The organism is Pseudomonas sp. NPDC090752 (genome assembly GCF_055584805.1).
The window spans coordinates 284045-341715 of the sequence record NZ_JBVJLI010000003.1; the positions used below are offsets into that span (position 1 = coordinate 284045).

Genomic DNA, 57671 nt, shown 5'->3' on the forward strand with positions numbered 1-57671 from the left:
GCGAATGTTGTAGCCGTTCAGGCCGCTGCGCTGGCCAGTGCCGCCAACCGATACACCCGGCTCGTAACGCACCAGTTCCTGGATGTTGCTGACGTTCTGTCGGTCCAGTTCTTCGCGGGTATGCACGCTGACGGTGCTCGGCACCTGGCTGACATCCTGGGCGCTGCGGGTGGCGCTGACGGTCATCTGCTGCAGGGCAATGGCATTGCCTGCCGACTGGCGTTCGAGCACCACATTGCCATTGCCGATCTTGCGATAGCCCAGGCCAGTGCCTTGCAGCAGCTGCTTCAAGGCCGCTTCAGGGGGCAGCGAGCCGCGCACTCCGGGCGAAGCCACGCCATCGGCCAGTTCGGCGCTGAAGCCGACCTGCCAACCCGTCACCTGGCTGAAGGCATTGATCGCCTCAACCAGAGGTTGCTGAGCGATGCTGAAGCGGTAATCGCCCATGCGCGGGCTGCTCGCCTGGGCCGGCTCCACGGCCAGCGCCGGCAGGCTGCAGGCACCGCTGGCGAGAAGCGCCAGGGTCAGCAGAGACAGTTGGCCGGTACGGCGGGGAAGGGTGGACGGGCGAGTAAGACCTGTGGACATCGAAAGCGCTCCCTGACGCGCGAACTGTTATAGGTGATGACCGTTCTTGTTTTCAAACAAGAATCAGTTGCATTGGCTATAACGAGACGGGCGGGGCAGCGCGATCGCGTAAAAATAATTGTCAGGTCAGTTGATGATGACCACGGATGGGTATTCGTGCAGTTGCGCCGAGGTGATGTGGGCCAGGGCGCGCAAGGTCTCCAGCGGCTGGTCGAGGCGATAGTTGCCGGTCACCGCCATGTCGTCGAGGTGGGCATTGCGGTTGATGATCCAGCCCGGGTAGTAGCGCCGAACTTCGGCCAGCACCTGGCTCAATGGGCAGTTCTCGAACACCAGGCGGCCGTCGATCCAGGCGAGGTCTTTGTGCATGTCTGGGCGCTGGCGCTGGCCGAAGCCCTGCGGGCCGACGCTGATGCTGTCACCGGCGCTAAGGCGAATACGCTGGTCGCTGGCGGCCTGCAGGTCGACATCGCCGCGCTGCACGCGCACCTGCGCCTCGCCATCGAGGTAGCGCACGGCAAAGTCGGTGTCGCGCACCTGCGCCCGCAGTGGGCCGGCCTGAACTTCCAATGGCCGTTGGGCGCCGCTGGGTACTTCAAAGTACGCCTCGCCTTGCAGCAGGCGCGCCACCTGGCGACCTTCGCGCAGGTCACTGGCGAACGCCGAGTTGGTGTTGAGCAGCACCTTGGCTCCGTCATCGAGCTGCAGGCGTTGGCGCTCACCCACCACCGTCAGGTGATCGGCCTGCAGGCGCATCGGCAGGTTGCCCACGGTGAACAACCCCACCAGCAGCACGGCGGCGGTTGCCAGGGGCTTCCAGTGGCTACGCAGGCGCCCGCGCACGGAACGGCGCCGGCCTTGGTGCATTTGCGTAGCGGCCTGGCGCAGCGGCGCGCCGTTCCATAACGCCTCGGCTTCGACGTAGGCCTCGGCGTTTTCCGGTGCGGCGCTGAGCCACTGCTCGAAGGCCAGGGTGTCGGCTTCAGTCGCGCACTGCAGGCGTACCAGCCAGTCCAGCGCCTCGTCCAACGCACGGGCGCGGGCGTGAGGCCCGGCAGTCGGCGGGCGAGGGGCGGGGCTGTCGGTCACGGTGAATCCTTGAAATGATTTTCCCGAATGATCACGGCTATGGCGCAGCGTGGCAAGCGCTTCGCCGCATTCGGCTGGCCAGCGGTCGTCTCACTTGAGGCGATCGGCGACACCCATGCAGATGGCCATGATCAGTTTCAGTTCCTTCTGCACCGTGCTGGCCGAGACGTCCAGTTGCTCGGCGATCTCCAGGTAGCTCGCGCCATGCAGGCGGCTGAGGATGAAAATACGCTGCTGGCGGTCAGTCAGCTGGTTGAGGCTGACGCTCAGGTGCTTGAGCAGTTGTTCGGCGTGGGCGGCATCCTCGCTGCTGCTAAGTGGCGCAGCGACGTTGTGCAGGATTTCGTCGGGCACATCGTCGACCAGCATGCGCGATTGCACCCGGCGCGCGCGCAAATGGTCCAGGGCCAGGTTACGGGCAGTCTGGAACACGAAGGGTTCAAGATGCTCGATAGGCCGTTCGCCCAAGGCGCGGGATACCCTCAGGTAGGTTTCCTGCAGCAGGTCCTCGGCGGTGCTGGGGTTACCGACCATGCGCTGCAAAGTGCGCAGCAAGGAAAGCCGCTGGACGAGGAAGATGGAGTTGAACCGGGACTGACTCACGGGGGAACCTGGCCGACGAAAGGTTAATGATAATGCTTATCATCTTGCCTGTTGGTCAAGCCCGGAAGTGTTAGGAAAAGGTAAAGATTGTAGTTCCCTGCCTGCCTTATCGCCGCCGGCATGCCAGCGATAAGGCGAATGCGGATCAGCGGGCGCTGCACAACGCCAGGCAGTTATCCAACATACGGTTAGAGAAGCCCCACTCGTTGTCATACCAGGCCAGCACCTTGAGCATCTTGCCGTTGGCGCGGGTGTGATTGGCATCGAAAATCGACGACAGCGGGTTGTGGTTGAAATCGCACGACACCAGCGGCAGCGCGTTGTAGCCGAGCACTTTGGAATGCTGGCTGGCTTCGAGGAACAGCTGGTTGACCTGCTCGGCCGTGGCTTCGCGCTTGAGATTGACAGTGAGGTCGACCAGCGACACGTTGATCACCGGCACGCGCACCGCCATGCCGGTCAGTTTGCCAGCCAGCTCCGGCAACACCAGGCCCACGGCTTCGGCGGCGCCGGTCTTGCTCGGGATCATCGACTGGGTGGCCGAACGCGCGCGGTATGGGTCGTTGTGGTAGACATCGGTCAGCACCTGGTCGTTGGTGTAGGCATGGATGGTAGTCATCAACCCCTGCTCGATGCCGAACTCGCGGTGCAGCACCTGGGCGATCGGCGCCAGGCAGTTGGTGGTGCAAGAGGCGCTGGAAATGACCTTGTGCGACGCGCGCAGCACGTCATGGTTGACCCCGTACACCACCGTGGCATCGACCCCTTTGCCCGGCGCCGAGATGATCACCTTGCCAGCCCCCGCAGCCAGGTGCGCGGCCGCCTTGGCGCGGTCGGTGAACAGCCCGGTGCACTCGAACACCACGTCGATGGCTTCGGCCTTCCAGGGCAGCTCGGCCGGATTGCGGATGGCGCTGACCGCAATGCGGTCACCATTGACCGTCAGGCTCTCGTGATCGGCTTCGACCGATGCATCGAAAATACCGTGGACGCTGTCGTACTTGAGCAGGTGGGCGTTCATCGCGCTGTCGCCCAGGTCGTTGATGGCGACGACCTGCAGGTCCTGGCGGTAGCCTTGGGTATACAGTGCGCGCAGGACATTGCGTCCGATGCGGCCGAATCCGTTGATGGCGATGCGTAGGGTCATGGCAGTACCTCTGGCAGTCCGAGTGAAACCTGTGGCACAAAGAGCTTCACTGAAACGGTTTTGTTGTTGGAATTACAAGATTATTCACTGAGCGATAGAAAACAAGCCTTTTTACTGGCAGTATTTTGTTTAAATATACAACGAGTGGTCGGGTGAGCCGCCTCCTCGATGCGCAGGGCCCATTACTCTGGAGCCTAGGCCGCAATCGATTGGAGGGGAAATGCCCGGTAAACCGCCCTTACCGTTAGCCTGGAGTTCCGTACATGCACCCGCGCATCCTTGAGGTCACCCAACGGCTGGTTGAACGCAGCCGTGCCACCCGTGAACGCTACCTGCAGCTGATTCGCGGCGCGGCCAGTGACGGACCCATGCGGGCCAGCCTGCAATGCGCCAACTTCGCCCACGGCGTAGCCGGGTGTGGCGCCGACGACAAGCAGAATTTGCGGTTGATGAACGCCGCCAACGTGGCCATCGTCTCGGCTTACAACGACATGCTCTCGGCGCACCAGCCGTATGTGCACTTCCCCGACCAGATCAAGCAAACCCTGCGCGAAGTTGGCTCGGTCGGTCAGTTCGCCGGTGGCGTACCGGCCATGTGCGATGGCGTGACCCAGGGCGAGCCGGGCATGGAGCTGGCCATCGCCAGCCGCGAAGTGATCGCCATGTCCACAGCGGTAGCGCTGTCGCACAACATGTTCGACGCCGCGTTGATGCTCGGCATTTGCGACAAGATTGTGCCCGGCCTGATGATGGGCGCGCTGCGCTTCGGTCACCTGCCGACTATTTTCGTGCCGGGCGGCCCGATGGTTTCCGGTATCTCCAACAAGCAGAAGGCAGACGTGCGCCAGCGTTATGCCGAAGGCAAGGCCAGCCGCGAGGAACTGCTCGATTCGGAGATGAAGTCCTACCACAGCCCGGGCACCTGCACCTTTTATGGCACCGCCAACACCAACCAGCTGGTGATGGAAGTGATGGGCCTGCACCTGCCCGGTGCTTCGTTCGTCAACCCCTACACGCCGCTGCGCGACGCGCTCACCGCCGAGGCCGCGCAGCAAGTCACGCGCATGACCAAGGCCAGTGGCAGCTTCATGCCGCTGGGCGAAATCGTCGATGAAAAGGCGCTGGTCAATTCAATTGTCGCCCTGCATGCCACCGGCGGCTCGACCAACCACACCTTGCACATCCCGGCGATCGCCCAGGCCGCCGGTATCCAGCTGACCTGGCAAGACATGGCCGACCTGTCCGAGGTGGTGCCGACCCTGTCCCACGTCTACCCCAACGGCAAAGCCGATATCAACCACTTCCAGGCGGCCGGTGGCATGGCGTTCCTGATCCGCGAGCTGCTCGACGCCGGCCTGCTCCACGAAGACGTCAATACCGTGGCCGGCCACGGCCTGCGCCGCTACACCCAGGAACCGTTCCTCGACAACGGCAAGCTGGTCTGGCGCGATGGCCCGCAGCACAGCCTGGACGAAGATATCCTGCGCCCGGTGGCGCGCCCCTTCTCGGCCGAAGGTGGCCTGCGGGTGATGGAAGGCAACCTCGGGCGCGGCGTGATGAAGGTGTCCGCAGTCGCCCCCGAACATCAGGTAGTGGAAGCGCCCGCGCGCGTGTTCCAGGACCAGCACTCGCTGGCCGAAGCCTTCAAGGCCGGCGAGCTGGAGTGCGATTTCGTCGCCGTGGTGCGCTTCCAGGGCCCGCGTTGCAATGGCATGCCGGAGCTGCACAAGCTCACGCCGTTCCTCGGCGTGCTGCAAGATCGCGGCTACAAGGTCGCGCTGGTGACCGACGGGCGCATGTCGGGTGCATCGGGCAAGATCCCTGCCGCCATTCACGTTTGTCCTGAAGCCTATGACGGTGGCCCGCTGGCGCGGGTACGCGATGGTGATATCGTGCGGGTCGATGGCGTCGAAGGCACGCTGCGGGTGATGGTGTCGGCCGAGGAACTGGCCAGCCGCGACCTGCCGCCAGCCCCCCAGGGCAATGACCTGGGCTGCGGGCGCGAGCTGTTCGGCTTCATGCGCGTGGCGTTCAGCCCGGCCGAACAGGGCGCGAGCGCCTTCACTTCGGCTCTGGAGAACCTAAAATGAAGGACCTGCTGGTTGGCGACATCGGTGGCACCAATGCCCGTTTTGCGTTGTGGCGTGACAACCAGCTGTACCAGGTGAAGGTGTTCGCCACTGCCGACTACACCAGCCCCGAGCAGGCCATCGAGGCCTACCTGAGCGATCAGGGCATCGCGCGTGGTGGTTTGTCGGCGGTCTGCCTGGCCGTTGCCGGGCCGGTCGACGGCGATGAGTTTCGTTTCACCAACAACCATTGGCGGCTCAGCCGCAGCGCGTTCTGCAAGACCTTGCAGGTCGAGCGGCTGTTGCTGATCAACGACTTCTCGGCCATGGCCCTGGGAATGACCCGCTTGCAACAGGGCGAGTACCACGAAGTCTGCGCCGGCCAGGCCGACCCGCTGCGGCCCGCGCTGGTGATCGGGCCAGGCACCGGCCTTGGCGTCGGCAGCTTGCTGCGTCTTGGTGAGCGCCACTGGCAGGCGCTGCCGGGCGAGGGTGGCCACGTCGACCTGCCGGTGGGCAATGCCCGCGAGGCGGCGATCCATCAGCAGATTCACAGCCAGATCGGCCATGTCAGTGCCGAGACCGTGCTCAGTGGTGGCGGCCTTGTGCGCCTGTATCAGGCCATCTGCGCGCTGGACGGTGATACACCGCGACACAAAACTCCAGCCCAGATCACCGATGCCGCCCTGGGCGGCGAACCACGGGCGTTGGCGGTCATCGAGCAGTTCTGCCGCTTCCTTGGGCGTGTGGCCGGTAACAATGTGCTGACCCTGGGCGCGCGCGGCGGCGTTTATATTGTCGGCGGCGTGATTCCACGGTTCGCCGAACTGTTCCTCGGCAGCGGATTTGCCGCGAGCTTTGCCGACAAGGGCTGCATGAGCGGGTACTTCGCGGGTGTGCCGGTGTGGCTGGTGACAGCGGAATTCTCTGGACTGCTGGGCGCGGGGGTGGCATTACAGCAGACGCTGGATCACTGATGCGTGGCTGGGGCCGCTTTGTAGCCCCGTAGCAGGCACTGAAGACCTGCGATCAAAAACAAGAGGGCGGGACACCTTGAGCACTGCCGGAAAATCGATCCTGATGGTCGACGACGATCAGGAAATCCGCGAGCTGTTGCAAACCTACCTGAGCCGCGCCGGCTTCCAGGTGCATGCCGCAGCCGACGGCCAGGGCTTTCGCCATTCCCTGGAAAACACCTCCTGCGACCTGGTCATTCTCGATGTGATGTTGCCCGACGAGGATGGCTTCAGCCTGTGCCGCTGGGTGCGCCAGCACCCGCGCCAGTCGCGGGTGCCGATCATCATGCTGACTGCCAGCTCCGACGAGGCCGACCGGGTCATCGGCCTGGAACTGGGCGCTGACGACTACCTGGGCAAGCCGTTCAGCCCGCGCGAGCTGCAGGCGCGCATCAAGGCCCTGCTGCGCCGCGCCGAGTTCGGTCACGCTGCACCGGCCACCGCCGTGTTGGTCTTCGACGACTGGCGCCTGGACACGGTTAGCCACCGGCTGTTCCACCGTGACGGCGAAGAAGTGATTCTGTCCGGTGCCGATTTTGCCCTGCTCAAGCTGTTTCTCGATCACCCCCAGCAGATTCTCGATCGCGACACCATTGGCAACGCCACCCGTGGCCGTGAACCGATGCCGTTGGACCGTATCGTCGACATGGCGGTCAGCCGCCTGCGTCAGCGCCTGCGCGATACCGACAAGCCGCCGCGGCTGATCCGCACCGTGCGCGGCAGTGGTTACCTGCTGGCTGCAAATGTCTGCTGCGCTTCCTGAGCGGCGCTGGCGCCTGCTGCCGCGCTCGCTGCTGGGGCGCATGCTGCTGCTGACCCTGTTGGTGGTACTGCTGGCCCAGAGCCTGTCGAGCTTTATCTGGGTCGCCCAGCTACGCGCCAGCCAGTTGCAGGGCCTGCGCGCCAGTGCCGGCAGCCTGGCGCATTCGATGAGCGCCAGCGTCAGTTACTTTCGCTCACTGCCGGTGGCGTACCGGCCGATGGTGCTCGACCAGTTGCGCAGCATGGGCGGCACGCGCTTCTTCGTTTCGCTCAACGACAAGCCACTGGACATGCCGGTATTGCCCATCACGCCACGCAAACAGGCGGTCATTGACGTGTTCCAGCAGGTGCTGCACGAGCGGCTGGGCGCGCAGATGGAAATTTCAGTGGAGTTCGTCGGGCCCGATGACCTGCGGATCTTCAACAGCGGTCTGAAACTCGACGAACTGCCGCGCTCTTGGGCCCATTACTCACTGACCCTGGAACCGCTCAATCCGCCCGTGCTGGTCACGCAGATTCGCCTGGGCGAGGGCGAGTGGCTGTACATCGCCTCGCTGCTGCCCGAGCCCTACACCAGCCTCGAAGCCGAGCGCCTGCCCCGTCAGCAGATCGGCTTCATTGCCCTGACCACCGCCTTGCTGCTGCTGTTCATCGGCCTGCTGGTGCACTGGCAGACCCGGCCGCTCAAGCGCTTGGCGCGGGCCGCGCGCGAGCTGTCGCTGGGCGCCGACGTGGCGCCGGTGGCCGAGGGGGGCGGCAGTGAAGTGGTCGAAGTCGGGCGGGCGTTCAACAGCATGCGCGAACGCATCAGCCGTTACCTCACCGAGCGCAGCCAGCTGTTCAGTGCCATTTCCCACGACCTGCGCACGCCGATCACTCGCCTGCGCCTGCGTGTGGAACTGCTGGAGGGTGAGCATATGCAGGCCAAGTTCAGCCAGGACCTGGATGAACTGGAGCTGTTGGTCAAGGGCGCATTGCAGTGCGTGAAAGACACCGACATCCACGAGAACATCGAGCCAGTCGACCTCGATCAGGTGTTGGAAATCCTCGCCGAACCCTACGTGCGTGACGGACGCATTACCGTCGAGGGCCAGGTGCTGGCGCCGTATCCGGGCAAGCCGCTGGCGTTGCGGCGCTGCATCGGCAATCTGATCGACAACGCCATCAAGTATGGCGAGCGCGCCCGCTTGCGCATCATCGACAGTGCCGAAGGCTTTGTTCTGCAAGTGGACGATCAAGGCCCTGGGGTGCCGCAGCAGCAGCAGGAGCAGGTGTTCGAGCCGCATTTCAGGCTGGCCGGGCAGCAGCAGGGATACGGGCTGGGGCTTGGGATTGCGCGCAACATTGCCCACAGCCATGGCGGTGAGGTAAGCCTGTTGAACTTGCGCGAGGGTGGGTTGCGGGTGACCCTCTATTTGCCGCGAGGCATTGACTGAGGGAATGTCACTGAGTGGTGACATACCCGCGGGCCTTCGTGACATCCCAGCCAGGACGGCTGGCTAGAATCTGCAAACCTCTGGCATGGAAGTAGCGGGTGCATGGACTACATCGACTCCCCGGAACATATCGCCTGGCTCAGCGCCGAAGGCAGGCGACTGCTGTCATTCGCCCAGGCCGCGCAAGTGCCTGACGGCTTCGCCGGCCTTGACGTGCATGGCAAGCTGCCGCCCTCGGCCGTCGCCGACACCCTCATCACCGCCCGCATGACCCACAGCTTTGCTCTGGCTCACATTCAGGGTGAGCCCGGCTGCCTGACGCTTGTCGAGCATGGCGTGCAGGCGCTGCGCGGGCCGTTGCACGATGGCATTCACGGTGGCTGGATCAGCGGTGACGGCAAGGCAGCCTACCTGCACGCCTTCGTCGCGCTGGCCGCCAGCTCCGCAGTGGTGGCGGGTGCAGCGGGTGCGCAAGGATTGCTGGTGGACGCGATCGGGGTGATCGAGGAGCGGTTTTGGAGCGAGGAGGAAGGCGCGCTGCGCGAATCCTTCTCCTGCGACTGGCTGCACCCGGAAGCCTACCGTGGCGCCAACAGCAACATGCACGCCACCGAGGCGTTCCTCGCCCTGGCAGATGTCACCGGCGATACGCTTTGGCTGGAACGCGGGTTGCGCATCGTCGAGCGCATCATCCATGGCCATGCCGCTGCCAACGATTACCGGGTTGTCGAGCATTTCAATGGGCACTGGCAACCCTTGCCCGACTACAACCGGGATAACCCCGCCGATCACTTCCGGCCCTATGGCGCCACCCCTGGGCATGCGTTCGAATGGGCGCGGCTGTTGCTGCACCTGGAAGCGGCGCTGCGCCTGGTGAGGCTGAATACGCCGGAGTGGCTGCTGGGCTGTGCCCGTGGCCTGTTTGCCAGCGCCTGCCGGCATAGCTGGAACGTCGACGGTGCCAACGGCATTGTCTATACCCTGGATTGGGACAATCAACCCAAGGTGCGCGAGCGTCTGCACTGGGTTCACGCCGAAGCCTGCGCCAGCGCTGCGGCCCTGTTGCGGCGCACCGGCGAGCCAGCGTACGCGCGCTGGTACCGCTGCTTCTGGGATTTCACCGACAGTCACTTCATCGACCGCGCAGCCGGCAGCTGGCACCATGAACTCGACCTTGCCAACCAGCCCGCCGCGACCATCTGGGCCGGCAAGCCCGACCTTTACCATGCCTACCAGGCCGTGCTGCTGCCCACCCTGCCATTGGCACCGAGCCTGGCTACCGCGCTCGCGCGCAATGTAACCAAACGATGACATTCACGCATCGCTTCGTTACCTGGCGCAGCGGGCACTCTGATTAGACTCCATGCAATGCAAGCGACCGACTTGCCCGGCATAACAACAAGAAAGGTATTCCGATGAATTCGACCCTCCGCCTCGCTGCCGCGATCTCTCTCGCCTCCCTGTTCCCGCTCAGTGCCTTCGCCGCCGACTCCAAAGGCAGTGTCGAGGTGGTGCACTGGTGGACGTCCGGTGGCGAAAAAGCGGCTGTTGACGTGCTCAAGGCCCAGGTGGAGAAAGACGGCTTCACCTGGAAGGACGGCGCCGTAGCGGGTGGCGGTGGCGCCACGGCCATGACCGTGCTCAAGAGCCGCGCCGTTGCCGGGAATCCTCCAGGCGTTGCCCAGATCAAAGGGCCGGACATCCAGGACTGGGCTTCTACAGGCTTGCTCGATACCGATGTGCTCAAGAACGTTGCCAAAGAAGAGAAATGGGACACGCTGCTCGACAAGAAAGTCGCCGACACCGTGAAATACGAAGGCGACTACGTGGCCGTGCCGGTGAACATCCACCGTATCAACTGGCTGTGGATCAACCCCGAAGTGTTCAAGAAGGCCGGCATCGACAAGGCGCCGATCACCCTCGACGAATTCTACGCCGCTGCCGACAAGCTCAAGGCCGCAGGTTTCATCGCTCTCGCACATGGCGGCCAGCCGTGGCAGGACAGCACTGTATTTGAAAGCGTGGTGCTGTCGGTGATGGGTGTTGACGGGTACAAGAAGGCGTTGGTCGATCTGGACGAGAAAGCGCTGACTGGCCCCGAGATGGTCAAGTCGCTGACCGAGCTTAAAAAGGTCGCCACTTACATGGACCCGGACGGCAAGGGCCAGGACTGGAACCTGGAAGCGGCCAAGGTCATCAACGGCAAGGCCGGCATGCAGATCATGGGCGACTGGGCCAAAAGCGAATGGACCCTGGCCAAGAAGACCGCAGGCAAGGATTACCAGTGCGTACCGTTCCCAGGTACCGAAAAAGCCTTTCTGTACAACATCGACTCGCTGGTGGTGTTCAAGCAGAAGGACGCGGGCACTGCCGCTGGCCAGCAGGACATCGCCAGAAAGGTACTCGGCCAGGACTTCCAGAAAGTTTTCAGCACCAACAAGGGTTCGATCCCGGTGCGCAACGACATGCTCGCCGACATGAATAGCTATGGCTTCGACGCCTGCGCCCAGGCTTCCGCCAAAGACTTCATGGCCGACGCCAAGACCGGGGGCCTGCAGCCGAGCATGGCGCACAACATGGCCACCACGCTGGCCGTGCAGGGCGCCTTCTTCGATGTGGTGACCAACTTCATCAACGACCCCAAGGCCGATCCTGCCGATGCCGCGAAAAAGCTGGCGGCGGCGGTCAAGTCGGCCAAGTAGGCCCCTTCGCGGGACAAGCCCGCTCCTACAGGCCTGGTGCCATGCCCAGAACCTGTGGTGAGCAGGGCCCTTGTGGGAGCGGGCTTGCCCGCGAAGCGGTGCGCAGCACCGCCCATACCTCAGGATTCACGCCATGATCACGACAACCGCCCAACTGCGGGCCTCACCCATGGACGCTCTACAGCGCTGGCTACCCAAACTGGTGCTGGCGCCGAGCATGTTCATCGTCCTGGTAGGCTTCTACGGCTACATCCTATGGACCTTCGTCCTCTCCTTCACCACCTCGACCTTCCTGCCGACCTACAAGTGGGCGGGCCTGGCGCAATACGCCCGGCTGTTCGACAACGACCGCTGGTGGGTCGCCAGCAAGAACCTGCTGGTGTTCGGCGGCTTGTTCATCGCCATCAGCCTGGCCATCGGCGTGTTCCTCGCGGTATTGCTCGACCAGCGCATCCGCCGCGAAGGCTTCATCCGCACCATCTACCTGTACCCCATGGCACTGTCGATGATCGTCACCGGCACCGCCTGGAAGTGGCTGCTCAACCCTGGCATGGGCCTCGACAAACTGCTGCGCGACTGGGGCTGGGAAGGCTTTCGCCTGGACTGGCTGATCGACCCCGACCGGGTGGTGTATTGCCTGGTGATCGCCGCCGTGTGGCAGGCCTCGGGCTTTATCATGGCAATGTTCCTCGCCGGCCTGCGCGGCGTCGACCAGTCGATCATCCGCGCCGCGCAAATGGATGGCGCCAGCCTGCCGCGTATCTACTGGACCGTGGTGCTGCCCAGCCTGCGCCCAGTGTTCTTCAGCTCGCTGATGATCCTTTCGCACATCGCCATCAAGAGTTTCGACCTGGTGGCGGCGATGACCGCCGGTGGCCCGGGGTACTCGTCCGACCTGCCGGCGATGTTCATGTACTCGTTCACCTTCAGCCGCGGCCAGATGGGCATGGGCTCGGCCAGCGCCATTCTCATGCTCGGGGCGATCCTGGCGATCCTCGTGCCTTACCTGTACTCGGAGCTGCGGAGTAAACGCCATGCATAGCCCTGCCGACAAACCGGCGTTGAGCCTAAGCCGCATCGCCATCCACGCCGTGCTGCTGCTGGCCGTGTTGCTGTACCTGGTGCCGCTGGTGGTGATGCTGCTGACCAGCTTCAAGACCCCCGAAGACATCAGCAGCGGCAACCTGCTGAGCTGGCCGACCGTGGTCAGCGGCATTGGCTGGGTAAAGGCCTGGGGCACCGTGAACGGTTACTTCTGGAACTCGATCATGATCACCGTGCCGGCGGTGCTGATCTCCACTGCCATCGGTGCGCTCAACGGCTATGTGCTGTCGATGTGGCGCTTCCGGGGTTCGCAGCTGTTCTTCGGCCTGCTGCTGTTCGGCTGCTTCCTGCCGTTCCAGACCGTGCTGCTGCCGGCCTCGTTCACCCTCGGTAAGCTCGGCCTGGCCAGCACCACCAGCGGCCTGGTGCTGGTGCACGTGGTCTACGGCCTGGCCTTCACCACGCTGTTCTTCCGCAACTTCTACGTGAGCATCCCCGATGCGCTGGTCAAGGCCGCGCGCCTGGACGGGGCCGGGTTCTTCACCATCTTCCGCCGCATCATCCTGCCGATGTCGACGCCGATCATCATGGTCTGCCTGATCTGGCAGTTCACCCAGATCTGGAACGATTTTCTGTTCGGCGTGGTGTTTTCCAGCGGCGACTCGCAACCGATTACCGTGGCCCTGAACAATCTGGTCAACACCAGCACCGGGGCCAAGGAATACAACGTCGACATGGCGGCGGCGATGATCGCCGGCCTGCCAACCCTGCTGGTCTATGTGGTGGCAGGCAAGTATTTCGTCCGCGGCCTCAGTGCCGGCGCCGTCAAGGGGTGAGTCATGGCAACGCTTGAAATTCGCAATGTGAACAAGACCTACGGCAGCGGCCTGCCAGACACCCTCAAGGACATCCAGCTGTCGATCAGGGACGGCGAGTTCCTGATCCTGGTCGGCCCTTCGGGCTGTGGCAAATCGACCTTGATGAACTGCATTGCCGGCCTTGAAAACATCACCGGCGGGGCGATCCTGATCGACGACCAGGACGTCAGCGGCATGAGCCCCAAGGATCGCGACATCGCCATGGTGTTCCAGTCCTACGCGTTGTACCCGACCATGACGGTGCGCGAGAACATCGAGTTCGGCCTGAAGATTCGCAAGATGCCGCAGGCGGCCATTGAAGAGGAAGTCACGCGGGTAGCCAAGCTGCTGCAGATCGAGCACCTGCTGGCGCGCAAGCCGGCGCAGTTGTCCGGTGGCCAGCAGCAGCGCGTGGCGATGGGCCGGGCATTGGCGCGGCGGCCGAAGATCTACCTGTTCGACGAGCCGCTTTCCAACCTCGACGCCAAGCTGCGGGTCGAGATGCGCACCGAAATGAAACTGATGCACCAGCGCCTGAAGACCACCACGGTATATGTCACCCACGATCAGATCGAGGCCATGACCCTGGGCGACAAGGTGGCCGTGATGAAGGACGGCATCATCCAGCAGTTCGGCGCCCCGCAGCAGATCTACAACGACCCGGCTAATCAGTTTGTCGCCAGCTTTATCGGCTCGCCGCCGATGAACTTCATTCCCGTGCGCCTAGCCAAGCAGGACGGTCGCCTGCTGGCCCTGCTCGACAGCGGCCAGGCGCGTTGCGAGTTGCCGTTGGGGGTGGCCAGTGACGAACTGGACGGGCGCGAGATCATCCTCGGCATCCGCCCCGAGCAAATCACCCTGGGCACAGGGGAGGGCAATGGTCTGCCAGGCATTCGCGCCGAGGTTCAGGTGACCGAGCCGACCGGGCCGGACTTGCTGGTGTTCGTCACCCTCAACCAGACCAAGGTGTGCTGCCGCCTGGCGCCGGACGTGGCGTGCCGGGTCGGCGACAGCCTGAACCTGCAATTCGACCCGGCGCGGGTGCTGCTGTTCGACGCCGCCAGCGGCGAACGCCTGGACCTGAACATTGCCAACGCTTCAGTGAAGGACAACGTCACCCGGCTCAAGGGCCGTTGAATCGTCTACACCATCAATAAGAAAAAAGAGGACGCAAAGGGATGGAACAGCGCAATCGCATCAAGACCTTGGGCTCACTGGCCCTGCTTGCCTTAGTCGGTAGCAGTGGGGTTCAGGCCGCCGAGGCCTTTTCCAGCGAGTCGAAATGGATGACCGGCGACTGGGGTGGCATCCGCACCGAGCTGCTGGAAAAAGGTTATGACTTCACCCTCGACTACGTGGGCGAGGTGGCCGGCAACCTCAATGGCGGCTACAACGACGACAAGACTGCGCGCTACAGCGACCAGTTCGCCCTTGGCGCGCACCTGGACCTGCAGAAGATTTTCGGCTGGCAGGATGCCGAGTTCAAACTGGCGATCACCGAGCGCAGCGGTCGCAATCTGTCCAACGACCGTATCAGCGACCCGCGAGCCGGCCAGTTCAGTTCGGTGCAGGAAGTCTGGGGCCGTGGCCAGACCTGGCGGCTGACCCAGATGTGGGTCAAGCAGAAGTATTTCGACGGAGCCCTGGATGTAAAATTCGGCCGCTTCGGCGAGGGCGAGGACTTCAACAGCTTCCCGTGCGATTTCCAGAACCTGGCCTTTTGCGGCTCGCAGGTGGGCAACTGGGTCGGCGGCATCTGGTACAACTGGCCGGTCAGCCAATGGGCGCTGCGGGTCAAGTACAACATCACGCCGGAATTCTTCGTCCAGGTCGGGGCTTTCGAGCAGAATCCATCGAACCTGGAAACCGGTAACGGCTTCAAGCTCAGCGGCAGCGGCACCAAGGGCGCGATCATCCCGGTGGAAGCGGTGTGGTCACCGCAAGTCAACGGCCTGCCGGGCGAATACCGCCTGGGGTACTACTACAGCACGGCCAAGGCCGATGATGTGTACGACGATGTCAACGGCAATCCACAAGGCTTGACGGGTGCAGCCTTCAAGTCGCATTCGAGCAAGCATGGCTGGTGGGTGGTGGCGCAGCAGCAGGTCACGGCCCACGGCGGCGACGTCAGCCGCGGCCTCAGCCTGTTCGCCAACTTTACCGTGCATGACAAGGCCACCAACGTGGTCGACAACTACCAACAGGTCGGCCTGGTGTACAAGGGCGCATTCGATGCTCGGCCCAAGGATGACATCGGTTTCGGCGTGGCCCGTATCCACGTCAACGACGACGTGAAGAAGCGCGCTGAGCTGCTCAATGCCCAAAGCGGCATCGACGATTACGACAACCCGGGCTTCGTGCCACTGCAGCGTACCGAGTACAACGCCGAGCTGTACTACGGCTTCCACGTCACCAACTGGCTGACCGTGCGGCCGAACCTTCAGTACATCAAGAGCCCCGGTGGGGTGGATGAGGTGGACAACGCGCTGGTCGCTGGCTTGAAGATTCAGTCGTCATTCTGAGGCCAATTGTTGTAAATTTACGCCAATCCAATTTTGGCTCCCGGCACCCACTGGCTTGCAGTGGTTGTCGGGGATAGGCCGAGACAGCGCTATCTCAAACAACAAGAGCTTGGAACCATGCCTGAACATCCGCTACATCGCTTCTTTTCCGCACAGAGGCCCAGGCCGACATTCGAGTGGGAGCGTTACCAGCAGCGCGATGTGCTGATCATCGATCATCCCCGCTGCCAGGCGGTATTCAGCCGCCAGGGCGCCCAGTTGCTGCACTTCCAGCCGGCCGGCGAACGGCCCTGGCTGTGGTGTGCCGAACAGTGGCCGCAGGTGGGTGCAATTCGGGGTGGCGTGCCGGTGTGTTGGCCGTGGTATGGCCGTCACCCCAGTGAGGACTTGTGGCCGGCGCATGGTTGGGCGCGCCTGCTGGACTGGAAGCTGGTCGACAGCCGCGAAGACGAAGAAGGTGTGAGCCTGAAATGGCGCCTCGACCTGTGCGACTGGCAGGTCGACCTGCATGCCCGGCTCGGTAGCCGCATGGAGCTGAGCCTGAGCACCGAGCACCAGGACAGCGAACCGTGCCAGCTGAGCCATGCACTGCTGGCCTATTGGCGTATCAGTAACGTTTCCGAGATAGCGCTGTCCGGGCTTGAAGATATCGAGGGTTACGACCGCCTGAACCGACAGGCCTGCCGCGAAGAGGGCGCCTTGAAGCTCAAGGGCGGTTGCCAGAAGGTCTACCCGGGTACGCCTCGGGTGCAGTTGCAGGATCCGGCCTGGCAGCGGGAGCTGTGCATCGACACCGGTGACAGCGACGACACCGTGGTCTGGCACCCCGGCAGCCGGCCGCTGATGGGCGTGAGCGGGCGCGAGAGCCAGGGCTTCGTTTGTGTCGAGGCGGCCAGCGGCAGCGGCGAGGGCCTGAGCCTGGCGCCGGGGCAGCGCGCCCACCTGCGGCTGCAGGCGCATAGGCTCAGCTGAGTTCGTCGTCCTCGACCGGGTAGCGGCTGGCATTGAGGCTTTCCTTGATCTTGCGCAGGTGCGGCTGGAAGTCCACGCCACGGCGCAGGGTCATGCCGGTGGCCAGCACGTCGAGCACGGTCAGCTGGATGATCCGCGAGGTCATCGGCATGTAGATGTCGGTGTCTTCGGGCAGCGGAATGTGCAGGCTCAAGCTGCAGGCCTGGGCCAGTGGCGAACCGGCAGCGGTCAGGCCGAGTACCGAGGCGCCGTTTTCGCGGGCCACGCGCGCCACTTCGACCAGTTCGCGGGTGCGCCCGGTGTAGGAAATGATCACGAACAGGTCGCCGGTGTGCGCCACCGAGGCCAGCATGCGCTGCATCAGCACATCGGCATGGGCCGACACGGCCAGGTTGAAGCGGAAGAACTTGTGCTGAGCGTCCAGGGCCACTGGGGCCGAGGCGCCGAGGCCGAAGAAGTGGATCTGCCGGGCCTGGATCATCATGTCCACGGCGCGGCTGACCTGCTGCGGGTCGAGCTGCTGGCAGGCACTGTCAAGCGAGGCGATGGCGCTGGCAAAGATTTTCTGGGTGTAGGCCGCCGGGTCATCGTCGGCTTCCACCGCACGGCTGACATAGGCGGCGCCGCTGGCCAGGCTCTGTGCCAGTTGCAGCTTGAGCTCGGGGTAGCCACTGACACCGAACGAGCGGCAGAAGCGGTTGACGGTCGGCTCGCTGACCTTGGCCGCCTGGGCCAGCGCGGCAATGCTGAAGCGGGTAGCTTGTTGCGGGTTGAGCAGAATGACTTCGGCGACTTTGCGTTCGGCCTTGTTCAGCTCGTCGAGGCGTCCCTGGATCTGCTCCAGGAGGTTTCGCACGCGGTCCATGGGTGTGTCCTTGGGTCGGGAAGACAGCCGGCTGGCGCAGCAGCAGGCTTTTTGCACGGTCGTCTATCGTACTGGCGGTACGGGTGGCGCACCACTTGTCTGTAACACTTGTATGTAATGTTGTGGTTTTTACTACATTATTCCTTGAAAACCGTAAGTGAAAGCGGTATTCCTAGACCAACTTTAGGAAAGAACCAACATCATGGCAGCGATCAGTGTCGAACCTTGCACCTTTGCCCTGTTTGGCGCCCTTGGCGACCTGGCACTGCGCAAGCTGTTTCCTGCGCTCTACCAGCTCGACCGCGCCAATTTGTTGCACGCGGACACTCGCCTGTTGGCGCTGGCCCGCGAGCCTGGCAGCCCGCAAGAGCACCTGCAAAGCATCGAGGCCCATCTGCGCAAGCACGTGGCCGAGGAGGATTTGGAGCCTGCGGCGCTGGGGCGTTTTCTCGGGCGCCTTAGCTATCAGCACCTGGACTTCCTGCAGCCTGAGGGCTATCAGGCCCTGGCCGAGCAAGCGCCTGCCGAGCTGCCGTTGATTGCCTATTTCGCCACCGCAGCAGCGGTGTACGGCGCGATCTGCGAAAACCTCGACCTGGCTGGCCTGGCCTCACGCACGAGGGTTGTGCTGGAAAAGCCCATCGGCCACGACCTGGAATCGTCGCGCCGGGTCAACGATGCCGTGGCGCGCTTCTTCCCGGAAAGCCGCGTTTATCGCATCGACCACTACCTGGGCAAGGAGACGGTGCAAAACCTGATCGCGCTGCGTTTCGCCAATAGCCTGTTCGAAACCCAGTGGAACCAGAATTCGATCTCCCATGTGGAAATCACCGTCGCCGAGAAGGTTGGCATCGAAGGCCGCTGGGGCTATTTCGACAAGGCTGGCCAGCTGCGCGACATGATCCAGAACCACTTGCTGCAGCTGCTGTGCCTGATCGCCATGGATCCGCCCAGCGAGCTGTCCGCCGACAGCATCCGCGACGAGAAGGTCAAGGTGCTCAAGGCCCTCGCACCGATCACTGGCGAGGGCTTGAGTACCCGCGTGGTGCGCGGCCAGTACATCGCCGGCTACAGCGATGGCAAGCCGGTGCCCGGTTATCTGGAAGAAGACAATGCCAACGCCCAGAGCGACACCGAAACCTTCGTCGCCCTGCGCGCCGACATTCGCAACTGGCGCTGGTCGGGGGTGCCGTTCTATCTGCGCACCGGCAAACGCATGCCGCAAAAATTGTCGCAGATCGTCATCCATTTCAAGGAAACCCCGCACTACATCTTCGCCCCGGAACAGCGCCTGCAGGTCGGTAACAAGCTGATCATCCGCCTGCAACCGAGCGAGGGTATTTCGCTGCGGGTGATGACCAAGGAGCAGGGCCTGGACAAAGGCATGCAGCTGCGCAGCGGCCCATTGCAGCTGAATTTTTCCGACACCTGGCGCACCGCGCGCATTCCGGATGCCTACGAACGCTTGCTGCTCGAAGTGATGCGCGGCAACCAGAACCTGTTCGTGCGCAAGGATGAAATCGAATACGCCTGGAAGTGGTGCGACCAGCTGATCGCTGGCTGGCAGAGCGCCGGGGACGCGCCCAAGCCCTATGCGGCCGGGTCATGGGGGCCGATGAGTTCGATTGCACTGATTACACGTGATGGGAGGGCCTGGTATGGCGATATCTGAACTTCAATTGCCGAAGAGCGTTACAGCGCATGCGCTGACGGATGCCACAGCGCTCTCAGCAACGCTGGCCGCCGATGTGGCCGGCCGCTTGCGCGCAGCCATTGCCGCGAAAGGGCAGGCCTGCCTGGTGCTGTCCGGTGGCCGCAGCCCGGTGCCGTTTCTCGAGAAGCTGGCAACCGAGGCGCTGGACTGGTCGAAGGTGACCGTGAGCCTGGCCGACGAGCGCTGGGTGCCGGTGGAACACGCCGACAGCAACGCCGGCTTGCTAGCCCGCCACCTGTTCCAGGGTGCGGCTGCCAAGGCGCGCTTTGTCAGCCTGTATCAGCAGGCGGAAAACCTCGACGCGGCCGCGGCACAGGCCGATCAGGCCTTGGCCGAGTTGCCGGCCATCGATGTGCTGGTGCTGGGCATGGGCGACGACGGTCACACCGCGTCGCTGTTTCCCAACAGCCCCAACCTGGCCGAAGGCCTCGACCTGAACACCAAGCGCCGCTGCCTGCCGATGCTGGCCCCGAGTGTGCCGCACCAGCGCCTGTCGCTAACCCGTTCGCTGCTGGCCAGCGCCGCCTTCATCGCGCTGTCGGTGCAGGGCCCGGGCAAGCTCGCTACCCTGCGCGCCGCGTTGGCGGGCAACGACCTTAACGAAATGCCGATTCGCGCCTTTCTTCACGACCCCTTGAGCATCTACTGGTGCCCATGAGCAAAGGATCCACTGTCATGACCACCCTTGAACGCCCACAGCCTCTGCTGTCGATGGCCGAGAAAGCCGACCGCATCGATGCCATCTGCCGTGCGGCGCGCATCCTGCCGGTGATCACCATCGCCCGTGAGGAAGACATCCTGCCCCTGGCCGACGCCCTGGCCGCTGGCGGCATCCGCACGCTGGAAGTGACCTTGCGCTCGCAGCATGGCCTCAAGGCCATCCAGGTGCTGCGTGAGCAGCGCCCGGAGCTGTGCGTCGGTGCCGGTACCGTGCTCGACCGCGGCATGTATGCAGCGGTCGAGGCCGCAGGCGCGCAGTTTGTAGTAACGCCGGGCATTACCCAGGACCTTCTCGAAGCCGGCGTAGACAGCGATATCCCGCTGCTGCCGGGCATCAGCACGCCTTCGGAAATCATGATGGGCTATGCCCTGGGTTACCGTCGATTCAAGCTGTTCCCCGCAGAAATCAGCGGCGGGGTGGCGGCGATCAAGGCCTTTGGCGGCCCATTTGGTGATATCCGCTTCTGCCCGACGGGCGGAGTCAACCCGGCCAACGTGCGTAACTACATGGCCCTGCCCAATGTGATGTGCGTCGGCGGGACCTGGATGCTCGACAGCAGCTGGATCAAGAACGGCGATTGGGCGCGGATCGAGGCGTGTAGCGCCGAGGCGATGGCGCTGCTGGACTGAAACTGAATGTGTTGTGTGTTTTACGGCTTATGGGGCGCTTGGTCGGCGCCCCTTTTTTTGTCTGTAATTTTTGTGCTGCTTGTTCCGGCCTGTTCGCGGGCAAGCCCGCTCCCACAGGTTCAGCACAGATGTCAGGTCTTGTGAAGTACCTGTGGGAGCTGCCTCTTCGCGGGCAAGCCCGCTCCCACAGGTTCAGCACAGATGTCAGGTCTTGTGAAGTACCTGTGGGAGCTGCCTCTTCGCGGGCAAGCCCGCTCCCACAGGTTCAGCACAGATGTCAGGTCTTGTGAAGTACCTGTGGGAGCGGGCTTGCCCGCGAAGAGGCCGGCACAGGCAACAAAAAAGCCCGCATCATGGATGCGGGCTTCTTACCATCAAATCACAGCTTAGGCCGCCTTCGCCTCTTGCAGGCTCAGCGAGCGATTCAGCGCGCTGAACAGTGCCTTGAAGCTGGCCGTAGTGATGTTCTCGTCGATACCCACACCATGTACCGGGCGGCCACCCGCCACACGCAGCTCGATGTAGGCCGCCGCCTTGGCGTTGGTGCCGGCACCGATGGCATGCTCGTTGTAGTCCATGATCTCCACGGCGATCGGCAAGCCGGCCACCAGGGCTTCCAGGGCACCATTGCCCTTGCCGCGCCAGTGCAGGGTGGTTTCGCCTTCACCGGCGACTTCCACTTCCACGGCGCTGTGGCCGTTCTCTTCCTGCAGGCGGTGGCTGACCAGGGCATAAGGGCTGTTGGCCTGGAGGTATTCCTTGTGCAGCAGGCTGTAGATCTGCTGGGCAGTCATTTCCAGGCCGAGGCGGTCGGTTTCACCCTGTACCACCTGGCTGAACTCGATCTGCATGCGGCGCGGCAGGCTGATGCCGTATTCCTGTTCGAGCAAGTAAGTGATGCCGCCTTTACCCGACTGGCTGTTGACGCGGATCACCGCCTCATAGCTGCGGCCGATGTCGGCCGGGTCGATCGGCAGGTACGGTACTTCCCACAATTCGCCTTCCTGCTGCTTGGCGAAGCCCTTGCGGATGGCGTCCTGGTGCGAGCCTGAGAATGCAGTGTGGACCAGGTCACCGACGTACGGGTGACGCGGGTGCACCGGCAGCTGGTTGCACTCTTCGACGACCTTGCGCACGCCGTCGATGTCGGAGAAGTCCAGCCCTGGGTCGATGCCCTGGGTGTAGAGGTTCAGCGCCAGGGTCACCAGGTCGACGTTGCCGGTACGCTCGCCGTTGCCGAACAGGCAGCCTTCGGCGCGGTCGGCGCCGGCCATCAGGCCCAGCTCGGTGGCGGCGATGCCGGTGCCACGGTCGTTGTGGCAGTGCAGGCTGATGATCACGCTGTCACGGCGGCTGACGTTGCGGCAGAACCACTCGATCTGGTCGGCGTAGATGTTCGGTGTGGCGACTTCCACGGTAGCCGGCAGGTTGAGGATGACCTTGTGCTCAGGCGTCGGGTTCCACACTTCGATCACCGCGTCGCAGACTTCCTTGGCGAACTCAAGCTCGGTGGCGCTGAAGGTCTCCGGCGAGTACTGGAAGGTCCACTGGGTTTCCGGCTGCTGGGCGGCGTATTTGACGAACAGCTTGGCCGCGTTTACCGCGATGTCCTTCACGCCTTGCTTGTCCTGGTTGAAGACGATGCGGCGGAACGACGGGCAGGTGGCGTTGTACAGGTGGACGATGGCCTTCTTGGCGCCGCGCAGCGATTCGAAGGTGCGCGCGATCAGGTCTTCACGGGCCTGGGTAAGCACCTGGATGGTGGTATCGTCCGGGATGTGGCCGTCTTCGATCAGGCTGCGCACGAAGTCGAAATCGGTCTGCGAGGCGGACGGGAACGAGGCTTCGATCTCCTTCACACCGACCTGCACCAGGGTCTTCCAGAAACGCAGCTTCTTCTCCGAGTCCATCGGCTCGATCAGCGACTGATTGCCATCACGCAGGTCCGAGCTGCACCAGATTGGCGCTTCGGTGATGGTCTTCGACGGCCAGGTACGGTCAGGCAGGTCGATGGTCGGGAAAGCGCGGTACTTCTTCGATGGGTCTTTGAGCATGGTCATGGAAGCAATCCTTTTGTGTGCGGCCGAGATCGGGCCTGCCGAGCTGTAACAAGATGAAAGGGCGAGGCGACGCGATTCAGCCTGGTAGTCGAGCGCTGACCAGGCAGAGGCTGCGATGTTGTCGGAGCAGGATGAGGGTGCTGAAGGTTTTCATGCCTCAACCCTAACCAGTGGTGTCAGGGATGGCAAGCGTTCGAAAAAAATTGAGATAAATGCTTAAAAAAAGCCAGATTGCGAGATTTTGTAGCGCTTAATCTTTCAAGGTTTCGAGGTTTTTGCGCTGATTTTTTTGAAGGCGCAAGACAAGGGAATTGATGATGAATGTGCCGGCCTCTTCGCGGGAAAGCCCGCTCCCACAAGGTCGGCAGCGCTGCAGACCCCTGTGGGAGCGGGCTTGCCCGCGAAGAGCGCGCACCAATTCTAAGGCTGGAACGCGCCGATAAAGATTGCCGGGTCCACGCGTGCATCATTGAGACTGACGTTCCAGTGCATGTGCGGGCCGGTCGCGCGCCCGGTCGATCCCACTCGCCCGACCACCTCGCCACGGCGCAGCTGCTGCCCCACATTCACGTCGATCTTCGACATGTGGCAAAACATGCTGATGAACCCCTGGCCGTGGTCGACGAACACGGTGCGGCCATTGAAAAAGTAATCGCCGACCAGGATCACCTTGCCGTTGGCTGGGGTCTTGATCGGTGTGCCCGCAGGCACCGCGAAGTCCAGCCCCGCATGCGGGTTGCGTTCTTCGCCGTTGAAGAAGCGGCGCACGCCGAACTTGCTCGACAGCGGGCCGCTGACCGGCTTGTCGAGCACCAGGTTGCTCGGCAGGTTCGGGCTGAAGCTGCGGTAGGCCTTTATCTGTTCGGCCAGCTCGCGGTCGATGCGCTTGAGGTCGGCCGGGTCTGGGTTGACCTGGCGTTTGTTCTTCAGGGTGATCCGTTGCTCCGGGTATTTCTTGCTGCCCACGTTGAACGGCAGGCTGCGAGCACCCTCGGTCAGCACCGCAGTGCCAGGTTTTTGCGTCAACGGGATGCCGACAATGGCCAGCCAGTTGTCCTGCTCCTTGACCACCAGCACCGGCTTGCCATCGAAGCGTGCGCTCGGTGCCGTGGCCGCAGGGCCAAGATCGACCACGGCGACGCCGCCGGGCACCGGTTTGTTCAGGGTGCGGGTGATGTAGCTGGCCTGAGCGGCGCCGGCCAGCAGCATCAGGGAAAGGGCAAGCAGGGGCGCGAACAGGCGGGGCATGTGTCAGTCCAGTAGGGAAAGGGTGACCGGGGTCAGGTGATTGTCCTCGACCCGCACCTGCAGCTCGCCTTCGTTGAGGCGCGCAGTCAGACGCTGGCCGTTGCGGGTCTGCTCGGCGCTGCGGATGGCCTGGCCATGCTCGTCGAGGAGGATGCTGTAGCCGCGCGCCAGGGTCGCCAGCGGGCTGACCACCTGCAAGGTCTGCAGCTGGGCCTGGAAGCGTTGGCGGCGGTCCTTGAGCACATCGCGCATGGCCTTTGGCAGGCGTTCGGCGAGGCTGTCCAGGCGTTGGCCGAGCAGTTTCAGTGCACGCCCCGGATGCTGCGCGGCCAGGCGCGTGTCCAGGCGAGCCAGGCGCTCGCGGCGCTGGTTGAGGGAGAGCGTGAAGGCCCGGCGCAGGCGCATGTCCAGGTCGTCAAGGCGTTGGGCCTGCTGGCGCAGGCGTTCGCCCGGGTGGCGCAGGCGCCGGGTCAGCGAATCCAGCCGCAAGCGGTCGTGGGTCAAGCGATTCTGCATGCGCAGCAGCAGGCGCCGTTGCAGGCCTTCGAGGCGCTGCTGCAGGCCGCTGTTGTCGGGGGCCAGCAGTTCGGCGGCGGCCGATGGCGTGGGGGCGCGCACGTCGGCGACGAAGTCGCTGATCGACACGTCGGTCTCATGGCCCACGGCGCTGACGATGGGCGTGACGCAGGCGGCCACGGCTCGGGCCACGGCTTCTTCGTTGAAACACCACAAATCTTCCAGCGAGCCGCCGCCGCGGGCCAGGATCAGCGCATCGAAGCCGCGGCTGTCGGCCAGTTGCAGGGCGCGGACGATCTGCTTGATGGCCTCGCGGCCCTGCACGGCGGTGGGGATCAGGTTCAGCTCGACCTGCGGCGCGCGGCGGCGGAACACGCTGATGATGTCGCGGATCACCGCACCGGTGGGCGAGGTGATGATGCCTATGCGTCGCGGGTGGGCGGGCAGCGGCCGCTTGCGTTCGGCACTGAACAGGCCTTCGGCGCCGAGCTTTTCCTTCAGGGCGTCGAAGGCCAGGCGCAGGGCGCCGTCACCGGCCGGCTCGACGGTATCGAGGATCAGCTGATAGTCGCCGCGACCTTCGAACAGCGATACCTTGCCGCGCACCCGCACCGCCAGGCCGTCACGCAGGGCCTGGCGCACGCGCGTGGCGTTCTGCCGGAACAGCGCGCAACGCACCTGGGCGCCGCTGTCCTTGAGGGTGAAGTACAGGTGGCCGGAGGCCGGGCGGGCAAGGTTGGAGATTTCGCCTTCCACCCAGACGCTGCGGAATACGTCTTCCAGCAGCACCCGGGCGCGGCCGTTGAGCTGGCTGACGGTGAGGACCTCGCGGTCCAGGCCGAGTCGTTCGAAGGGGTCTTTGATCATGGGGGCATCATAAGGGGGTGGGTGGGGGGCGCCAAGTCCGTGTTGGGAGATTTGCGGTAGAATCAGCCCATTAACGCAGTTGCCAGGCCCGTCCGATCCATGAACACCCAGAGCATCATCGTCCCGAAACTCTCCACCGTGCCAGTTCACGAGGCCCGTGCCCGGGCCATCCTGCGCTGGCTGGTGCGCGAAAAAGTGGTCGAGGAGCAACTGACCACCTGCGGGCGCACCGGCAACCGCATGGGCTATGCCCTGGCCGAAGGCGCACGCAAGGTCGCCCTGCACCCTGAAACGCTGCCATTCGGCGAGTCGATCAACGGCTTGGAAGTGGTGCTCAAGCGCTGCATTTATACCCCCCATGATGGTTTCCTCGAAGAAGCCGGTTGCCCCGAGTGCCGCCGCGAAGTGGGTGAGCCCTTGTTCGAAAGCCTGGAAGAATGGATGCCGGGGGTGAGTGATAACTTCACCTGCCCACTGTGCGGCCATGAGGACGACATCAATGGCTTCATTTACCTGCAGCCATGTGCCTTTTCCAACCTGGGGTTCATCTTCAACAACTGGGGCGAGGCCGGGTTCACCCAGGCCTTTCTCGACAGCTTCGCCGACTGGCTGGACCAGCCAGTGGCGGTGGTGCAGGTAAAACTGCCAGAACGCTGACCGAAGGCCCTTATTTTGCATTGAGCGGCGCGCCGTGGATGAGTATAATGGCGCGCTTCCATTTTTCCCGCCCGGGAGCCCCCGCGATGCTGCGTATCAGCCAAGAAGCCCTGACTTTCGACGATATCCTCCTTGTACCTGGCTATTCCGAGGTACTACCCAATGAAGTCAGTCTCAAGACCCGTTTGACTCGTGGCATCGAGCTGAACATTCCTCTGGTTTCCGCCGCCATGGATACCGTGACCGAAGCGCGTCTGGCCATTGCCATGGCTCAGGAAGGCGGCATCGGCATCATCCACAAGAACATGACCATCGAACAGCAGGCCGGCGAAGTACGCAAGGTCAAGAAGTTCGAGGCTGGCGTGGTCAAGGACCCGATCACCATCGAAGCCGACGCCACCGTGCGCGACCTGTTCGACCTGACCCGGCTGAACAACATCTCGGGTGTTCCGGTGCTGGAGAACGGCGACCTGGTCGGTATCGTCACTTCCCGTGACGTGCGCTTCGAAACCCGCCTGGATGCCAAGGTGCGTGACGTGATGACGCCCAAAGAGCGCCTGGTCACCGTGCGCGAAGGCGCCGACAAGAATGAAGTCCGCGAGCTGCTGCACAAGCACCGCCTGGAAAAAGTCCTGATCGTCGACGACAAGTTCAGCCTCAAGGGCATGATGACCGTCAAGGACATCGAAAAGGCCAAGGCCTACCCGTTGGCCAGCAAGGACGACCAAGGTCGTCTGCGCGTAGGCGCTGCGGTCGGCACCGGCAAGGACACTGGCGAGCGCGTTGCCGCCCTGGTGGCTGCTGGTGTTGACGTGGTAGTGGTCGACACCGCCCACGGTCATTCCAAAGGCGTGATCGACCGCGTTCGCTGGGTCAAGGAAACCTACCCGCAGGTGCAGGTGATCGGCGGCAACATCGCCACCGGCGCTGCGGCCAAGGCACTGGCTGATGCCGGCGCCGACGCCGTCAAGGTCGGCATCGGCCCAGGCTCGATCTGCACCACCCGCATCGTCGCCGGTGTCGGCGTGCCGCAGATCAGCGCCATCGCCAACGTTGCCGCCGCACTGGAAGGCACTGGCGTGCCGCTGATCGCCGACGGCGGCATCCGCTTCTCGGGTGACTTGTCCAAAGCCATCGTCGCTGGTGCGTCCTGCGTGATGATGGGTTCGATGTTCGCCGGTACCGAAGAAGCTCCGGGTGAGGTCGAACTGTTCCAGGGCCGCTCCTACAAGGCTTACCGCGGCATGGGCTCGCTGGGTGCCATGGCACAGGCGCAAGGCTCGTCCGACCGTTACTTCCAGGATTCCTCGGCCGGTGCCGAGAAGCTGGTACCGGAAGGCATCGAAGGCCGCGTGCCTTACAAAGGCGCACTGGCTGCGATCATCCACCAGCTGATGGGCGGCCTGCGTTCGTCCATGGGCTACACCGGCAGCGCGACCATCGAAGAGATGCGTACCAAGCCGGAGTTCGTACGTATCACCGGTGCCGGCATGGCCGAGTCCCACGTGCATGACGTGCAGATCACCAAAGAAGCCCCTAACTACCGCGTAGGCTGAGGCTTTTAGCAACATTTGCATGCGGGGCTGTCACGACAGCCCCGCGTCGTTTCCGATTTCCACTGACGAGATTGAGTCATGGCCCTCGACATTCACGCTCACCGCATCCTGATCCTCGATTTCGGTTCCCAGTACACCCAGCTGATCGCCCGCCGCGTGCGCGAGATCGGCGTGTACTGCGAACTGCACCCGTTCGACATGGACGATGAAGCGATCCGCGAATTCAACCCGCGCGGCATCATCCTCGCTGGCGGCCCCGAGTCGGTCCACGAAGCCAATAGCCCGCGTGCACCGCAGGCCGTGTTCGACCTGAACGTACCGCTGCTGGGCATCTGCTACGGCATGCAGACCATGGCCGAGCAACTGGGCGGCAAGGTCGAAGGTTCCGACCTGCGCGAGTTCGGTTATGCCCGCGTTGACGTGGTCGGCAAGAGCCGCCTGCTCGACGGCATCGAAGACCACGTCGACGACGACGGCGTACTGGGCCTGGACGTGTGGATGAGCCACGGCGACAAGGTCACCCAGATGCCGGGCAGCTTCAGCGTTCTGGCCAGCACTCCGAGCTGCCCGATCGCCGGGATGTTCGACGACGCCCGCGGCTACTACGGCGTGCAATTCCACCCGGAAGTGACCCACACCAAGCAGGGTGGACGCATCCTGTCCCGTTTTGTCCAGGACATCTGTGGCTGCGAAGCCCTGTGGACTGCGTCCAACATCGTTGAAGACGCTATCGCCCAGGTGCGTGCCCAAGTCGGTTCGGCCAACGTCTTGCTGGGCCTGTCTGGCGGCGTCGACAGCTCGGTGGTTGCCGCGCTGCTGCACCGTGCCATCGGCGACCAGCTGACCTGCGTGTTCGTCGACAACGGCCTGTTGCGTCTGCACGAAGGCGACCAGGTGATGGCCATGTTCAAGGAGAACATGGGCGTCAAGGTTATCCGCGCCGATGCCGAGAAGCAGTTCCTCGACAACCTGGAAGGCGAAGCTGACCCGGAGAAGAAGCGCAAGATCATCGGCCGCACCTTCATCGACGTGTTCGATGCCGAAGCCAGCAAGCTGGACAACATCCAGTTCCTCGCCCAAGGCACTATCTACCCGGACGTGATCGAGTCGGCTGGCGCCAAGAGCGGCAAGGCCCACGTGATCAAGTCGCACCACAACGTCGGTGGCCTGCCAGAGGAAATGAACCTCAAGCTGGTCGAGCCACTGCGTGAACTGTTCAAGGACGAAGTGCGCAAGATCGGCCTGGAACTGGGCCTGCCGTACGACATGGTCTACCGCCACCCGTTCCCAGGCCCGGGCCTGGGCGTGCGCATCCTCGGTGAAGTGAAGAAGGAATACGCCGACATCCTGCGTCGCGCCGACCACATCTTCATCGAAGAGCTGCGCAAGGCCGACTGGTACCACAAGACCAGCCAGGCCTTCGTGGTGTTCCAGCCGGTCAAGTCGGTCGGCGTCGTCGGCGACGGTCGTCGCTACGCCTGGGTCGTGGCCCTGCGCGCCGTTGAGACCGTGGACTTCATGACCGCGCGTTGGGCGCACCTGCCGTACGAGCTGCTGGAGACTGTCAGCGGCCGTATCATCAACGAGATCGACGGTATCTCGCGGGTGACTTACGACGTGTCGAGCAAGCCGCCAGCGACGATCGAGTGGGAATGATCAAACAGGTTGTACCTGTTTAACAAAAGGGAGACCTCAGGGTCTCCCTTTTATTTGAGGCATGTCTTATAAGGTTTTCGCTTCCTTCATGACCATGCCATGGCGTGAGAGGATGCCGCGTAACTGGCTGAGGCTGCTGAACCGCTGGCCACTGATCCAAGGCCATTTCGGGCGGTTGATGAAGAAGTATTTGCCCTCTTTCTGGATCGGCGTACGCACCAGATTGCCATCCCCAGAGCGGTGTGTCAGAACTAACCGATTCTGTTCCGCGCCAACGTGGTAATCGCCGGGTTGTCGCAGAAGTGCCTCGAGAGAATCTGTGACGACCTCGGGTTTTTTCAACGCAGCTTGCAGGCGTATGTCCCCTTTGATGAAGCGCGTTAGCCTATCCTCGGTGAACGATCTGCCAGGGTCGATCTCGAACCGTTCTGGCTGACCCACAGGCACGTCTTCGATTCGCAGGCCAATGGCACCTTGCATCTCACTGACGCCAGGCACCCCTTCAAAGGTACTCGAGTGGCTGTTACCCATCAGCGCTACCCACTTGGATTTACCTCGGGTCGCTTGGTCGGCGTCGATGATCAGGTGCGCGTAATAATTCATCATTTCCTGGCGGGCCAAGCGGGCTGGCTGAATTTCCCAGTAGCTGGTCATGCAATCAATTGACTGAATTCGAATGTTCTCTTTCTGCGCGCTACGCAGCACTTCGGTGAATGTGTAGGGGTTGGTTTTTGTCAGCCCGCGTCGCTCACCTTGAGCATTGGCGTAGTCGAGTAATTCTTCCGGCATGACGCCTGTACGGTTGAAGAGATCCAGGTCGGCCTGGTGAATATCTGTCAGGAAGTGCTCCATATACAGCACCTTCACTTTTTGTTTGCGCAACAGTTTCATGTTGTCTATCAAAAAGCGCTTGCTGCCCATTTCAGAGTGGGACTCGCCGATCACCAGGCCATCGGCCTGTTCGTATACGTCGCGCAAGAAGGCTTTGACTTGGGCGGGGTCGGCGAGCTGAGGAAGGGGCGGACGCGCCGGAAGCTCGTACGTCTTGACGAATTGCTGAGCGTCCGCTGCAAGTTGGTCGCTTAGTTGACGAAATTTTTCGGCAGCGGCTTCACCTTGCGGGTCGAAGAGGTTGCCATGGTCGCCCCTGAGGAATTGTGTTTGATTCGATAATGAGGCGGTTTTTTCCAGAGAGGGTCGTTGCTCTACCGGTATTTCGTACGCCGTGGGTGGCAGATCAGGCAGTGCCGCCGTGGTTGCAGGCCTGCCGAAAATCTTCAAACGGGATACGGGCATACCGCCCTTCAAGCTCGGCGGTAAGATTGCCTCCCAGTTGCCATCGGCGTCCAGTCGAATGGGCTGGTGGCGCGCGAATGAGTAGGGGTTTTCCGGATCGATGACTACCCAGGTGTTCATTTCGCCGACATGGCGAACTTCATAGGGAGTCTCGTCGACCAGCGCGTAAAACCTGCCCGCCTGGGTATAAATCCCCGCCATGTCACCGGTGCCGGGATTGCCGGTGAGGATGACGTTGGTTTCGAAGGGGGCCAACAAGTCCTCGGCCTGTGCGGGGCGCAAGGGCTCAGGCACCCAGGTGACGAGGTCCGCGCCCACGGCGATGGACTCATCTTCGGTCGGCTCGGACGTCTGTTCAGGCGTGCGTACGGAGTCTTCGGCATGCGCCGGGTCCAGGGCCGGGTCAATCGCGGCGCCTGGGGCGTGGAGCAGGAAGGTCGCATTGAACAGGGTATTGATCGCCGCCAGTACTGCGCCCACGACGCCGGCCTTGCGTTCGCCAGTGGTATGCCCGTTGATGGCCTGGTCGATATTGAGCCCGATTTCCGCGAGCCCCGCGCCCACGGCTGCCAGGGCTATCGGCCAATCCAGGGCGGCCAGCGCACCGCTGATTTCACCGAAAGCACGCAGGTAGCCAATCCACAGTTGCTTGCGCAGGTCGGCGTTGGAGCGCAGGGCGAAATGCTCATCATCGAGCATCCGCTGCTGGCACGTATCACGCAGATGGCTGAACGCATCCGTGGCAATGCTGCGGTCGATCTGGTTGAGCGGGCCAGGCGCGGCACCACCCCAGTTGAAGAACAGCAGGTCGATCATGTGATTCAGGCCGACACTGCTGTTTTTCTGCGCGTGGCTTTCCAGGGGGAAGTGCCCCATGAACCGCGACCGATTGTCCGCTTGGTTGTTTTGGGTGAGGAGCCACCAATACAAGTCGTCATGGCTGGCAAACAGGTGTAGCGGGTCCACTTCGCCTGGCAGGTACAGCATTTGCTGGCCGTCCGGCAGTTCGACACGCAGGATGTCTGATGCCAGGTGGCCGCCAATGTCGAAGGTGCACACCCTGAAGCCAGGGGCAGGTTGTACCTCTTGGCGTAGCTGCTCCAGGGTCGGTGGCCACGAAGCGTCGCCGACCAGCGCCTCGGACACCCGGGCCGCTTGCGTTGCCAGCGCAGTACCGGGTTCGCTCACGCACACGTCCAGCACTTTGCTCAGGAAATTGACCTTGGCGAGGACCCGGTAATCGTCGTTGTGTGCCGCCCAAAACGCCTCGACCTGTTGCTTGAAGTCGCTGCAGAAGTCGACCTGCCAGAAATACTCCAGCACTTCCCGGGGAGCAATCGCCAGCTCGTTGTGCTCGTCGAAGGACTCAGCGTCGGCGCCATCGGTATAGAACCCGGTCAGGTAGGTGAGCAGGTCGGCATTGTCCTGGTCGTGGACATCGAACCGATGCATCACCAATTGGGGCAGCGTGAACGATTGATACGGCGCTTGGTTGTGGGCCCATCCACTGAATGTGCGAGGGCTGGAATGGGCGCTTTCAAAGCGGTGGAGGAAAACCTTGTCAGGGTCCAGGCTCGAGTGACCGAATTTGCTCAAGATTGCTTGCGCTAGCGTGCGTGCGGCTTGTCGCATGTCTGGGCAGGCTGCGGTCACCTGGGTAGCTAAATCCCGCAGGGTTTGCTGAGTGCTCAACTGCTGTGAAGAGAGAGTCATGGCCTATGCACCTGGGAAAGGGGAAGGCCAGTGTTAAGCGGGCTTGGGTAGCTGGTGCAGTACATAGATATCGGCCTTGGCTTCCTGCACCGCCCATCAAAGGCAACACTTCACTTAATCTTTCCTATTTGCAGGTGTATCGTATTCGCCCTTCATCGCCAGCACCTGCTGGCAGACTGATTGCGCAGAACACGAGGTACCCGCACCGATGTCCTTCACCCGTCGACAAATGCTCAAAGGCCTGACCGGCCTGGTTGTGGTTGGCCTGGGCGCCGGGGGCGCCGCGCGTTACTGGCTGGGCAAGGTCGAGGATGACAATGCGGGGCACGACTACGAGCTGATCGCCGCGCCCTTGGACGTCGAACTGGTGCCGGGCTTCAAGACCGAGGCGTGGGCCTTTGGCCCGTCGGCGCCCGGCACCGAGTTGCGGGTACGCCAGGGCACCTGGTTGCGGGTGCGCTTCATCAACCACCTGCCGGTGGAAACCACCATTCACTGGCATGGCATCCGCCTGCCGCTGGAAATGGACGGCGTGCCTTACGTTTCACAATTGCCGGTCAAGCCGGGCGAGTACTTCGACTACAAGTTCCGCGTGCCTGATGCCGGCAGCTATTGGTACCACCCGCATGTCAGCAGCTCCGAAGAGCTGGGGCGCGGGCTGGTCGGCCCGCTGATTGTCGAGGAGCGAGAGCCGACCGGTTTCAAGCATGAACGCACCCTGAGCCTGAAAAACTGGCACGTCGACGAGCAGGGCGCCTGGCTGCCGTTCAGCATCCCACGCGAGGCGGCGCGCAACGGCACCGCCGGGCGGCTGATCACCATCAACGGCCAGGCCGGCTCGGTGACCGAGCTGCCGGCGGGGCAGGTGGTACGCGTGCGCCTGCTCAATCTGGACAACACCTGGACCTACCGCCTGAACCTCAAGGGCAACTGTGAGGCGAAGATCTACGCCCTCGATGGCAACCCGGTCACTCCGCGCGAGCTGGACGATGAGTACTGGCTCGGCCCCGGCATGCGTATCTGCCTGGCGATCCGCATCCCCGAGGCGGGCGAAGAGATTTCCCTGCGCGACGGTTTCGTGCGCCTGGGCACCTTGCGTTCGGTGGCCAGCAACGACGCGCCGAGCGACTGGCCAGCCGCCCTGCCAGCGAATCCGGTGGCTGAGCCGGACCTGGAGAATGCTGAGAAGCTGAACTTCAATTTCGAGTGGGTCGGCAAGGTTTCGGTCAACACCGAGAATGGCAAACCACCGAGCCTGTGGCAGATCAATGGCCAGGCCTGGGACATTACCGACAAGACCTGCGCAGACCGGCCCATCGCCACGCTGCAGAAGGGCAAGAGCTACATCTTCGAGCTGAAGAACATGACCCAGTATCAGCACCCGATCCACTTGCACGGCATGAGTTTCAAGGTGATCGCCTCCAACCGGCACAAGATCGTCGAGCCTTGGTTCACCGATACCTATCTGCTGGGCAAGAACGAGCGCGCCCAGGTGGCGCTGGTGGCGGATAACCCAGGCACCTGGATGTTCCACTGCCATGTCATCGATCACATGGAAACCGGCCTGATGGCCGCAATCGCGGTGGTCTGATGCGCCCCCAGATCATCGATCGCAGCCGCGATCAAGAATTCATGCGCCTGGCCCTGGCCCTGGCTGGCGAAGGTGCAGCCATGGGCGAGGTGCCGGTGGGTGCGGTGCTGGTGCAGCATGGCCAAGTCATAGGGCAGGGCTTCAACCGGCCAATCTTCGACAGCGACCCCAGCGCTCATGCCGAGATGGTCGCCATTCGAGCGGCGGCGAGGTCCGCCAGCAACTATCGGCTGCCGGGCAGCACGCTGTATGTAACGCTGGAACCCTGCAGCATGTGTGCGGGTTTGATCGTGCACTCGCGGGTGGCCAGGGTGGTATTCGGCGCGCTGGAGCCCAAGGCGGGGATCGTGCAGAGCCAGGGTCAGTTCTTCGGGCAGAGCTTTCTCAACCATCGGGTGATGGTCGAGGGCGGGGTGCTGGCGGAGGAGTGCGGGCAGATTCTCAGTGACTTCTTCAAGGCCCGACGGGCCAAGGGCTAACTTGGTCTGGCCTCTTTGCGGGTCAAGCCCACACACAGGATATGCGCAACACCTGTGGGAGCGGGCTTGTCCCGCGAAGAGGCCCGTGCAGTTTCACATCGGCGGCGATTGCTCCGCCGGCTTGTCCTTGTTGACCCCCGGCACATGCAGGTTGCCCTCGGCGACCTGCCCCTCTAGCTGCGGCTGGGTCACCCAGGTGAGGATGTCGTAATAGCGGCGGATGTTGGCCACGAAGTGCACCGGTTCGCCGCCGCGGGCATAGCCGTACTTGGTCTGGCGGAACCATTGCTTCTGCGCCAGGCGCGGCAGCATTTTCTTCACGTCCAGCCATTTGTTCGGGTTGAGCTTCTCGCGCCTGGCCAAAGTGCGGGCGTCTTCCAGGTGGCCACTGCCGACGTTGTAGGCGGCCAGGGCAAACCAGGTGCGGTCCGGCTCCTTGATGCTGTCGTCGAGTTGTTCCTTGATCAGCATGAAGTACTTGGCGCCGCCCTGGATACTCTGTTTTGGGTCCAGGCGGTTGGACACGCCCATGGCTTGGGCGGTGCGCTGGGTGAGCATCATCAGGCCGCGCACGCCGGTCTTGGAGGTGACTTCCGGTTGCCACATGGATTCCTGGTAACCAATCGCCGCCAGCAGGCGCCAGTCGACCTGCTCGACCTTCGCGTAGCTTTTGAAATGCTTTTCGTATTTGGGCAGGCGCTGCTGCAGGTGCTGGGCGAACGTGTAGGCGCCGACGTAGCCAAGCACGTCGACATGGCCGTAGTAGCGGTCTTTCAGGCGCTGCAGGGTGCCATTTTTCTGCGATTTGTCGAGAAATTCGTTGATTTCATTAAGCAGGCTGTTGTCGTCACCGGGAGCAACCGCCCAGCGCTGGTCGCGCGTGTCGCCCAGGTCGAAGGCCACCCGTACGTTGGGGAAGTACACCTGATTCATCGCCAGCTCGTTGGAATCGACCAGCGTCAGGTCAATTTGCCCCTCATCGACCATGCGCAACAGGTCGACCACCTCGACCGCGTCGGACTCTTCGTACTCCAGCCCTGGGTATTGCCGTTTCAGGTCGGCCAACTGATCGGCATGGCTGCTGCCCTTGAGCACCACGATCTTCTTGCCGACCAGGCCCTTGGGGTTGGTGGGGCGCGAACGGCCATTGCGGTAGATAACTTGCGGGGTCACTTCCAGGTACGGGTGGGAGAACCGCGCCTGGGTCTTGCGCCGTTCGCTGCTGACCAGGCCGGCTGCTGCCAGTACCGGGCCGGACGGTTTGCTCAGGTCGTCGAACAACTCGTCGAGGTTATCGGCGGTCTCGATCTCCAGCTTGACACCAAGATCATCGGCGAAACGCTTGACCAGCTCGTATTCGAAGCCGGTTTCGCCATTACGGTCCTGGAAGTAGGTGGCCGGGCTGTTGCGGGTGATCACGTGCAGCACGCCATCCTCCTTCACGCGCTCGAGGGTGCTGGGTTTTTCAACGCAGGCACCGAGCAGCAGAAAGAGTCCGGTTGCGAAAAGCCATTTGGCGCAACGCTGGCGCAAAGCAGTGTGGGTGAACATAGCTTGCAGTATACGCAAAGGATGGAGCCCGCCATATCTCGACATCCGATTGCTTGTCTGGTAGCAGCTAAAGCCCGGCACCGGTTTTTTTGACCCTGAAGTCCGGTTCCGCCGCCCGGCAGCATTGGCTTCTGGCGGGTGCCGAAAGCCGTTGAATTAGGCTAGAATGCACGGCCTCTAAGCACACCCCTTCCTGAGGCTGTCCCGACGATGTTGATCCTGCGCGGCGCTCCTGCCCTTTCTGCCTTTCGCCACGGTAAATTACTCGAGCAACTGAGCCAGAAAGTCCCCGCTGTTACTGGTTTGTATGCCGAATTTGCCCACTTCGCCGATGTCGACGGCGAGCTGACCGCCGACCAGCAGCAGGTGCTGGGCCGTCTGCTCAAGTACGGCCCGAGCGTGCCGGTGCAGGAGCCGACCGGCCGCCTGTTCCTGGTCGTGCCGCGCCTGGGCACTATTTCGCCCTGGGCATCCAAGGCCAGCGACATCGCCCACAACTGCGGCCTGCAGTCGATCCAGCGCCTTGAGCGTGGCATCGCCTACTACGTCGCCGGTGCGCTGAGCGATGCCGACGCTGCCGTTGTTGCGGCCGAACTGCACGACCGCATGACCCAGCGCGTGCTGGCCCAGCTGGAGCAGGCATCCGACCTGTTCAGCCACGCCCAGCCCAAACCGATGACCTCGGTCGACATCCTGGCCGGTGGCCGCGACGCCCTGGCCAAGGCCAACATCGACCTGGGCCTGGCGCTGGCCGAAGACGAGATCGACTACCTGGTCAACGCGTTCCAGGGCCTCAAACGCAACCCGAACGACATCGAGCTGATGATGTTCGCCCAGGCCAACTCCGAGCACTGCCGCCACAAGATCTTCAACGCCAGTTGGGATATCGATGGCGAGGAGCAGGAAAAAAGCCTGTTCGGCATGATCAAGAACACCTACCAGATGCACAGCGAAGGCGTACTGTCCGCATACAAGGACAACGCCTCGGTGATCGTCGGCTCGGTGGCCGGTCGCTTCTTCCCGAACCCTGAAACCCGCCAGTACGGTGCGGTGCAGGAGCCGGTGCATATCCTGATGAAGGTCGAGACGCACAACCACCCGACCGCCATCGCCCCGTTCTCCGGCGCCTCTACCGGCTCCGGTGGCGAAATCCGCGACGAAGGTGCTACCGGCCGTGGCGCCAAACCAAAAGCTGGCCTGACCGGTTTCACCGTTTCCAACCTGCGTATTCCGGGCTTCGAGCAGCCATGGGAGAAGGACTACGGCAAGCCGGAGCGTATTGTCGACGCCCTCGACATCATGATCGAAGGCCCGCTGGGCGGCGCTGCGTTCAACAACGAATTCGGTCGTCCGGCACTGACCGGTTACTTCCGTACCTTCGAGCAGTCGATCAACACCCCCCACGGCGAAGAAGTGCGCGGCTACCACAAGCCGATCATGCTCGCTGGCGGCATGGGCAACATCCGTGAAGACCACGTGCAGAAGGCCGAGATCACCGTTGGCGCCAAGCTGATCGTGCTCGGTGGCCCGGCCATGCTGATCGGCCTGGGCGGCGGCGCCGCTTCGTCGGTCGCCACCGGTGCCAGCTCCGCCGACCTGGACTTCGCCTCGGTGCAGCGCGAAAACCCGGAAATGGAGCGCCGTTGCCAGGAGGTCATCGACCGTTGCTGGCAGCTGGGCGACGCCAACCCGATCGCCTTCATCCACGACGTGGGCGCCGGCGGCATTTCCAACGCCTTCCCCGAGCTGGTCAACGACGGTGGTCGCGGCGGCCGTTTCGAGCTGCGCAACGTGCCCAACGACGAGCCGGGCATGGCCCCGCACGAAATCTGGAGCAACGAATCCCAGGAGCGTTACGTGCTGGCCGTCAGCGCGGTCGACTTCGAGCGCTTCCAGGCCATCTGCGAACGCGAGCGCTGCCCGTTCGCCGTGGTCGGTGAAGCGACTGAAGAGCCGCATCTGACCGTAAGCGACAGCCACTTCGGCAACACCCCGGTGGACATGCCGCTCGACGTGCTGCTGGGCAAGCCGCCACGCATGCACCGTTCGGTCAGCCGTGAAGCCGAGCTGGGCGATGACTTCGATCCGAGCGAGCTGGACCTGGATAACGCCGTACAGCGCGTGCTGAACCACCCGGCCGTGGCCAGCAAGAGCTTCCTGATCACCATCGGCGACCGCACCATCACCGGCCTGGTCGCTCGCGACCAGATGGTCGGCCCGTGGCAGGTTCCGGTGGCCGACTGCGCCGTGACCGCCACCAGCTTCGACGTCTACACCGGTGAAGCCATGGCCATGGGCGAGCGTACACCGCTGGCCCTGCTGGATGCTCCGGCCTCCGGGCGCATGGCGATCGGCGAGACACTAACCAACCTGGCCGCCGCGCAGATCGAGAAACTGTCCGACATCAAACTGTCGGCCAACTGGATGTCCGCTGCCGGCCACCCAGGTGAAGACGCCCGCCTGTACGACACCGTCAAGGCCGTCGGCATGGAGCTGTGCCCGGAGCTGGGCATTACCATTCCGGTCGGCAAAGACTCGATGTCGATGAAGACCAAGTGGAGCGAAGAGGGCGTCGAGAAGAGCGTTACTTCGCCGATGTCGCTGATCATCACCGGCTTCGCTCCAGTCACCGACATCCGCAACACCCTGACCCCGCAACTGCGCATGGACAAGGGCGAAACCGACCTGATCCTGATCGACCTGGGCCGCGGCAAGAACCGCATGGGCGCCTCGATCCTGGCCCAGACCCACGGCAAGATCGCTGCCCAGGCGCCGGACGTCGACGACGCCGAAGACCTCAAGGCCTTCTTCGCCGTGATCCAGGGCCTGAACGCCGATGGCCACCTGCTGGCCTACCACGACCGTTCCGACGGCGGCCTGCTGACCACCGTAGTGGAAATGGCCTTCGCTGGCCATTGCGGCCTCGACCTGCAACTCGACCCGCTGACCGACAACCGCAAGGACGTGCCGGCCATTCTCTTCAATGAAGAGCTGGGTGCGGTCATCCAGGTTCGCCAGGATGCCACCCCGGACGTGCTGGCGCAGTTCAGCGCCGCCGGCTTGGGCGAGGGTTGCGTGGCGGTGATCGGCAAACCGGTCAACAACGCTGAAGTGTCCATCAGCCTGAACGGCGAAGTGCTGTTCGACGACGACCGTCGCATGCTGCAACGCCAGTGGGCCGAAACCAGCTACCAGGTCCAGCGCCTGCGTGACAACGCCGACTGCGCCGACCAGGAATTCGACGCGTTGCTCGAAGAAGACAACCCGGGCCTGTCGGTCAAGGTCGGCTTCGACGTCAACGAAGACATCGCCGCGCCTTACATCAAGAAAGGCGTGCGTCCGCAAGTGGCGATCCTGCGCGAGCAAGGCGTCAACGGCCAGGTCGAGATGGCTGCTGCCTTCGACCGCGCCGGCTTCGCCGCCATCGACGTGCACATGAGCGATATCCTCGCCGGCCGTGTCGACTTCGAAGCCTTCAAAGGCCTGGTCGCCTGCGGTGGCTTCTCCTACGGTGACGTGCTGGGTGCCGGTGAAGGCTGGGCCAAGTCGGCGCTGTTCAACGCCCGTGCCCGCGATGCCTTCCAGGCCTTCTTCGAGCGTACCGACAGCTTCGCCCTGGGCGTGTGCAATGGTTGCCAGATGATGTCCAACTTGCACGAGCTGATCCCGGGCACCGAGTACTGGCCGCACTTCGTGCGCAACCGCTCGGAGCAGTTCGAAGCGCGCGTGGCCATGGTCGAGGTGCAGAAGTCCAACTCGATCTTCCTGCAGGGCATGGCCGGTTCGCGCATGCCAATCGCCATTGCCCACGGCGAAGGCCATGCCGAGTTCGCCAGCGAAGAGGCACTGCTGGAAGCCGACCTGTCCGGTTGCGTGGCCCTGCGCTACGTCGACAACCACGGCAAGGTCACCGAAGCCTACCCGGCCAACCCGAACGGCTCGCCGCGTGGTATCACCGGCCTGACCAGCCGCGACGGCCGCGTAACCATCATGATGCCGCACCCTGAGCGTGTGTTCCGCGCCGTGCAGAACTCCTGGCGCCCGGATGAGTGGCAGGAAGACGCCGCGCTGATGCGTATGTTCCGTAATGCGCGCGTCTGGGTGAACTAAGAGGGTGTACAAGCTCGCCTTCTTCGTCCCGGCCAGCCACGTCGACGTGGTCAAGGCCGCCGTGTTCGCCGCCGGTGGCGGACGTATCGGCGACTATGACCACTGCGCCTGGCAAACCCTCGGCCAGGGCCAGTTTCGCCCGTTGGACGGCAGCCAGCCGTTCCTTGGGCAAACCGGCCAGGTCGAGGTGGTCGAGGAGTGGAAGGTGGAGCTGGTGGTGGCTGACGACCTGATCGCTCAGGTCGTCGCTGCGCTCAAGCAGAGCCATCCCTACGAGACGCCGGCCTATGAAGTCTGGCGTCTCGCCGAATTCTAGACCGCATCAGCTTCTTCGCGGGCAAGCCCGCTCCCACAGGTACTGCGCTGATCTTCAATGCAGCGCGGTACTTGTGGGAGCGGGCTTGCCCGCGAAAGGGCCCTAAGATTCAGCCACCCTCTCGTTGACTTGCTCAGGCCGCTTCAGCCAGCAGCAAGCCAATAACCCCACCTCGAACAAAATCCACATCGGCACCGCTAGCATCGTCTGCGAAAACACATCCGGCGGCGTCAGAATCATCCCCACCACAAAGCACCCGACGATCACGTAGGGCCTGCTACGCCGTAACGTGGCCACGTCAGCCAACCCTACCCAGACAACGATGAAGGTCGCCACCGGGATCTCGAACGCCAGGCCGAACGCCAGGAACAGCGCCAGGATGAAGTCCAGGTACTGGCTGATGTCGGTCATCATTGCCACGCCATCCGGTGTCACGCTGGCAAAAAAGCCGAACATCATCGGGAACACCAGGTAGAACGCGAAGGCCATGCCGGCGTAGAACAACACGATGCTCGACATCAGCAACGGCAGGGCAATCCGTCGCTCGCGGCGATACAGGCCTGGGGCGAGGAAGCCCCAGGCCTGATGCAGCAGCAGCGGCATGGCCACGAACAGCGCGCACATCGCGGTCAGTTTGAAAGGCGTGAGAAACGGCGAGGTGACGCTGGTGGCGATCATGCTGGCGCCTTCCGGGAGGAAGCGGCGCAGCGGTTCGGAGATCAGCGTGTAGAGCTGCTGGGCGAAGGGAAACAGCCCCGCGAAGACCACCGCGATCAGCAGCAGGCAACGCACCAGGCGCTTGCGCAGGTCGCGCAAGTGATCGGTCAGAGGCATGCGTGCAGCAGGGTCCAGGGCAATGCTCATGGGGTGCTCTCCCGAGTCAGGTTGACCGGTTCTGCCTCAAGGCTGATGCCCTGGCGGATTTCCTGTTCAAGGCGTTGGAGGGGCGCGCTGTCGAGAGTGGGCATGTCGATCTCGCGTTCCATTTGTGCGCGTAAACCGTGCATCGCCCGACGCGCCTGGCCCAGGCCCCGGCCCAGGGTGCGCGCAGCCACCGGCAGGCGCTCCGGGCCGAGGACCAGCAGGGCGACGATGCCCACCAGCAGCAGCTCGCTGAAACCTACCTCGAACATCAGGCCTGCCGATCCGCTTGAGTCTGTGGCGCCGCTTGGCTGGTCAACGGTGGCTGCTGCACGTGGGGCGCGGGCGGTGTATTGGCTTCGCCTTCGCCGCCCATGGATTTGCGAAAGCCCTGGATCGCCTCGCCGACGTCACTGCCCAGGCCCTTGAGGCGCTTGGTGCCAAACAACAGAAAAACGATCAGCAGTACGATCACCAGTTGCCAGATGCCGATGCCACCCATTCCGACTACTCCTGTAAGGTCATGAAAAGAAAGGCCAATCCTGCCTCATGTAGATGACGCGAACATGAATGCAAGGCGATTGCCATCGAACTGCAACAACCCGCGTGTTGACTGGCGCCTCGATCAATCGCAAGGGTGGTTGCAGGATGGGCGGCAAGCGACAGCAGGGCGCGGCACTGCTGATGGTGATGGTGGTGCTGGCGATGCTCGCAGCGGGCATGGCCTGGCTGGTAGAGGATGGACGGCGGCAGGTCGATGAGGTGCAGTTGTTGCGCCAAAGGGTGCAGGTGCGCGCCATGGAGCAGGCTGGCCTAGCCTACGCCGAGCAAGCCTTGCGCGACCCTGCCTGGCGCCTCAGTCCGTTGTTCTGGCAGGCATTGCGCGGCCAGCCGTTGACCTACGATTTTGGTGCAGGCCAGGCGCAACTGCGGGTGCGCGATCAGCACAGCTGCTTCAACGTCAATGCGCTGCTGGGTGCCGATGGCGAACGTGCCGAGCGCCAGCTCAGGCACTTGCTGGGCGACGACATGGCGGCTGAACGCCTGGTCGACGCCTTGGCCGACTGGCTCGACAGCGACAGCGATGCCCGCCTGCAGGGTGCCGAAAGCAACCAGTACCTGCGCCAGCAACCGCCGCGCCTGGCGGCCAACCAGCCGATGCTCGAAACCAGTGAACTGAACCTGCTGTTGGAGCCGGATGCCTCGCGCCAACGCCGCTATCCGATGCTGTGTGCCTTGCCGCAGACCACCGGCTGGCGCCTTAACGCCAATGCCCTGGGTCTGGAGCATCTGCCGTTGCTAGATGCGCTGTATGAAGGACGTTACTCGCGCTCGCTGCTGAGCCGGATCATCAGTGGCCGGCCGGCGTCGGGGTATGAGGATGCGGCGGCGTTGCGTCAGGCATTGGGTGCGGTAGATGACGAGACGTTCGAGCGGTTGAGCGAAGGGTTGCTGCTCAACAGTGGGCATTTTTTGTTGCAGCTGTCGTTCGAAGAGCAGGGGCGGACGTTGCGCAGCGAGTTTCAGGTGGAGGCGCTGGGGGTGGTGCAGTGGCATGCGCGGGTGTCGGCGCAGCAGGTGAGGGTGAAGAGTCGCGAGCCGATGCTCTGGTGAACCATACCGGCCTCTTCGCGGGGCAAGCCCGCTCCCAAAGGTGTCTCACTGATCTCAAGAACAGTGGGGTACCTGTGGGAGCGGGCTTGCCCCGCGAAGAGGCCGATACAGTCAGCACAAGGCTAACTGACCGGCTATCAATCAAGCAGTCCCGATCTCGCCGCCATCGTCCCGCTGAATCACCACGGTCGAGGCCCGCGGCCGCACCGAAGCACCTGCCGGGGTCGCATCAGTGGCCTTGTCCGTATACGGCCAGTTCTCTGGATGCTGGATATTCACGAACATCGACTTGTTGTCCGGACTGAACGCGATCCCGGTCACCTCGCAACCATTCGGCCCGACGAAGAAGCGGCGCAGGTCCACCTGGTTCTGCGCGTTGATCGGCACCTGCTTGCCAGTGCCATCCACCAGATCGGTCGGAATCACCGCCAGCAGTTGGTCGTTGGTGTAGTCGGTAAGGGTAGTCTCGCCGTTGTCGGTCTCGAACCACAACACGCCACGGCTATCGAAGCTCATGCCGTCGGGGCTGGCGAACTGGTTGAGTTCGGTCAGGCCCGAACGGTTGATGTCCGCCGTGCCCGCGGCGTTGGCGCCGAACACGAAGATGTCCCAGGTGAAGCTCAGCTGGTCGTCGCTGTCGTGCCAGCGGATGATATGGCCGTGGCGGTTCGGGCCACGCGGGTTGGCCGCGTCGACCTTTTCTGGGGTGCGTGCGCTGTTGTTGGTCAGGGTCAGGTAGACATCGCCATTGAGCGGGTTGACGGCCGTCCACTCTGGGCGGTCCATCGGCGTTGCGCCTACGGCATCGCCTGCACCCCGGGTGTTGAGGATGATGCCCGGCAAGTCACCGTAGAGCGCGCCGAGGGTGCTGCCGGCCTTGGTCGGAGTGGCCACGTCGAGCAACAACCACACGCCGGTGCCGTCGGCATTGAAGCGGGCCACGTAGAGCTTGCCCTGGTCCATGTACTTGGCACCGGTGGCCAGGCGGTCAGCGGGGCTGGCGTCGGCGGCATCCCACACGGCAGTGGAGACGAACTTGTACAGGTACTCGTTGTTGGAGTCGTCACCCATGTACCACACCAGCGGCTTGCCAGCCACCGGCAGGCCCGGGCAGCAGCCTTCGTGGCGGAAACGGCCGAGCGCTGTGCGCTTGGTGGCCAGGGTGCTGCTGTTGTAGGGGTCGATCTCGACGATGTAGCCATAGGTGCTGGCTTCGTTGCGGTAGTCGTCGGTGGCGCTGGCGCCTTTGACGGTCACGTCGAAGCGGGCGAATTCGTCGCTCACTTCGGTGCTGTCACCGGCGGCGCTCTCCCACTTGTACTGGCCGCTGGAGGTGCCGACACCGATGCGGCGCTGGTCTTCCGGGCGGGTGCCCTTGTTGACGAAGATGCCTGGCCAGTTCTCTTCGCAGGTCAGGTAGGTGCCCCACGGCGTGTAGCCGTTGCCGCAGTTGTTGTTGGTACCGCGGCAGTGAGTCCCGGCCGCCGAGTACTTGGTCTTGACGTGGTCTGTGCCGCGCAGCGGGCCGGTGATTTCCATGCGCGAGGCGGTGGTGAAGCGGCGGTTGAGCGGGTCGTTGTCGACCACCTGCCAGCGCCCGTTGAGCTTCTGCAGGCGCACCACGCCAGCACCGTGGGCGTTGATTTCCTTGCGCACTTCCTCGGCCGGGCGCTTGCCACTGACGTCCGTGGTCGGGCCGTTGGGGTGCAGGGCGGCGGCATCGATGTATTCGAAGTTGATCGCCAGCAGGCCGTCTTCGGAACTGCCATTGATGGGGAAGAAGTGCATGCCGTCATGGTGCATGCCCATGGCGTTGGCCTGGTCGGTCGAGGTGTTGCTGCCGTCCGACTTCCACGGGTTGCCGTTGCTGTTGAGCGGCGTGCCCCAAGGCGCCAGCACATAGGCGCTGTAGCCGGCGGCGACCACGCAGGCGTCGGTGCGCGAACCCGGGATGGACTGGAAGCCCAGGGCCATTTTCGGCTCCGGCTCGGTCACCGGTGGCTCGGTCACGGGCGGTTCGGTGACCGGGTCGTCGTTGTCGGAACCGCCACCACTGTCGAAGCAGCCGGTCAGGCCGGTACCGGCAATCATGGCGATCGCGGCACCGAGGCTGCCTCGCATGACGCTGCGACGGCTCAGGTACGCGTCCATGACGCTGGCCATCGGCAGGTTGCCGCTCAGGTTGCGGTCCAGGTTATCGCCGGATTCTCGACTCATCAGGGTGTCCTTATAGTTGGCTGAGTTGAAAGAAACCGCGACTTTAGAGCCCTAGTGTGATGATTCCTTGGCAGAAATATTTCCAGGGCTTTAAAACTGTAAGTTCTTACTACTACGCAAGACAGATCAATTTGGAATGGCTGACTGATTTCTGCCATCAAACTGTCATACCAACGCCGCAACATCCGGGGCCCAAAGAGAACTCGGATAAGGATGGCGGGCCCGATGGCAAGCAGTGTGAACAGGCGCGAAGTGATCAGCTGGATGGGTGTCGGTGCGCTGGCACCGTTGCTCGGCGCCTGTTCTGCCTTCCCCAGCCAGAGTCGGGGTAACGCAAGCCTGGACCTGCTGTACGTGGCCGACACCCTCGATGCACGGCAGCCCGGCCTTCCCGTGGTGCCGGCGACGCGCCTGGGCCCGGTCAGCCACTTGGGCCGGGCACCGTGGATGACCGGGGCCAGCGCCAGTGGGGCGTACCCGCAACTAGCTCCCTTGCTGGATGCCAACCAGGCAACCACGGTGCAACTGGGTGGCTATGCCGTGCTGGCAGCCCTGCTTGAGCAATTGCGCGGTGAGGCGGGGGCAGGCAACAGCCTGACACTGGAGAATGGCCAGGGTTGGAATGGCAGCGGCCTGGCTTACCTGACCCAGGGCGAGAGCGGGGTGCAAGGCAGCCAACTGCTGGGCAGTGACGCGCGGGTCAGCAGCGATGAACGCGTGCTCTGGCCGCAACGTAGCACGGGGCTGTACCGTCAGGCCTCTGCAGTCACCCTCGGTGCCGGGCTTGCTGACGAACAACGTAAAACCCTTGGGCTGGAGCCCCTGCAAATTTTCGAACGGGGCGGCGCGCGTATCGCCGTGGTCGGGGTCACCGACCCGTATGCCCAGGACCAGAAGGCTTCCCTCAAACAGTGGTACCAAGCGTTATTGCCCACGTTCGAACAGGCGCGTCGCGAAGCGGACCTGGTGGTGGCACTGGCCGATGTCGGCACTGGGCCGGGACTGTGGCTGGCTGAGCGTGTGCCGCAGATCGACGTACTGCTCTGCGCCCGTGGCCAGGACCTGTGGCCGACACCCGTGCAGGCGACTCAGGTCAGCGGCCGCCGCGTCCCGGTGTTGTTCGCTGGCTGTCGTGGCAGCGGCGCCTTTCGTCTGCGTTGCCAGCAAGTGGCGGGGCAATGGAAATTCGATGGGCGTTTCTTTCCGGCCTTGGCTCAACAACTCTCACCCGCCGCGCAGTTGCGCGCCAGCCAGTTGCACGCCGAGTTGCGCCAGCAACGCGCCGGCCATGCAGCGTGGCTCGACCAGCCGCTGGCTCGTGCCCCGCAGGCGCTCTGGCGCCGCGACACGCGTGGCGGCAGCTGGGACCGCCTGCTGCATCAGGCCCTGGCCGGTGACAACAGCACGCCGGTGCTGCTACCCGGCTTGCGCTACGACTACCCCCTTGCCGCCGGTGAGGCGATCACCCGCGAACACCTGATCAGCCTTACCGGCAGCTACCCGGCACCGGTGGTCGAGGCGCCGGCCCGGCAGGTCGAGCAGGTGCTGGAAAACGCCGCCGAGCAATTGTTCGGCGACCCCCTGCTGCTGGACAACAGCCAGGACTTGCCGCGCTGGCAGGGCCAGGCCTGGCACGTCAGCTACAGCCCGCAAGGCAAACGCATCACTGGGCTGGAGCCGGTACAGGGGCAATGCCGCACCTTCGGCCTGCACTTCGAGGCACAGGCCGGTGAGCCGCTGTGGCAGCGAGTCGAGGCCTGGCTCGGACGGCAGCAAGCGGGCTGGCAACTGGCGGCCCTGCAGCTGCCCGAAGTGCGCTACGTGCAAGGTCACCCGGGCTGGCATCCACGCCAGGTAATGTCGTGAACCTGGCCTCGCGCCTCTTCACCGGTGGCCTGCTGACCCTGGCCGGCTGGCTGGCCGCGCAATGTGTGCTGCAACTGGGGCGCCAGCCGCAACCGGCCAGCCCTCCTGCCGTTGCCGACACGCCGCTGCCAGGATTGTTGGTCGGCCATTGGCAGGCCCAGGCCGACGACGGTGCCATCGCGCTGACTCGCTTGCCCTTGCAGTACCTCGGCGGGCTCAAGGCCCATCCCCTGTCGGCCAGCGTGGTGGTGCTGCGCTTCGGCCAGCAGGTGCGCACCCTCGGCCGTGGCCAGCGCCTGGCACCGGGGATCGTGTTGCAGGACATCGACGCCGATGGCCTGATTTTCGACAACCAGGGGCGGCGCGAACGCCTGCCCTGGCCGCCACGCCCCGCCGTGACCGGCTTCAAGCGGCAAGGATGAACGATGCTGGTGAAATATTGCGTGGCCGCCGCCTTGAGCCTGGCGCTTACCCTGGCCTGGGCCGAAGAGCCGGAAACCTTTGCTGACGACGGTACGCCGCTGTACGAGGTGAACTTCGTCGACACTGAACTGGGCGAATTCATCGACAGCGTGTCGCGTATCACCGGCACCACCTTCATCGTCGACCCGCGGGTCAAGGGCAAGGTCACCGTACGTACCGTCGATCGCCACGATGCCGATGCGATCTACGACATTTTCCTCGCTCAGCTACGCGCCCAGGGCTTTGCAACGGTCGACCTGCCCAACGGCAGCGTGAAGATCGTCCCCGATCAGGCTGCGCGGCTGGAGCCGGTGCCGGTCGAACCCGCCGGCAAGAAAAGCGCAGGCAGTGATGGCGTGGCCACCCGGGTGTTCAATGTGCGCAACGCCGCCAGCGAACAGATGCTCGGCATTCTCAAACCGTTGATCGACCCCCGCGTCGGCGTGATCACGCCTTATCCAGCGGCCAATCTGCTGGTGGTCACCGACTGGCGCAGCAACCTCGAACGCATCGACAGCCTGTTGCGCCAGCTCGACCAGGTCAGCGACGAGCCGCTGCAGGTCATGCCACTGCGCCACGCCAGCGCCGCCGATACCGCGCAGCTGCTGACCCGCCTGCTGGCCCGCGAGCAGGGCGCCGACAGCACCCAGGTGGTCGCCGACCCGCGCAGCAATGCCTTGCTGGTGCGGGGTAGCACCGACCGGGTCAGGACGCTGTTGCGCCAGCTCGACCAGCCCAGCGAAAACCGCCAAAGCAGCAACACCCAGGTGATCTACCTGCGCCATGCCAATGCCGGCGAGGTGGTCAAGGTGCTGCGCGGCCTGAGCCAGGAAGGTGCCGCGCCCAGCGAAGCTACGGGCGAAGGTGAGGGCAAGGAGCAACCGCTGATGGCAGCCGCCAGTGATTCGGGCATCCGCCTGGAATATGAAGAAGGTACCAATGCCGTGGTCATGGTCGGGCCCGACAGCGAACTGGCCGCCTACCGCTCTATCGTCGAGCAGCTGGACATCCGCCGCGCCCAGGTGGTGGTCGAGGCGATCATTGCCGAAGTGTCCGACAGCAGCGCCCAGGAGCTCGGCGTGCAGTGGCTGTTCGCCGACGAAAAGTTCGGCGCCGGCATCGTCAACTTCGGCAGCAACGGGGTGAACATTGCCAACATCGCCGGCGCCGCTGCCAGTGGCGACAACGAAGCGCTTGGCGACCTGCTCTCGGCCACTACGGGCGCTACCGCCGGCATCGGCCATTTCGGCGGCGGTTTCAACTTTGCCATGCTGGTCAACGCCCTGAAGGGCAAGAGCGGCTTCAACCTGCTGTCCACGCCCACGCTGCTGACCCTGGACAACGCCGAGGCGTCGATTCTGGTCGGCCAGGAAGTGCCCTTCGTCACCGGCTCCGTAACGCAGAACAACGCCAACCCGTACCAGACCATCGAGCGCAAGGAAGTCGGGGTCAAGCTGCGCATCAAGCCACAGATCAACATCGACAACAGTGTGCGCCTGGACATCGTCCAGGAAGTCTCGTCGATCGCCGACTCCAGCGCCGCCAGCGACGTGATCACCAACAAACGCGAGATCAAGACCAAGGTCATGGTCGAGGACAACGGCCTGGTGATCCTCGGCGGGCTGATCAGCGACGAGCTGAGCACCAGCGATCAGCGCGTGCCATTGCTGGGCGATATCCCGTACCTGGGCCGGCTGTTCCGCTCCGACGCCAGCAAGAACACCAAGCAGAACCTGATGGTCTTCATCCGCCCGCGCATCCTGCGTGACGGGCCGAGCCTGGCCGGCTTGAGCGAAGACAAGTACCGCACCCTGCAACAGACCACACCGCTGCAGTTGCCGGATCTTGCCCAGGACGCCCAGCTGCTGCGGGTGTTCCCGGCCAGCCGCGCGCGCCTTGAAGGCGGTGACTGGTGATGCTGCCGTATCGCCTGGCGCGCCAGGCCGGCCTGGCCATGGCCCCGGAGGAGGCGGGCTGGCAGTTGTGGCTGCGCCACGATGCCGACAGCGATCAACTGCAGGAACTGCTGCGTGTGCACGGTCAGCCCGTGGCGCTGAATTACCTGGAGCCGGCGGCCTTCGATGAGCGCCTTGGCCAGCTGTACCAGGCCGGCGATGCCGCTACCGCAGCGCTGATCGAAGGCATTGGCGAGCAGGTCGACCTCGACAGCCTGATGAGCGAAATGCCGCGCATCGAAGACCTGCTCGAAAGCGATGACGAAGCCCCGGTGATCCGCTTGATCAACGGCCTGTTCGGCCAGGCCTTGCGCCTGCGTGCCTCGGACATTCATATCGAGACCTTCGAGCAGAGCCTGGTGGTGCGCCTGCGGGTCGACGGCCACCTGCGCGAGGTGCTGCGCCCGCCGCGGGCGCTGTCGGCGATGCTGGTGTCGCGGATCAAGGTCATGGCGCGCCTGGACATCGCTGAAAAGCGCCAGCCCCAGGACGGCCGCATCACCTTGCGGGCCGCCGGGCGTGAAGTGGACGTGCGTGTCTCGACCTTGCCCGGCATCCACGGCGAACGCGTGGTGATGCGCGTGCTCGACAAGCAGGCCAGCTTGCTGGCACTGGGCAACCTGGGCATGCCCGGCGCTGTGCTGCAGGGCCTGCGCAGTTGCCTGGCGCGGCCCAACGGCATCGTGCTGTCGACCGGCCCGACCGGCTCGGGCAAGACCACCACGCTGTACGCCAGCCTCAACAGCCTCAACGACGGCAGCCGCAACATCCTTACCGTCGAAGACCCGGTGGAATACGCCATTGCCGGCATCGGCCAGACCGCCATCAACCCGCGTGCCGGGCTGACCTTCGCCAGTGGCCTGCGCGCCATCCTGCGCCAGGACCCGGACGTGATCATGCTCGGCGAAATCCGCGACCAGGAAACTGCGCAGATCGCCGTGCAGGCCAGCCTCACCGGCCATCTGGTGTTGTCGACACTGCACACCAACAGCGCGGTGGGCGCAGTCACCCGCCTGCGCGACATGGGCATCGAGCCGTTTCTGATCGCCTCGTGCCTGCGCGGCGTGCTGGCCCAGCGCCTGGTGCGACGCCTGTGCCGCTGCGCGGTGGCTCAGCCGCTGCAACCAGCCGAACGCGCCCTGTGGCCGGAGCTGGCGGCGCTGGGCAGCAGCCATCACCCGGTTGGCTGCGAGCAGTGCCAGGGCAGCGGCTATGTCGGCCGGCTGGGCCTCTACGAATTCATCGAGCTCGACGCTGGTCTGATCGCCTTGCTGTACGACGGCGCCAGCGAGCTGGCGATGCAGGACTACCTGGCCGAGCGCCGCCAGAGCCTGGTGGCGATGGCCAGCGACTGCCTCGCCCGCGGCGAGACCAGCCTGGCCGAAGTGCTGCGCGTGGTCGAGGGCTGAGCCATGCCGACCTTTCGCTACCAGGCCGTCGACCTTGCCGGCAAGACTCACAAAGCCAGCCTGCAGGCGGATACGGAACGCCACGCACGCCAGCTGCTGCGCGAGCAGGGCCTGTTTGCCCGGCAGTTGCAGCGTGATGCCGGTGGCACCCGGCAACCGCGCCGGCAGCGCCTGAGCCGTGCCCAGCTGTGTGAGCTGACCCGCCAGCTGGCGACCCTGACCGGAGCCGGCATTCCGCTGGTCGATGCCCTCGCCACCCTCGAACGTCAGTTGCGCCAGCCGGCTCTGCACACAGTGCTGGTGGCGCTGCGGGGTTCGCTTGCCGAAGGCCTGGGGCTTGCCCGCAGCCTGGCCCGCCAGGGCGCGCCGTTCACCGGTTTGTATTGCGCGCTGGTCGAGGCCGGCGAGCGCTCCGGACGCCTGGCACAGGTGCTGACACGCCTGGCCGATCACCTTGAGCAGGTGCAGCGCCAGCAGCACAAAGCACGTACTGCCTTGATCTATCCCTGCGTGCTGATGGGCGTGTCGCTGGCCGTGGTGATCGGCCTGATGACCTTCGTCGTGCCCAAGCTCACCGAACAATTTGCCCATGCCGGGCAGAGCCTGCCGCTGATCACATCGTTGCTTATTGGCCTCAGCCAGGGCTTGGTGCACGCCGGCCCCTGGCTGATGGGGCTGGCGATCCTCAGCACGCTGCTGGGCAGCTGGCTGCTGCGTAAACCGCACTGGTGCTTGCGCCGCGATGACCTGCTGTTGCGCCTGCCGCGCATCGGCGCTTTGTTGCAGGTGTTGGAGAGCGCCCGCCTGGCGCGCAGCCTGGCGATCCTCACCAGCAGTGGCGTGGCCCTGCTCGAAGCCCTGCAAGTGGCCACCGAAACCGTCGGCAACCGCCGCATTCGCCTGGCCATGGAACAGGTACGCCAGCAGGTGCAGGGCGGCACCAGCCTGCACCGGGCGCTGGATGCCTGCCAACAGTTTCCACCGCTGCTGGTGAACATGGTCGGCAGCGGCGAAGCCAGCGGCACCCTGGCCGACATGCTCGAACGCGTCGCCGATGACCAGGAGCGCGGCTTTGCCCGCCAGGTGGACACCGCCATGGCGCTTTTCGAACCCCTGATGATCCTGGTGATGGGCGCCGTGGTGCTGTTCATCGTGCTGGCGGTGCTGCTGCCGATCATGCAACTCAACCAGGGCCTGCAACTGTAGATGACAAGGAGTATCCCCATGCAGCATCGACGCAACCGCCAGCGCGGCTTCACCCTCATGGAAATCATGGTGGTGATCTTCATCATCGGCCTGCTGATCGCCGTGGTCGCCCCCAGCGTGCTCGGCAACCAGGACAAGGCCATGAAGCAGAAAGTCATGGCCGACCTGGCCACGCTGGAGCAGGCGCTGGACATGTACCGCCTGGACAACCTGCGGTTCCCCAGCAATGAACAGGGTCTGGCCGCGCTGGTGAAGAAACCGGCCCAGGAACCGCTGCCGCGTTCGTGGCGCAGCGACGGTTATGTGCGCCGCCTGCCGGAAGACCCGTGGGGCACGCCATACCAGTACCGCATGCCGGGTGAGCATGGCCGGGTCGATGTCTATTCGCTGGGCGCCGACGGTGTGCCGGGTGGCGAAGGGCAGGATGCCGACCTGGGCAATTGGGCGCTGTAATCGATGCCTGGCCAGCGGGGTTTCAGCCTGATCGAGTTGTTGGTGGTGCTGGCCATTGCCGGGCTCATGACTGGGCTTGCTGTCGCTTGGCTCGACAGCGGCAAAGCCAGTGTCGATCAGGCATTGCAGCGCTTGGCCGCGCACGTTCATACGCAAGCTGCGCTGGCGCGGCACGCCGGGCAGTTGCGCGGATTGCGCTGGACCGGCCAGCGCCCTGAGTTCGTGCGCCGTGAACGCGAAGGTTGGGTGGTCGAAGCAGTCAGCCTGGGTGATTGGCCCAAGGGCTTGCGCCCGGACTGGCCGGCCAGTGCTCAGCCACGCTTGCTGTTCACGCCGCAGGGTTGGGCCCAACCAGGCACCGTGCAGTGGCGTTGGGCCGAGGGTAGCCAGCGTTGGGACTGGAGCCGCGACGGCCAATTGCGCACGGCATTGTCGCCATGAAGCGCCGGCAGCATGGCTTCACTTTGCTGGAAGTGACCGTGGCCCTGGCGATTGCCGCCGTGCTGGCAGTGATCACCAGCCAGGTCTTGCGCCAGCGTCTGGCGGTGCAGGCCAGCGTGCAGCAACACCGCCTCGGCGTGCTCTGTGCCCGCGAACTGCAGGCGCGTTTTTCCGTCGAGCAGTACTGGCCGGCCAGCAACCAGGCCGATGGCGTGCTGAACCAGGGCGGCCAGGCCTGCCACTGGCAGCTGCAACTGCGCCGCACAGGTGTGCGCAACCTGCGCCGCGGCGAGATGCAGCTGTACGCCGACCGCGATCAGCGCCTGCCACTAGGCCAGTACACGGTCTTTCTGGAGCGACCATGAAGCAGCGGCAAGCGGGCTTGACCCTGATCGAACTGATGGTGGCCATGGCGCTCACTGCCTTGCTGGGGGTGATGCTCGCCGCCCTGGTCAATGGCTGGCTCAAGGTCCGAGAACGGTTGCAGGTGACCCGGCAGGAAACCGGCGTGCTGGAATTTTGCCTGGCACTGGAGCGGCGCTTCGACAGCCCGGTGCTGCGACGGGTGTACGAACAACGCTTGCCCCTGGCCAGCCGCTGGCTCGACTGGCAAGCCGACCGTCAACAATTGTTGTGGGTGGCGGCCGCTGCCGTGCCTGAAGCCGAAGGCGGCTCGCGATTGCAGCGCCAACGCCTGCGTTTCGATGCTCGTGATCAACGCCTGCTGCTGGAGACTTCAGCAGACCTGTATGCCGCCAGTGAACCGCGTTGGCTTTTACGTGAGCAACTGCAGCATGTCACTGCGTTCAACGTCCTATATCACCAGGGCGGCCGCTGGCTGCCCTGGCCTTCCGATCAACCCGCGCATCCCGGCCGTGGCGTGCGCGTGCAACTGCAGCGTGATGGAGCACCCTATGACTGCACCTTCATCCTCCCGTGGGGGCGTTCATGAAGCTTGATTGGCGCCGACGCACGCCGGCCCAGCCCTGGTTGCTGCTGCGACCGGGTGAAATCTGGGACTGGCTGCTGGTCGTAAAGGGTATCGCGCAGCGTGAAGGGCAGGGCGAGCCACCGGCGAACCCGCAGGCACGGGTAGCGTTGATCATTCCCGGCGAGCGCTGCAGCCAGTTTCAACTGGCCGCCCCGCCCGGGCTCAAGCGTGATGATTGGCCGCTGCTCTTGGAAGATCACTTGCTGCAGGGCGCGGACGAGGTGCAATGCGCCTACCTCTCTCGCCAGGCAGGGCAGTTGCGCCTGTTGGCAGTCGACCGCCGGCATCTGGAAGGCTGGCGTGGGCAATGTACCGAGTGGGGGCTGCAGATCGAACGCTGCTGGGCCGAGTTCCAGCTGTTGCCCAAGCCTGAGGTGGGCACGGCCCTGCAATGGCGGCGGTCGTCGGGTCTTTGCTTGTATCAGGGAATGACGGCAGAGGGACGTGAGCACTGGCTGGCCTGGCCTGAAGCGCTAGGTGATCCGCCGCAGCAGCCCTGGCACGGACTGAGCAGAGCAACGTTGACCGGTCGCTGGCCTACCACGCTGGCGCCGCTGGACAAGCTGCCAAGCCTGTTCGGACGCTCGCGTCAGGTGCGCTCGCTACCCGCTGTGCCGGCATCGCAACGGCGCCTGATGGCCGCCTGCCTGGTACTGGCCGTGGTGTGGGGCGGTTTGTGGCTCAGCCAGCAGTGGCGCCAGGTACAAACCTGGCGTGGGCAAGTGCTGGCAGTAACCGGCGCCCAGGCCAGCCCACGGCAGGCGGCGCAAGCGCTGAAACGCCTGCGCGAAAGCGAATTGCAACAGCAACTGCGCGTGCGCCAGCTCGAAGACCTGCAGGCACGCTTGCAAGCCTGGCTGCAAGACCATCCCGGCTGGCGCCTGCAAGCGGTGCGCTTCGACGGCCAGCGCTGGCACCTGCGCCTTGAAGGCGAAGGGAGCGCGCCGCCATGGCAAGAAATGGCCAGTGCCGCGGGGGCTGCGGTGCAGGTGCAAGGCGCTGCGCCGTCGACACAGGTGGTGTTCGATCTGGGAGCGGCAACATGAGCCGAAACTGGATTCAGCGCCATCGCCTGCCGCTTGCCTGGTGCCTGATCGGCGCCTTGCTGGCGTTGCTGGTACTGCGCGAAGGCTTGGGGCAGTGGCGTGAGCTTGGCCAATGGCGCGTGCTGGCAGAGCAGGCTGGCGCCCTGCATCGGGGCCCAAGTGTAAGCCTGGAGCGGTTGCGCCAATCTGCCCAGGCCAGGCAGATCGAACTCATTGATGTCGAGACGCAAGGCAGCCACTGGCAACTGCGCGGACAGGTGACCGATGAGCGTGTGCTGCAAGGCTGGATGCAAGCCTTGCAGGCGGAAGGCGTCCGGCCGCTGCAGTGGGGCCTGGAACAGGATGCCAAGGGCCTGCGTTTCGATCTGGTGGTGCAACCATGAGGCGCCGGTGGTGGTTGTGGGTCGGGCTGGTCTTCTGCCTGACCTTGCTGGTGGAGCTGCCGGCCGCCTGGGTGGCACGCGTTGCTGGCCTGCCGATGCACGACGTCAGTGGCAGCCTGTGGCACGGCCAGGCCCGCCAGTTCGGGGTTGTCGGCCCCCTGCGCTGGACGCTGCAGCCCTGGCGTCTGCAGGCCAATGCGCAGCTGGGTTTCCAAGGGCAGGGCTGGCAGTTGCGCGCCGAGGGTTGGCCAGGGCGCTGGCAGCTCGACGCTACCGCGCTGGGTAGCCAGCCGACGGTGCTCACCGACTTCCGGCTGGCCGGGCAATGGCAGGGGGCGCTGCGCCTGCATGGCGCGGGGCGCCAATGTCGAGGTAGCCAAGGGCGGGTAGGCGTAACCGACCTGGCCTTGAGCGAACCGTGGTCGCTGGGGTTGGGACAGGGCTGGATCGAGGTGGATTGCAGTGCTGGCTGGCACCTTCGCGGGCAACTGGCGCAGCAGGGCGAACATGGACTCAAGCTGGATGCCGACCTGCTGGCTCATCGGGCAACGGTCGCACTCGATTTGCAACCGGACGCCGGCCTGACTGCATTGTTGCGGGGCATGCAGTGGTTGGGGCCGCAGGCGCTGTCTGGCCGCAAGGAGATCAACTGGTAGCGATCGTTCCTACAGACGTTTCTGAAGTTACAAAAAAAGGCTATTCAAACGAAATGCCTACCGCTGGCTCGGGAGATCCGGTTTCTCTGGGGTGTGGCTTTCTGATATCGCCTCTGACCCGGTGTAGCACGCGCCGCACAAGGCTTGAGCTGGGTTGACAGTGCAACGCCTGTAGCTATTTACTCGGCGCCTTTCACGGATGAACACACGGCAATTGGATTGAAACGTTTACCGTGCATTTCATGGAGATGCTGATGTTGATGGATCGGCGCGACCGGGTCGCAAGCTATGCCCTATCTGGCGAACAGGAGTAACCCCTCATGTTCGAAGCAGCCAGGTTCGGCGACGAGATTTCGCACACCAGTGCACTGGGGGGCTTCCTGATCGGCGCCGCCCTGGGCATCGCACTGGTGGCTACGGTGGCCATCGCCACCTTCACCTGCGGGTTCGGCGTGGCCTTGCTCGCCGGTATGGCAGCGGGCATTGGAGGCAGCTTGCTGACCGCCGCCGGGGAGGCGATAGGCAGTATGTTCTCATCCCCCTCTGGGACGATAACCACTGCCTCACCCAACGTCTTCATCAACAGCCGCAAGGCCGCCCGGGTCGAAAAAAGCATCGGCGCCTGCGACAAACACCCCGGCCCGGTGCAGATCGCCGAAGGCTCGACCAACGTCTTCATCAACAGCGTGGCAGCGGCGCGCAAGGGCGACAAGCTGACCTGCGGCGCGACCATTTCCGGCGGTTCGGACAATGTCATCATCGGCGGCGGCACCTACCGATACCTGCCGGTGGACGACGAGATCCCGAAATGGCTGCGCACCACCGTCGACGTACTGATGGCCGTCGCTGGCGCCGCTGGCGGCATCGCCCAGCTGATCAAAGCCGGTACCCAGGCCGGTATGAAAGCCATCATGCCGTGCGCCCTCAAGTTCACTGCAGGCTTCGTCGCTGGCGAAGTCGCCAGCCGCTACGTGGTCGAACCGGTCGCCCGCCGCGCAATCGGCGGCCTGACCGGCAACCCGGTCGACCTCACCACCGGCCGTAAACTGATCCCTGACGAAATCGACTTCAGCCTCCCAGGCCTGATGCCGATCGAGTGGTCGCGCTTCTACGCCAGCGACCTCACCGTCGCCAGCGTGCTCGGCCGCGGCTGGGTGCTGCCGTGGGAACAAAGCCTGCGCCGCAGCGGCAGCTTCGTTTACCTCACCGACAACCAGGGCCGCGAAGTCCCGTTCGTCAACATTCTGCCAGGCGAGCGCATCTACAACCCGCACGAGCAGGTGTACCTGGTGTGCACCGAGGGCGGCCACTACATCCTGCAGACGCTGGACAACCTGTTCTTCTACTTCGGCGAAGTGCCGGACACCGACACCGACGTCCCACTGCAGCGCATCGAAAATGCCCTCGGCCATTTCCTGCACTTCACCCGCACCCCCGAAGGCACGCTGACCGACATCAGCGCCACCGGCGGCACCCGCGTACACCTGCACTACGACAACCCGCTGGGCCGCCTGACCGAGGTCAAGCGGGTGGTCAACCACCAGCCCGTGGAAACCCTGGCCCAGTACCGCTACGACGAACACGGCCAGCTCAGCGCCGTGGTCAACCGCAACGGCGACACCGTACGCAGCTTCAGCTACGCCGACGGCGTAATGGTCACCCACAGCAATGCCATTGGCCTGGGCTGCCACTACCGCTGGGAAACCCTCGACGGAAAACCCCGCGTGGTCGAACACTGGACCAGCGACGGCGAACACTT

At 63.9% G+C, this 57671-nt stretch carries 49 protein-coding genes (2 of these 49 running past the window's edge); 35 read left to right on the forward strand and 14 right to left on the reverse strand.

What is annotated here, in order from left to right; genetic code table 11:
- From ACZ6YA_RS06500 to gap, 4 genes are all read right to left on the reverse strand, one after another.
- Window positions 1-588: the beginning of a TonB-dependent receptor gene (locus ACZ6YA_RS06500; RefSeq protein ID WP_465896317.1), read on the reverse strand. Its footprint begins 1998 nt before the window's first position; only the first 588 of its 2586 coding nucleotides appear in the window; it begins with the start codon at window positions 586-588; its stop codon lies off the left edge, out of view.
- 126 nt (window positions 589-714) lie between these two features.
- Window positions 715-1677: a FecR family protein gene (locus tag ACZ6YA_RS06505; protein ID WP_465896318.1), complete on the reverse strand. Its 963-nt coding sequence runs from the start codon at window positions 1675-1677 to the stop codon at window positions 715-717.
- A 90-nt stretch (window positions 1678-1767) separates the two neighbouring features.
- Window positions 1768-2280: an RNA polymerase sigma factor gene (locus ACZ6YA_RS06510; RefSeq protein WP_465896319.1), complete on the reverse strand. Its 513-nt coding sequence runs from the start codon at window positions 2278-2280 to the stop codon at window positions 1768-1770.
- 145 nt (window positions 2281-2425) lie between these two features.
- A complete protein-coding gene (gene gap / locus ACZ6YA_RS06515) occupies window positions 2426-3427 on the reverse strand; it encodes a type I glyceraldehyde-3-phosphate dehydrogenase (RefSeq protein ID WP_465896320.1) in 1002 nt (333 codons plus the stop codon).
- 263 nt (window positions 3428-3690) lie between these two features.
- On the opposite strand from gap, the gene edd reads away from it, so the two are divergent.
- The 11 genes from edd (at window position 3691) to ACZ6YA_RS06570 (ending at window position 16807) form a co-directional block, all read left to right on the forward strand.
- Window positions 3691-5517: a phosphogluconate dehydratase gene (gene edd, locus ACZ6YA_RS06520; protein WP_465896321.1), complete on the forward strand. Its 1827-nt coding sequence runs from the start codon at window positions 3691-3693 to the stop codon at window positions 5515-5517.
- On the forward strand, window positions 5514-6473 hold the full coding sequence (locus ACZ6YA_RS06525; protein ID WP_465896322.1) for a glucokinase: 960 nt from the start codon (window positions 5514-5516) through the stop codon (window positions 6471-6473). Before edd ends, ACZ6YA_RS06525 begins: the two co-directional genes overlap by 4 nt.
- Window positions 6474-6549: 76 nt before the next feature.
- Window positions 6550-7275 (forward strand): two-component system response regulator GltR, encoded by a 726-nt coding sequence (gene gltR, locus ACZ6YA_RS06530; RefSeq protein ID WP_465896323.1) that lies wholly within the window; start codon window positions 6550-6552, stop codon window positions 7273-7275.
- The gene (locus ACZ6YA_RS06535; protein WP_465896324.1) at window positions 7256-8710 is read left to right on the forward strand and encodes an ATP-binding protein; all 1455 of its coding nucleotides are present in this window, start codon (window positions 7256-7258) and stop codon (window positions 8708-8710) included. Before gltR ends, ACZ6YA_RS06535 begins: the two co-directional genes overlap by 20 nt.
- 102 nt (window positions 8711-8812) lie before the next feature.
- Window positions 8813-10021 carry a D-mannose isomerase gene (locus tag ACZ6YA_RS06540; RefSeq protein WP_465896325.1) on the forward strand — a complete coding sequence of 403 codons (1209 nt, stop codon included), beginning with the start codon at window positions 8813-8815 and terminating at the stop codon, window positions 10019-10021.
- A 104-nt stretch (window positions 10022-10125) separates the two neighbouring features.
- The gene (locus ACZ6YA_RS06545) at window positions 10126-11412 is read left to right on the forward strand and encodes an ABC transporter substrate-binding protein (RefSeq protein ID WP_465896326.1); all 1287 of its coding nucleotides are present in this window, start codon (window positions 10126-10128) and stop codon (window positions 11410-11412) included.
- 133 nt (window positions 11413-11545) lie between these two features.
- The gene (locus tag ACZ6YA_RS06550) at window positions 11546-12454 is read left to right on the forward strand and encodes a carbohydrate ABC transporter permease (protein ID WP_465896327.1); all 909 of its coding nucleotides are present in this window, start codon (window positions 11546-11548) and stop codon (window positions 12452-12454) included.
- Complete coding sequence (locus ACZ6YA_RS06555) at window positions 12447-13292, forward strand: carbohydrate ABC transporter permease (protein ID WP_465896328.1); 846 nt, start codon at window positions 12447-12449, stop codon at window positions 13290-13292. Before ACZ6YA_RS06550 ends, ACZ6YA_RS06555 begins: the two co-directional genes overlap by 8 nt.
- Before the next feature lie 3 nt (window positions 13293-13295).
- Window positions 13296-14450, forward strand: coding sequence for an ABC transporter ATP-binding protein (locus ACZ6YA_RS06560; protein WP_465896329.1), 1155 nt, complete (start codon window positions 13296-13298; stop codon window positions 14448-14450).
- Between the two features lie 41 nt (window positions 14451-14491).
- Window positions 14492-15835, forward strand: coding sequence for a carbohydrate porin (locus ACZ6YA_RS06565; RefSeq protein WP_465896330.1), 1344 nt, complete (start codon window positions 14492-14494; stop codon window positions 15833-15835).
- A 117-nt stretch (window positions 15836-15952) separates the two neighbouring features.
- Window positions 15953-16807: a D-hexose-6-phosphate mutarotase gene (locus ACZ6YA_RS06570; RefSeq protein WP_465896331.1), complete on the forward strand. Its 855-nt coding sequence runs from the start codon at window positions 15953-15955 to the stop codon at window positions 16805-16807.
- On the opposite strand, the gene hexR is transcribed toward ACZ6YA_RS06570, so the two are convergent.
- Window positions 16800-17663 (reverse strand): DNA-binding transcriptional regulator HexR, encoded by an 864-nt coding sequence (gene hexR / locus ACZ6YA_RS06575; RefSeq protein ID WP_465896456.1) that lies wholly within the window; start codon window positions 17661-17663, stop codon window positions 16800-16802. The two genes, ACZ6YA_RS06570 and hexR, sit on opposite strands and share 8 nt — an antisense overlap.
- 211 nt (window positions 17664-17874) lie before the next feature.
- On the opposite strand from hexR, the gene zwf reads away from it, so the two are divergent.
- From zwf to ACZ6YA_RS06590, 3 genes are read left to right on the forward strand one after another with little or no spacing between them, the layout of a single operon-like run.
- On the forward strand, window positions 17875-19344 hold the full coding sequence (gene zwf / locus ACZ6YA_RS06580; RefSeq protein WP_465896332.1) for a glucose-6-phosphate dehydrogenase: 1470 nt from the start codon (window positions 17875-17877) through the stop codon (window positions 19342-19344).
- Window positions 19331-20044 (forward strand): 6-phosphogluconolactonase, encoded by a 714-nt coding sequence (pgl, locus tag ACZ6YA_RS06585; RefSeq protein WP_465896333.1) that lies wholly within the window; start codon window positions 19331-19333, stop codon window positions 20042-20044. The genes zwf and pgl overlap by 14 nt, the downstream gene beginning before the upstream one ends.
- Before the next feature lie 17 nt (window positions 20045-20061).
- Complete coding sequence (locus tag ACZ6YA_RS06590; protein ID WP_465896334.1) at window positions 20062-20736, forward strand: bifunctional 4-hydroxy-2-oxoglutarate aldolase/2-dehydro-3-deoxy-phosphogluconate aldolase; 675 nt, start codon at window positions 20062-20064, stop codon at window positions 20734-20736.
- A gap of 386 nt (window positions 20737-21122) precedes the next feature.
- Here ACZ6YA_RS06590 and leuA read toward each other — a convergent pair whose 3' ends face one another.
- From leuA to xseA, 3 genes are all read right to left on the reverse strand, one after another.
- Window positions 21123-22796 (reverse strand): 2-isopropylmalate synthase, encoded by a 1674-nt coding sequence (gene leuA / locus ACZ6YA_RS06595; protein ID WP_465896335.1) that lies wholly within the window; start codon window positions 22794-22796, stop codon window positions 21123-21125.
- 420 nt (window positions 22797-23216) lie between these two features.
- Window positions 23217-24044, reverse strand: a complete 828-nt coding sequence (locus ACZ6YA_RS06600; RefSeq protein ID WP_465896336.1) for a peptidoglycan DD-metalloendopeptidase family protein — start codon at window positions 24042-24044, stop codon at window positions 23217-23219.
- 3 nt (window positions 24045-24047) lie between these two features.
- A complete protein-coding gene (xseA, locus tag ACZ6YA_RS06605) occupies window positions 24048-25427 on the reverse strand; it encodes an exodeoxyribonuclease VII large subunit (RefSeq protein ID WP_465896337.1) in 1380 nt (459 codons plus the stop codon).
- Between the two features lie 99 nt (window positions 25428-25526).
- On the opposite strand from xseA, the gene ACZ6YA_RS06610 reads away from it, so the two are divergent.
- The 3 genes from ACZ6YA_RS06610 (at window position 25527) to guaA (ending at window position 29296) form a co-directional block, all read left to right on the forward strand.
- Window positions 25527-26084 (forward strand): sugar ABC transporter ATPase, encoded by a 558-nt coding sequence (locus ACZ6YA_RS06610; RefSeq protein WP_465896338.1) that lies wholly within the window; start codon window positions 25527-25529, stop codon window positions 26082-26084.
- Window positions 26085-26170: 86 nt separating this feature from the next.
- Window positions 26171-27640, forward strand: a complete 1470-nt coding sequence (guaB, locus tag ACZ6YA_RS06615) for an IMP dehydrogenase (RefSeq protein WP_465896339.1) — start codon at window positions 26171-26173, stop codon at window positions 27638-27640.
- Between the two features lie 78 nt (window positions 27641-27718).
- The gene (gene guaA, locus ACZ6YA_RS06620) at window positions 27719-29296 is read left to right on the forward strand and encodes a glutamine-hydrolyzing GMP synthase (RefSeq protein WP_465896340.1); all 1578 of its coding nucleotides are present in this window, start codon (window positions 27719-27721) and stop codon (window positions 29294-29296) included.
- 66 nt (window positions 29297-29362) lie between these two features.
- On the opposite strand, the gene ACZ6YA_RS06625 is transcribed toward guaA, so the two are convergent.
- The gene (locus ACZ6YA_RS06625; RefSeq protein ID WP_465896341.1) at window positions 29363-32305 is read right to left on the reverse strand and encodes a dermonecrotic toxin domain-containing protein; all 2943 of its coding nucleotides are present in this window, start codon (window positions 32303-32305) and stop codon (window positions 29363-29365) included.
- A 208-nt stretch (window positions 32306-32513) separates the two neighbouring features.
- On the opposite strand from ACZ6YA_RS06625, the gene ACZ6YA_RS06630 reads away from it, so the two are divergent.
- Window positions 32514-33896: a multicopper oxidase family protein gene (locus tag ACZ6YA_RS06630; RefSeq protein ID WP_465896342.1), complete on the forward strand. Its 1383-nt coding sequence runs from the start codon at window positions 32514-32516 to the stop codon at window positions 33894-33896.
- Window positions 33896-34375 carry a tRNA adenosine(34) deaminase TadA gene (tadA, locus tag ACZ6YA_RS06635; protein ID WP_465896343.1) on the forward strand — a complete coding sequence of 160 codons (480 nt, stop codon included), beginning with the start codon at window positions 33896-33898 and terminating at the stop codon, window positions 34373-34375. Before ACZ6YA_RS06630 ends, tadA begins: the two co-directional genes overlap by 1 nt.
- 93 nt (window positions 34376-34468) lie before the next feature.
- On the opposite strand, the gene mltF is transcribed toward tadA, so the two are convergent.
- Complete coding sequence (gene mltF, locus ACZ6YA_RS06640) at window positions 34469-35926, reverse strand: membrane-bound lytic murein transglycosylase MltF (RefSeq protein WP_465896344.1); 1458 nt, start codon at window positions 35924-35926, stop codon at window positions 34469-34471.
- Between the two features lie 210 nt (window positions 35927-36136).
- On the opposite strand from mltF, the gene purL reads away from it, so the two are divergent.
- Both purL and ACZ6YA_RS06650 read left to right on the forward strand, forming a co-directional pair.
- A complete protein-coding gene (gene purL / locus ACZ6YA_RS06645) occupies window positions 36137-40036 on the forward strand; it encodes a phosphoribosylformylglycinamidine synthase (RefSeq protein WP_465896345.1) in 3900 nt (1299 codons plus the stop codon).
- A gap of 4 nt (window positions 40037-40040) precedes the next feature.
- Window positions 40041-40352 (forward strand): NGG1p interacting factor NIF3, encoded by a 312-nt coding sequence (locus ACZ6YA_RS06650; protein ID WP_465896346.1) that lies wholly within the window; start codon window positions 40041-40043, stop codon window positions 40350-40352.
- Between the two features lie 102 nt (window positions 40353-40454).
- Here ACZ6YA_RS06650 and tatC read toward each other — a convergent pair whose 3' ends face one another.
- The 3 genes from tatC to tatA are packed head-to-tail and all read right to left on the reverse strand — an operon-like array spanning window position 40455 to window position 41715.
- Window positions 40455-41216 (reverse strand): twin-arginine translocase subunit TatC, encoded by a 762-nt coding sequence (tatC, locus tag ACZ6YA_RS06655; RefSeq protein WP_465896347.1) that lies wholly within the window; start codon window positions 41214-41216, stop codon window positions 40455-40457.
- Window positions 41213-41485, reverse strand: coding sequence for a Sec-independent protein translocase protein TatB (tatB, locus tag ACZ6YA_RS06660; protein ID WP_465896348.1), 273 nt, complete (start codon window positions 41483-41485; stop codon window positions 41213-41215). Before tatB ends, tatC begins: the two co-directional genes overlap by 4 nt.
- Window positions 41485-41715 (reverse strand): twin-arginine translocase TatA/TatE family subunit, encoded by a 231-nt coding sequence (gene tatA / locus ACZ6YA_RS06665; protein ID WP_465896349.1) that lies wholly within the window; start codon window positions 41713-41715, stop codon window positions 41485-41487. Before tatA ends, tatB begins: the two co-directional genes overlap by 1 nt.
- 146 nt (window positions 41716-41861) lie before the next feature.
- Between tatA and gspK the strand changes: the two genes are divergently transcribed.
- Window positions 41862-42827, forward strand: coding sequence for a type II secretion system minor pseudopilin GspK (gspK, locus tag ACZ6YA_RS06670; protein ID WP_465896350.1), 966 nt, complete (start codon window positions 41862-41864; stop codon window positions 42825-42827).
- Between the two features lie 141 nt (window positions 42828-42968).
- Here the strand turns inward: gspK and ACZ6YA_RS06675 are convergent, their stop codons facing one another.
- Window positions 42969-45044, reverse strand: a complete 2076-nt coding sequence (locus ACZ6YA_RS06675) for a PhoX family protein (protein WP_465896351.1) — start codon at window positions 45042-45044, stop codon at window positions 42969-42971.
- Window positions 45045-45269: 225 nt separating this feature from the next.
- On the opposite strand from ACZ6YA_RS06675, the gene ACZ6YA_RS06680 reads away from it, so the two are divergent.
- The 13 genes from ACZ6YA_RS06680 to ACZ6YA_RS06740 all read left to right on the forward strand — a co-directional run.
- Complete coding sequence (locus tag ACZ6YA_RS06680) at window positions 45270-46910, forward strand: bifunctional UDP-sugar hydrolase/5'-nucleotidase (protein WP_465896352.1); 1641 nt, start codon at window positions 45270-45272, stop codon at window positions 46908-46910.
- On the forward strand, window positions 46907-47332 hold the full coding sequence (locus ACZ6YA_RS06685; protein ID WP_465896353.1) for a pilus assembly protein PilZ: 426 nt from the start codon (window positions 46907-46909) through the stop codon (window positions 47330-47332). The genes ACZ6YA_RS06680 and ACZ6YA_RS06685 overlap by 4 nt, the downstream gene beginning before the upstream one ends.
- A gap of 21 nt (window positions 47333-47353) precedes the next feature.
- On the forward strand, window positions 47354-49288 hold the full coding sequence (gene gspD / locus ACZ6YA_RS06690) for a type II secretion system secretin GspD (RefSeq protein WP_465896457.1): 1935 nt from the start codon (window positions 47354-47356) through the stop codon (window positions 49286-49288).
- Window positions 49288-50736 (forward strand): GspE/PulE family protein, encoded by a 1449-nt coding sequence (locus ACZ6YA_RS06695; RefSeq protein ID WP_465896354.1) that lies wholly within the window; start codon window positions 49288-49290, stop codon window positions 50734-50736. Before gspD ends, ACZ6YA_RS06695 begins: the two co-directional genes overlap by 1 nt.
- Window positions 50737-50739: 3 nt before the next feature.
- The gene (gspF, locus tag ACZ6YA_RS06700) at window positions 50740-51942 is read left to right on the forward strand and encodes a type II secretion system inner membrane protein GspF (RefSeq protein WP_465896355.1); all 1203 of its coding nucleotides are present in this window, start codon (window positions 50740-50742) and stop codon (window positions 51940-51942) included.
- An 18-nt stretch (window positions 51943-51960) separates the two neighbouring features.
- Entirely contained in the window at window positions 51961-52395 is a 435-nt protein-coding gene (gspG, locus tag ACZ6YA_RS06705; protein ID WP_400802845.1) for a type II secretion system major pseudopilin GspG, read from the forward strand.
- A gap of 3 nt (window positions 52396-52398) precedes the next feature.
- Window positions 52399-52836, forward strand: coding sequence for a type II secretion system minor pseudopilin GspH (gene gspH / locus ACZ6YA_RS06710; RefSeq protein ID WP_465896356.1), 438 nt, complete (start codon window positions 52399-52401; stop codon window positions 52834-52836).
- Window positions 52833-53201 carry a type II secretion system protein GspI gene (locus tag ACZ6YA_RS06715; protein ID WP_465896357.1) on the forward strand — a complete coding sequence of 123 codons (369 nt, stop codon included), beginning with the start codon at window positions 52833-52835 and terminating at the stop codon, window positions 53199-53201. The genes gspH and ACZ6YA_RS06715 overlap by 4 nt, the downstream gene beginning before the upstream one ends.
- Window positions 53198-53788, forward strand: coding sequence for a type II secretion system protein (locus ACZ6YA_RS06720; protein WP_465896358.1), 591 nt, complete (start codon window positions 53198-53200; stop codon window positions 53786-53788). Before ACZ6YA_RS06715 ends, ACZ6YA_RS06720 begins: the two co-directional genes overlap by 4 nt.
- On the forward strand, window positions 53785-54873 hold the full coding sequence (locus ACZ6YA_RS06725) for a GspL/Epsl periplasmic domain-containing protein (protein WP_465896359.1): 1089 nt from the start codon (window positions 53785-53787) through the stop codon (window positions 54871-54873). Before ACZ6YA_RS06720 ends, ACZ6YA_RS06725 begins: the two co-directional genes overlap by 4 nt.
- The gene (gene gspM, locus ACZ6YA_RS06730) at window positions 54870-55256 is read left to right on the forward strand and encodes a type II secretion system protein GspM (protein ID WP_465896360.1); all 387 of its coding nucleotides are present in this window, start codon (window positions 54870-54872) and stop codon (window positions 55254-55256) included. The genes ACZ6YA_RS06725 and gspM overlap by 4 nt, the downstream gene beginning before the upstream one ends.
- Window positions 55253-55912 carry a hypothetical protein gene (locus tag ACZ6YA_RS06735; RefSeq protein ID WP_465896361.1) on the forward strand — a complete coding sequence of 220 codons (660 nt, stop codon included), beginning with the start codon at window positions 55253-55255 and terminating at the stop codon, window positions 55910-55912. Before gspM ends, ACZ6YA_RS06735 begins: the two co-directional genes overlap by 4 nt.
- A 320-nt stretch (window positions 55913-56232) precedes the next feature.
- Window positions 56233-57671: the 5' portion of an RHS repeat-associated core domain-containing protein gene (locus tag ACZ6YA_RS06740; protein WP_465896362.1), read on the forward strand. It continues 2764 nt past the right edge of the window; the window shows 1439 of its 4203 coding nt (coding positions 1-1439); it begins with the start codon at window positions 56233-56235; the stop codon falls past the right edge of the window.

Bases quoted from the DNA above. Each gene is read 5' to 3' on its own strand.
- gap (WP_465896320.1), bottom strand. From the start codon at position 3,427: ATGACCCTACGCATCGCCATCAACGGATTCGGCCGCATCGGACGCAAT.
- edd (WP_465896321.1), top strand. From the start codon at position 3,691: ATGCACCCGCGCATCCTTGAGGTCACCCAACGGCTGGTTGAACGCAGC.
- ACZ6YA_RS06525 (WP_465896322.1), top strand. From the start codon at position 5,514: ATGAAGGACCTGCTGGTTGGCGACATCGGTGGCACCAATGCCCGTTTT.
- ACZ6YA_RS06535 (WP_465896324.1), top strand. From the start codon at position 7,256: ATGTCTGCTGCGCTTCCTGAGCGGCGCTGGCGCCTGCTGCCGCGCTCG.
- ACZ6YA_RS06540 (WP_465896325.1), top strand. From the start codon at position 8,813: ATGGACTACATCGACTCCCCGGAACATATCGCCTGGCTCAGCGCCGAA.
- ACZ6YA_RS06545 (WP_465896326.1), top strand. From the start codon at position 10,126: ATGAATTCGACCCTCCGCCTCGCTGCCGCGATCTCTCTCGCCTCCCTG.
- ACZ6YA_RS06550 (WP_465896327.1), top strand. From the start codon at position 11,546: ATGATCACGACAACCGCCCAACTGCGGGCCTCACCCATGGACGCTCTA.
- ACZ6YA_RS06555 (WP_465896328.1), top strand. From the start codon at position 12,447: ATGCATAGCCCTGCCGACAAACCGGCGTTGAGCCTAAGCCGCATCGCC.
- ACZ6YA_RS06560 (WP_465896329.1), top strand. From the start codon at position 13,296: ATGGCAACGCTTGAAATTCGCAATGTGAACAAGACCTACGGCAGCGGC.
- ACZ6YA_RS06565 (WP_465896330.1), top strand. From the start codon at position 14,492: ATGGAACAGCGCAATCGCATCAAGACCTTGGGCTCACTGGCCCTGCTT.
- ACZ6YA_RS06570 (WP_465896331.1), top strand. From the start codon at position 15,953: ATGCCTGAACATCCGCTACATCGCTTCTTTTCCGCACAGAGGCCCAGG.
- zwf (WP_465896332.1), top strand. From the start codon at position 17,875: ATGGCAGCGATCAGTGTCGAACCTTGCACCTTTGCCCTGTTTGGCGCC.
- pgl (WP_465896333.1), top strand. From the start codon at position 19,331: ATGGCGATATCTGAACTTCAATTGCCGAAGAGCGTTACAGCGCATGCG.
- ACZ6YA_RS06590 (WP_465896334.1), top strand. From the start codon at position 20,062: ATGACCACCCTTGAACGCCCACAGCCTCTGCTGTCGATGGCCGAGAAA.
- leuA (WP_465896335.1), bottom strand. From the start codon at position 22,796: ATGACCATGCTCAAAGACCCATCGAAGAAGTACCGCGCTTTCCCGACC.
- ACZ6YA_RS06600 (WP_465896336.1), bottom strand. From the start codon at position 24,044: ATGCCCCGCCTGTTCGCGCCCCTGCTTGCCCTTTCCCTGATGCTGCTG.
- xseA (WP_465896337.1), bottom strand. From the start codon at position 25,427: ATGATCAAAGACCCCTTCGAACGACTCGGCCTGGACCGCGAGGTCCTC.
- ACZ6YA_RS06610 (WP_465896338.1), top strand. From the start codon at position 25,527: ATGAACACCCAGAGCATCATCGTCCCGAAACTCTCCACCGTGCCAGTT.
- guaB (WP_465896339.1), top strand. From the start codon at position 26,171: ATGCTGCGTATCAGCCAAGAAGCCCTGACTTTCGACGATATCCTCCTT.
- guaA (WP_465896340.1), top strand. From the start codon at position 27,719: ATGGCCCTCGACATTCACGCTCACCGCATCCTGATCCTCGATTTCGGT.
- ACZ6YA_RS06625 (WP_465896341.1), bottom strand. From the start codon at position 32,305: ATGACTCTCTCTTCACAGCAGTTGAGCACTCAGCAAACCCTGCGGGAT.
- ACZ6YA_RS06630 (WP_465896342.1), top strand. From the start codon at position 32,514: ATGTCCTTCACCCGTCGACAAATGCTCAAAGGCCTGACCGGCCTGGTT.
- tadA (WP_465896343.1), top strand. From the start codon at position 33,896: ATGCGCCCCCAGATCATCGATCGCAGCCGCGATCAAGAATTCATGCGC.
- mltF (WP_465896344.1), bottom strand. From the start codon at position 35,926: ATGTTCACCCACACTGCTTTGCGCCAGCGTTGCGCCAAATGGCTTTTC.
- purL (WP_465896345.1), top strand. From the start codon at position 36,137: ATGTTGATCCTGCGCGGCGCTCCTGCCCTTTCTGCCTTTCGCCACGGT.
- tatC (WP_465896347.1), bottom strand. From the start codon at position 41,216: ATGAGCATTGCCCTGGACCCTGCTGCACGCATGCCTCTGACCGATCAC.
- tatB (WP_465896348.1), bottom strand. From the start codon at position 41,485: ATGTTCGAGGTAGGTTTCAGCGAGCTGCTGCTGGTGGGCATCGTCGCC.
- tatA (WP_465896349.1), bottom strand. From the start codon at position 41,715: ATGGGTGGCATCGGCATCTGGCAACTGGTGATCGTACTGCTGATCGTT.
- gspK (WP_465896350.1), top strand. From the start codon at position 41,862: ATGGGCGGCAAGCGACAGCAGGGCGCGGCACTGCTGATGGTGATGGTG.
- ACZ6YA_RS06675 (WP_465896351.1), bottom strand. From the start codon at position 45,044: ATGAGTCGAGAATCCGGCGATAACCTGGACCGCAACCTGAGCGGCAAC.
- ACZ6YA_RS06680 (WP_465896352.1), top strand. From the start codon at position 45,270: ATGGCAAGCAGTGTGAACAGGCGCGAAGTGATCAGCTGGATGGGTGTC.
- ACZ6YA_RS06695 (WP_465896354.1), top strand. From the start codon at position 49,288: ATGCTGCCGTATCGCCTGGCGCGCCAGGCCGGCCTGGCCATGGCCCCG.
- gspF (WP_465896355.1), top strand. From the start codon at position 50,740: ATGCCGACCTTTCGCTACCAGGCCGTCGACCTTGCCGGCAAGACTCAC.
- gspG (WP_400802845.1), top strand. From the start codon at position 51,961: ATGCAGCATCGACGCAACCGCCAGCGCGGCTTCACCCTCATGGAAATC.
- gspH (WP_465896356.1), top strand. From the start codon at position 52,399: ATGCCTGGCCAGCGGGGTTTCAGCCTGATCGAGTTGTTGGTGGTGCTG.
- ACZ6YA_RS06715 (WP_465896357.1), top strand. From the start codon at position 52,833: ATGAAGCGCCGGCAGCATGGCTTCACTTTGCTGGAAGTGACCGTGGCC.
- ACZ6YA_RS06720 (WP_465896358.1), top strand. From the start codon at position 53,198: ATGAAGCAGCGGCAAGCGGGCTTGACCCTGATCGAACTGATGGTGGCC.
- ACZ6YA_RS06725 (WP_465896359.1), top strand. From the start codon at position 53,785: ATGAAGCTTGATTGGCGCCGACGCACGCCGGCCCAGCCCTGGTTGCTG.
- gspM (WP_465896360.1), top strand. From the start codon at position 54,870: ATGAGCCGAAACTGGATTCAGCGCCATCGCCTGCCGCTTGCCTGGTGC.
- ACZ6YA_RS06735 (WP_465896361.1), top strand. From the start codon at position 55,253: ATGAGGCGCCGGTGGTGGTTGTGGGTCGGGCTGGTCTTCTGCCTGACC.